Source organism: Paenibacillus sp. DMB5, from assembly GCF_001517085.1.
Taxonomy (GTDB): domain Bacteria; phylum Bacillota; class Bacilli; order Paenibacillales; family Paenibacillaceae; genus Paenibacillus_AQ.
The window spans coordinates 1-57,671 of sequence record NZ_LRAC01000171.1; the positions used below are offsets into that span (position 1 = coordinate 1).

At 52.6% G+C, this 57,671-nt stretch carries 46 protein-coding genes, 3 pseudogenes and 1 riboswitch (1 of these 50 running past the window's edge); of the genes and pseudogenes, 35 read left to right on the top strand and 14 right to left on the bottom strand.

Annotated features, from left to right (window positions below):
• The 3 genes and pseudogenes from AWJ19_RS35515 to AWJ19_RS32005 form a co-directional block, all read left to right on the top strand.
• Nucleotides 1-204 (top strand): annotated as a pseudogene (locus AWJ19_RS35515) (pyridine nucleotide-disulfide oxidoreductase); the annotation flags it as partial.
• Nucleotides 204-479 (top strand): hypothetical protein, encoded by a 276-nt coding sequence (locus tag AWJ19_RS32000; RefSeq protein WP_068729679.1) that lies wholly within the window; start codon nucleotides 204-206, stop codon nucleotides 477-479. The pseudogene AWJ19_RS35515 and the gene AWJ19_RS32000, both read left to right, overlap by 1 nt.
• Nucleotides 476-820: a 4Fe-4S binding protein gene (locus tag AWJ19_RS32005; protein WP_068729681.1), complete on the top strand. Its 345-nt coding sequence runs from the start codon at nucleotides 476-478 to the stop codon at nucleotides 818-820. Before AWJ19_RS32000 ends, AWJ19_RS32005 begins: the two co-directional genes overlap by 4 nt.
• A 144-nt stretch (nucleotides 821-964) precedes the next feature.
• On the opposite strand, the gene AWJ19_RS32010 is transcribed toward AWJ19_RS32005, so the two are convergent.
• On the bottom strand, nucleotides 965-1,507 hold the full coding sequence (locus AWJ19_RS32010; protein WP_068729683.1) for a glutathione peroxidase: 543 nt from the start codon (nucleotides 1,505-1,507) through the stop codon (nucleotides 965-967).
• A 204-nt stretch (nucleotides 1,508-1,711) separates the two neighbouring features.
• On the opposite strand from AWJ19_RS32010, the gene AWJ19_RS32015 reads away from it, so the two are divergent.
• From AWJ19_RS32015 to AWJ19_RS32045, 6 genes and pseudogenes are all read left to right on the top strand, one after another.
• The gene (locus AWJ19_RS32015) at nucleotides 1,712-2,386 is read left to right on the top strand and encodes a Na-translocating system protein MpsC family protein (protein WP_068729685.1); all 675 of its coding nucleotides are present in this window, start codon (nucleotides 1,712-1,714) and stop codon (nucleotides 2,384-2,386) included.
• Nucleotides 2,387-2,521: 135 nt separating this feature from the next.
• Entirely contained in the window at nucleotides 2,522-2,920 is a 399-nt protein-coding gene (locus tag AWJ19_RS32020; protein WP_068729688.1) for a response regulator, read from the top strand.
• A gap of 232 nt (nucleotides 2,921-3,152) precedes the next feature.
• The gene (locus AWJ19_RS32025; RefSeq protein WP_068729689.1) at nucleotides 3,153-5,444 is read left to right on the top strand and encodes a PAS domain-containing hybrid sensor histidine kinase/response regulator; all 2,292 of its coding nucleotides are present in this window, start codon (nucleotides 3,153-3,155) and stop codon (nucleotides 5,442-5,444) included.
• 495 nt (nucleotides 5,445-5,939) lie between these two features.
• Nucleotides 5,940-7,022: a bifunctional 3-deoxy-7-phosphoheptulonate synthase/chorismate mutase gene (locus tag AWJ19_RS32030; RefSeq protein ID WP_068729691.1), complete on the top strand. Its 1,083-nt coding sequence runs from the start codon at nucleotides 5,940-5,942 to the stop codon at nucleotides 7,020-7,022.
• Between the two features lie 254 nt (nucleotides 7,023-7,276).
• Nucleotides 7,277-8,667 (top strand): annotated as a pseudogene (locus tag AWJ19_RS32035) (SulP family inorganic anion transporter).
• A 457-nt stretch (nucleotides 8,668-9,124) separates the two neighbouring features.
• Nucleotides 9,125-10,000: a hypothetical protein gene (locus AWJ19_RS32045; protein ID WP_068729696.1), complete on the top strand. Its 876-nt coding sequence runs from the start codon at nucleotides 9,125-9,127 to the stop codon at nucleotides 9,998-10,000.
• Nucleotides 10,001-10,161: 161 nt separating this feature from the next.
• Here the strand turns inward: AWJ19_RS32045 and AWJ19_RS32050 are convergent, their stop codons facing one another.
• Together AWJ19_RS32050 and AWJ19_RS32055 are read right to left on the bottom strand one after the other, a co-directional pair.
• On the bottom strand, nucleotides 10,162-11,172 hold the full coding sequence (locus AWJ19_RS32050) for a ketoacyl-ACP synthase III (RefSeq protein ID WP_068729698.1): 1,011 nt from the start codon (nucleotides 11,170-11,172) through the stop codon (nucleotides 10,162-10,164).
• A gap of 9 nt (nucleotides 11,173-11,181) precedes the next feature.
• Nucleotides 11,182-11,523, bottom strand: coding sequence for a hypothetical protein (locus AWJ19_RS32055; RefSeq protein ID WP_068729701.1), 342 nt, complete (start codon nucleotides 11,521-11,523; stop codon nucleotides 11,182-11,184).
• A gap of 263 nt (nucleotides 11,524-11,786) precedes the next feature.
• Between AWJ19_RS32055 and deoC the strand changes: the two genes are divergently transcribed.
• From deoC to AWJ19_RS32095, 8 genes are all read left to right on the top strand, one after another.
• Nucleotides 11,787-12,464 carry a deoxyribose-phosphate aldolase gene (gene deoC / locus AWJ19_RS32060; protein WP_068729703.1) on the top strand — a complete coding sequence of 226 codons (678 nt, stop codon included), beginning with the start codon at nucleotides 11,787-11,789 and terminating at the stop codon, nucleotides 12,462-12,464.
• A gap of 109 nt (nucleotides 12,465-12,573) precedes the next feature.
• Nucleotides 12,574-13,092: a GNAT family N-acetyltransferase gene (locus AWJ19_RS32065; RefSeq protein WP_068729705.1), complete on the top strand. Its 519-nt coding sequence runs from the start codon at nucleotides 12,574-12,576 to the stop codon at nucleotides 13,090-13,092.
• 442 nt (nucleotides 13,093-13,534) lie between these two features.
• A complete protein-coding gene (locus AWJ19_RS32070) occupies nucleotides 13,535-14,827 on the top strand; it encodes a homocysteine synthase (protein WP_068729707.1) in 1,293 nt (430 codons plus the stop codon).
• Nucleotides 14,828-15,457: 630 nt separating this feature from the next.
• Complete coding sequence (locus AWJ19_RS32075; protein WP_128083749.1) at nucleotides 15,458-16,270, top strand: hypothetical protein; 813 nt, start codon at nucleotides 15,458-15,460, stop codon at nucleotides 16,268-16,270.
• An 882-nt stretch (nucleotides 16,271-17,152) separates the two neighbouring features.
• Nucleotides 17,153-19,117 carry a heavy metal translocating P-type ATPase gene (locus tag AWJ19_RS32080; protein WP_068729711.1) on the top strand — a complete coding sequence of 655 codons (1,965 nt, stop codon included), beginning with the start codon at nucleotides 17,153-17,155 and terminating at the stop codon, nucleotides 19,115-19,117.
• 268 nt (nucleotides 19,118-19,385) lie between these two features.
• Nucleotides 19,386-20,327 (top strand): thioredoxin-disulfide reductase, encoded by a 942-nt coding sequence (gene trxB / locus AWJ19_RS32085; protein ID WP_068729713.1) that lies wholly within the window; start codon nucleotides 19,386-19,388, stop codon nucleotides 20,325-20,327.
• Nucleotides 20,328-20,354: 27 nt separating this feature from the next.
• Complete coding sequence (locus AWJ19_RS32090; protein ID WP_068729715.1) at nucleotides 20,355-20,588, top strand: glutaredoxin family protein; 234 nt, start codon at nucleotides 20,355-20,357, stop codon at nucleotides 20,586-20,588.
• A gap of 101 nt (nucleotides 20,589-20,689) precedes the next feature.
• Nucleotides 20,690-21,130, top strand: a complete 441-nt coding sequence (locus AWJ19_RS32095) for a GNAT family N-acetyltransferase (RefSeq protein ID WP_068729717.1) — start codon at nucleotides 20,690-20,692, stop codon at nucleotides 21,128-21,130.
• A 36-nt stretch (nucleotides 21,131-21,166) separates the two neighbouring features.
• Here AWJ19_RS32095 and AWJ19_RS32100 read toward each other — a convergent pair whose 3' ends face one another.
• The 3 genes from AWJ19_RS32100 to AWJ19_RS32110 all read right to left on the bottom strand — a co-directional run bounded on the left by AWJ19_RS32100 (nucleotide 21,167) and on the right by AWJ19_RS32110 (nucleotide 23,450).
• Nucleotides 21,167-21,844, bottom strand: coding sequence for an HAD family hydrolase (locus AWJ19_RS32100; protein WP_068729719.1), 678 nt, complete (start codon nucleotides 21,842-21,844; stop codon nucleotides 21,167-21,169).
• 110 nt (nucleotides 21,845-21,954) lie between these two features.
• A complete protein-coding gene (locus AWJ19_RS32105; protein ID WP_042180881.1) occupies nucleotides 21,955-22,161 on the bottom strand; it encodes a hypothetical protein in 207 nt (68 codons plus the stop codon).
• A gap of 131 nt (nucleotides 22,162-22,292) precedes the next feature.
• Nucleotides 22,293-23,450 carry an ROK family transcriptional regulator gene (locus AWJ19_RS32110; RefSeq protein WP_198536684.1) on the bottom strand — a complete coding sequence of 386 codons (1,158 nt, stop codon included), beginning with the start codon at nucleotides 23,448-23,450 and terminating at the stop codon, nucleotides 22,293-22,295.
• A gap of 291 nt (nucleotides 23,451-23,741) precedes the next feature.
• Here AWJ19_RS32110 and xylA point away from each other — a divergent pair, with 291 nt between their 5' ends.
• The 8 genes from xylA (at nucleotide 23,742) to AWJ19_RS32150 (ending at nucleotide 36,887) form a co-directional block, all read left to right on the top strand.
• Nucleotides 23,742-25,061 (top strand): xylose isomerase, encoded by a 1,320-nt coding sequence (gene xylA / locus AWJ19_RS32115; RefSeq protein ID WP_068729723.1) that lies wholly within the window; start codon nucleotides 23,742-23,744, stop codon nucleotides 25,059-25,061.
• A 211-nt stretch (nucleotides 25,062-25,272) separates the two neighbouring features.
• Nucleotides 25,273-26,769: a xylulokinase gene (xylB, locus tag AWJ19_RS32120; RefSeq protein ID WP_068729725.1), complete on the top strand. Its 1,497-nt coding sequence runs from the start codon at nucleotides 25,273-25,275 to the stop codon at nucleotides 26,767-26,769.
• A 152-nt stretch (nucleotides 26,770-26,921) separates the two neighbouring features.
• Complete coding sequence (locus AWJ19_RS32125) at nucleotides 26,922-28,475, top strand: response regulator transcription factor (RefSeq protein ID WP_068729727.1); 1,554 nt, start codon at nucleotides 26,922-26,924, stop codon at nucleotides 28,473-28,475.
• Between the two features lie 108 nt (nucleotides 28,476-28,583).
• Nucleotides 28,584-30,395, top strand: a complete 1,812-nt coding sequence (locus AWJ19_RS32130; RefSeq protein WP_068729729.1) for a sensor histidine kinase — start codon at nucleotides 28,584-28,586, stop codon at nucleotides 30,393-30,395.
• A gap of 113 nt (nucleotides 30,396-30,508) precedes the next feature.
• Nucleotides 30,509-31,498, top strand: coding sequence for an ABC transporter permease subunit (locus AWJ19_RS32135; RefSeq protein WP_082708238.1), 990 nt, complete (start codon nucleotides 30,509-30,511; stop codon nucleotides 31,496-31,498).
• A 14-nt stretch (nucleotides 31,499-31,512) separates the two neighbouring features.
• Nucleotides 31,513-32,412, top strand: a complete 900-nt coding sequence (locus AWJ19_RS32140) for a carbohydrate ABC transporter permease (RefSeq protein WP_068729730.1) — start codon at nucleotides 31,513-31,515, stop codon at nucleotides 32,410-32,412.
• A 186-nt stretch (nucleotides 32,413-32,598) separates the two neighbouring features.
• Nucleotides 32,599-34,344: an ABC transporter substrate-binding protein gene (locus AWJ19_RS32145; RefSeq protein WP_068729732.1), complete on the top strand. Its 1,746-nt coding sequence runs from the start codon at nucleotides 32,599-32,601 to the stop codon at nucleotides 34,342-34,344.
• A gap of 104 nt (nucleotides 34,345-34,448) precedes the next feature.
• Nucleotides 34,449-36,887: a glycoside hydrolase family 95 protein gene (locus AWJ19_RS32150; RefSeq protein WP_068729734.1), complete on the top strand. Its 2,439-nt coding sequence runs from the start codon at nucleotides 34,449-34,451 to the stop codon at nucleotides 36,885-36,887.
• A gap of 115 nt (nucleotides 36,888-37,002) precedes the next feature.
• Here the strand turns inward: AWJ19_RS32150 and AWJ19_RS32155 are convergent, their stop codons facing one another.
• Nucleotides 37,003-37,482 carry an SRPBCC family protein gene (locus AWJ19_RS32155; protein WP_068729736.1) on the bottom strand — a complete coding sequence of 160 codons (480 nt, stop codon included), beginning with the start codon at nucleotides 37,480-37,482 and terminating at the stop codon, nucleotides 37,003-37,005.
• 320 nt (nucleotides 37,483-37,802) lie between these two features.
• Here AWJ19_RS32155 and AWJ19_RS32160 point away from each other — a divergent pair, with 320 nt between their 5' ends.
• The gene (locus AWJ19_RS32160; RefSeq protein WP_068729738.1) at nucleotides 37,803-38,942 is read left to right on the top strand and encodes a transglutaminase domain-containing protein; all 1,140 of its coding nucleotides are present in this window, start codon (nucleotides 37,803-37,805) and stop codon (nucleotides 38,940-38,942) included.
• A gap of 123 nt (nucleotides 38,943-39,065) precedes the next feature.
• Here the strand turns inward: AWJ19_RS32160 and AWJ19_RS32165 are convergent, their stop codons facing one another.
• The 4 genes and pseudogenes from AWJ19_RS32165 to AWJ19_RS32180 all read right to left on the bottom strand — a co-directional run bounded on the left by AWJ19_RS32165 (nucleotide 39,066) and on the right by AWJ19_RS32180 (nucleotide 44,403).
• Nucleotides 39,066-39,938 carry a biotin/lipoate A/B protein ligase family protein gene (locus AWJ19_RS32165; RefSeq protein ID WP_068729792.1) on the bottom strand — a complete coding sequence of 291 codons (873 nt, stop codon included), beginning with the start codon at nucleotides 39,936-39,938 and terminating at the stop codon, nucleotides 39,066-39,068.
• 171 nt (nucleotides 39,939-40,109) lie between these two features.
• On the bottom strand, nucleotides 40,110-41,015 hold the full coding sequence (gene lipA, locus AWJ19_RS32170; protein WP_068729740.1) for a lipoyl synthase: 906 nt from the start codon (nucleotides 41,013-41,015) through the stop codon (nucleotides 40,110-40,112).
• A gap of 322 nt (nucleotides 41,016-41,337) precedes the next feature.
• Entirely contained in the window at nucleotides 41,338-42,798 is a 1,461-nt protein-coding gene (locus AWJ19_RS32175) for an amino acid permease (RefSeq protein WP_068729742.1), read from the bottom strand.
• Nucleotides 42,799-42,956: 158 nt separating this feature from the next.
• A riboswitch (Lysine riboswitch) is annotated at nucleotides 42,957-43,170 on the bottom strand.
• A gap of 100 nt (nucleotides 43,171-43,270) precedes the next feature.
• Nucleotides 43,271-44,403: pseudogene (locus tag AWJ19_RS32180) on the bottom strand (virulence factor).
• A gap of 160 nt (nucleotides 44,404-44,563) precedes the next feature.
• Between AWJ19_RS32180 and AWJ19_RS32185 the strand changes: the two are divergent.
• A complete protein-coding gene (locus AWJ19_RS32185) occupies nucleotides 44,564-45,559 on the top strand; it encodes an MBL fold metallo-hydrolase (RefSeq protein ID WP_068729744.1) in 996 nt (331 codons plus the stop codon).
• Nucleotides 45,560-45,678: 119 nt separating this feature from the next.
• On the top strand, nucleotides 45,679-47,304 hold the full coding sequence (locus AWJ19_RS32190) for an ATP-binding cassette domain-containing protein (RefSeq protein ID WP_068729746.1): 1,626 nt from the start codon (nucleotides 45,679-45,681) through the stop codon (nucleotides 47,302-47,304).
• A gap of 113 nt (nucleotides 47,305-47,417) precedes the next feature.
• Here AWJ19_RS32190 and AWJ19_RS32195 read toward each other — a convergent pair whose 3' ends face one another.
• Nucleotides 47,418-47,603, bottom strand: coding sequence for a hypothetical protein (locus tag AWJ19_RS32195; protein WP_068729748.1), 186 nt, complete (start codon nucleotides 47,601-47,603; stop codon nucleotides 47,418-47,420).
• Between the two features lie 141 nt (nucleotides 47,604-47,744).
• Here AWJ19_RS32195 and AWJ19_RS32200 point away from each other — a divergent pair, with 141 nt between their 5' ends.
• Both AWJ19_RS32200 and AWJ19_RS32205 read left to right on the top strand, forming a co-directional pair.
• Nucleotides 47,745-48,632 (top strand): cation diffusion facilitator family transporter, encoded by an 888-nt coding sequence (locus AWJ19_RS32200; protein ID WP_068729750.1) that lies wholly within the window; start codon nucleotides 47,745-47,747, stop codon nucleotides 48,630-48,632.
• A gap of 188 nt (nucleotides 48,633-48,820) precedes the next feature.
• Nucleotides 48,821-49,885 (top strand): C40 family peptidase, encoded by a 1,065-nt coding sequence (locus AWJ19_RS32205; RefSeq protein WP_068729752.1) that lies wholly within the window; start codon nucleotides 48,821-48,823, stop codon nucleotides 49,883-49,885.
• 270 nt (nucleotides 49,886-50,155) lie between these two features.
• Here AWJ19_RS32205 and AWJ19_RS32210 read toward each other — a convergent pair whose 3' ends face one another.
• Together AWJ19_RS32210 and AWJ19_RS34485 are read right to left on the bottom strand one after the other, a co-directional pair.
• The gene (locus AWJ19_RS32210) at nucleotides 50,156-50,533 is read right to left on the bottom strand and encodes a hypothetical protein (RefSeq protein ID WP_068729754.1); all 378 of its coding nucleotides are present in this window, start codon (nucleotides 50,531-50,533) and stop codon (nucleotides 50,156-50,158) included.
• 287 nt (nucleotides 50,534-50,820) lie between these two features.
• On the bottom strand, nucleotides 50,821-50,988 hold the full coding sequence (locus tag AWJ19_RS34485) for a DUF1328 domain-containing protein (RefSeq protein ID WP_042180844.1): 168 nt from the start codon (nucleotides 50,986-50,988) through the stop codon (nucleotides 50,821-50,823).
• Between the two features lie 186 nt (nucleotides 50,989-51,174).
• Between AWJ19_RS34485 and AWJ19_RS32215 the strand changes: the two genes are divergently transcribed.
• The 5 genes from AWJ19_RS32215 to AWJ19_RS32235 form a co-directional block, all read left to right on the top strand.
• Nucleotides 51,175-51,681, top strand: a complete 507-nt coding sequence (locus tag AWJ19_RS32215) for a DUF948 domain-containing protein (protein ID WP_068729756.1) — start codon at nucleotides 51,175-51,177, stop codon at nucleotides 51,679-51,681.
• Between the two features lie 62 nt (nucleotides 51,682-51,743).
• Nucleotides 51,744-52,280, top strand: coding sequence for a hypothetical protein (locus AWJ19_RS32220; protein WP_068729758.1), 537 nt, complete (start codon nucleotides 51,744-51,746; stop codon nucleotides 52,278-52,280).
• Between the two features lie 96 nt (nucleotides 52,281-52,376).
• Entirely contained in the window at nucleotides 52,377-52,724 is a 348-nt protein-coding gene (locus AWJ19_RS32225) for a general stress protein (RefSeq protein WP_068729760.1), read from the top strand.
• A 223-nt stretch (nucleotides 52,725-52,947) separates the two neighbouring features.
• A complete protein-coding gene (locus tag AWJ19_RS32230; RefSeq protein WP_068729763.1) occupies nucleotides 52,948-54,117 on the top strand; it encodes a fused response regulator/phosphatase in 1,170 nt (389 codons plus the stop codon).
• Nucleotides 54,117-57,671: the 5' portion of a response regulator gene (locus AWJ19_RS32235; protein WP_068729765.1), read on the top strand. Its footprint extends 114 nt past the window's final position; 3,555 of the gene's 3,669 nt are visible here — the first part of the coding sequence; it begins with the start codon at nucleotides 54,117-54,119; its stop codon lies beyond the right edge, outside the window. The genes AWJ19_RS32230 and AWJ19_RS32235 overlap by 1 nt, the downstream gene beginning before the upstream one ends.

The following is a 57,671-nucleotide window of genomic DNA, read 5'->3' on the forward strand; positions in this document are numbered from 1 at the left end:
CACGCGCTGTCGCAGACGCGCCGGGCGGACAGCCGGCAGCTGCGCGCGCCGCTGTTGGGGCTTGCCGGCGGCGCCACGGCAAGCGGGACGCTGGACCCGAAGCCGCTGATCGCGGCGGTCCAGCAGGAGATCCTGCCGCTGCGGATCAATTATTTCCGCAGCGAGCCGGGGGTAGCCGGCCGCGCTCAGCGGCTGATAGCCTGATGCCCCATATCACCGGCCGCCCGCCGGCCACGGTACAGGGCATCGTGCAGTCCCGCGAAGCGGCGGCCATGCTGCAGGCCGGCCGCTGGATTTACACCGCTGCGCTGGCCCGGAAAGAGACCCGGGGGCTGCAGCGGCTGGAAGAATATCCGGCGCTGGACCCGCGCCAGACACACCGGCTGATCCTTTCGGGCATCGGTCAGATCAGAACCAGTACAGAGCAGGTCCCGCATGCCCGTGAGCTGCAGGCACCGAGAGAGGAGCAGGCGATATGATTGAACTGGTCAGCAAGGACCGCTGCATCGGCTGCAAGCTGTGTGTAAAGGTTTGCCCGACGAATGTTTTTGACATGCAGGGCAAGCTTGCCGTCATCGCCCGCCAGGAGGACTGTCAGACCTGCTTCATGTGCGAAGCCTATTGTCCAGTGAACGCGCTTTACGTAGCGCCACAGGGCGAGGTGTCCGTTCAGGTTGACGAACAAGAGCTGATTGCCTCCGGGCTGCTTGGCAGCTGGCGGGCGGAGATCGGCTGGAATCCGGGGGCAGAGGATACGATGGCAGAGCGGGATACGACGCCTTTCTTCGAGGTGTTTACTGAGGCCTACAGGGGCCAATAAAGGACTCCGGATATGTTTTTGCGGTAATGTCATGATTGTAAGCACCACATAACCGCACACTGCAAATAGGGTGTTCCGTAAGCCAGTGAATTCTGCGGCTTGGGAACACCCTATTAAAGTCGTCTGTCTATTCGGCAATTTATCCTACAGCAATTCCTCTACAGCCGGCTCGATATCCAGCGGATCAACCGGAGATTCAAACCGCTTAACGACATTACCTTCGCGGTCAATCAGGAATTTGGTGAAGTTCCACTTAATTTCATCATCCGCAAGTGAGGCAGGGTCCCGTTCCTCCAGCATTTTTTGCAGCAGCCTGCTGCCGGAGTGATCCGGATCGAAGCCGTCAAAGCCCGCCTCAGAGGTCAGATAGCTGAATAACGGATGCTTGTCCTGTCCTTTGACATCAATTTTTTCAAAAAGGGGAAAGCTAACCCCGTAGTTAATCTGGCAGAAAACATCCACTTCTTCATTAGAGCCGGGCTCTTCACCAAACTGGTTGCTTGGAAACCCAAGGATCTGAAAGCCGCGGTCCTGAAATTTCTCATAGAGCTTTTGCAGGTCCGAATATTGCGGGGTAAACCCGCATTTGCTGGCGGTATTCACAATCAGCAGGACCTTTCCCTTGTATTGCTCAAGGCTAATTTCTTTCCCGCGGATGTTGCGGGCAGTGTATGTATAAATACTCATGGCAGCTTCAGCCTCCCGGAATGAAAATAAACTATTTATATCGATTTAATTGTAAGCAATTTAATTACGCGTGTCAAACTAAATATTGATTTTTTTATGTACGAAGCAGGCTGTTAAGATTATACTAAGGTGAACGGACCGTTTCTTCAGCAGGCGGAGCGTCTCCCCGGTTATTTAAAAGAATATATTGCTGGAGGAAATTTGATGAGCACTACAGAACTTACTAGCCAACTTTCCAGTTTTACAGGAAGATTACTTAGAGAACGTTTCGGAAAAGGCCCCGAATCGATACACGCTTCCATCGGGCCGCAGTGCATCGCACTGCACATCCGGAATTTTATCGGGCCTGTAGAGCGGTTTCTGCTGAACAAAGAAGAAGAGCAGGCATTCCGTTATACACGGGAGCTTCTAATGAAATCCCTGCTTCCCGAGCTCTCGGCTTACCTGAAGGAAACGATGGCTATTGAGGTCAGTGAGATTTTTTATGATTGGGGTATACATAACGCTTCCGGGATGATTGTTGCCCTCCTCAAAAACGACGGAGTGGCCTGTGATCAATATGCCGGACGTGAAGAGGTACATGCCCAAATCAACGAAGTAAGCCGAAAGGTGCAGAAAGAACCCGAGTTTACCGACTCCTGGTGGCTGGGAACCCGTATTCTGATCATCAAGCGCGAAGGCATTCTGATTCCTCTGGAGAAGGAACTGATTGGTCTTGGCTATGAGAATACACTCAAAACGACCAAGCGAAAGATGGAAAAACGCTATCTGGAAGACACCACCACGATTGCGCCCATGCTGGGCAAAGAGCTGTCCGATATTTATGTAGATTGGGACTTTGATAAGGACACAAGTGTGATCGCATATACGTTTCACTAAACTATATATGGGCGGAAATGAGTCGGACATGCGAATGAGCCGAACATGAGCCGAAGAAGGGGGATAGGTCCCTTTCTTCGGCTTTTTCTCTTTTTCAATAATGGTGGACAGTAATTAATTGGGGGGATTCGGCAAATGGAGGAGTATCAGCAGAGCGTGCTGTACGTGGAAGATAATGAGCTGAACATGGCGTTGATGCATCATATCTTCAAAAAACATCTGCCCTCCGTATTGCTGCTGAAAGCCGAAACGGCCGAGCATGGACTGGAAATTGCAGCCCGTCAGCTGCCGGATCTGATTATTATGGATATCGGCTTACCCGGTATGAACGGATATGAGGCCATGGAAAGGTTAAGGTCTAACGAAAGTACAGGCCGGATACCTGTTATGGCCATCAGTGCTTTTGCACTGCATTCGGATATCGAGCAGGCCAGATCAATCGGCTTTGCTGCTTATCTTACAAAACCGTTCCAGGTTAAAGTCTTTACGCGTACCGTAAAAGAGCTGTTAACCGGAGGCCCTTATACTCCATAGGGCAGAAATTATAAGGTAGTATCCATGGTGGAGAGCTGGGGAGAGCTCCGTCTGATGGTCGGTTTGTCAGCAAAATGAAGTGATATGCTGTGCAGCCACTTTTTGTGTGGGAATGTGGTATTTTTTTCCTTCTAATAGCATTTGACTTTCGCCCGTGGATGCAAGATAGTAATATTACAGATTTTAATAACTCGAATTGCTTTTATTACACCACAAACGGGCGGTGGATCAGATGGTCAGACATCATCCAGAAGCGCTTTCCCACTTGGGGCAGGCGTATCGGGAGGGTACTGTCGGGGTAGCCTTTCTTTCTGTTGAGCAAAAATGGACAAGCGTCAGTCCGGAAGTAACCTCACTGTTGGGGTACACAGAGAAACAGCTGCTTGGGCATGATTTCAGGGAGTTTCTATACAATGATTCTGTGGAGTTATATAGCGGGAAAATGGGAGCTCTCCAGGCAAGTGGGGTTCCCTTTTTTGAAAGCGGAGTCGAGATGATCCACGCGCTTGGACGGGGAGTCCCGCTGCTTCTGCATATTATGCTCATCAGCGATCCGTCCAGCGGTGCTGCGCTATATTATATTGTTCATCTGACAGAGCGAAAAGAGGATACAGCTCTACCGGGAGGTTATGTCTCGGGGGATGAGCTGTACCGGCTGATTGCAGTCAATATGAGGGACATCGTCTACTATGCCACACCGGATCAGATCTGCCGGTATTGCTCGCCGTCGGTCCGGGAAGTGCTCGGTTATGAGCCGGAACAGCTGACCGGCCGCGATATAAGCAGTCTGATTCATCCGGATGATCTGGCACCTCTCAGCAGCCTAAGCGGTCCGCAGGCAGAGGAGATAGAGAGAATACAGCTGCGTGTCCTTCATGCTGACGGGCGCTACGTATGGATCGAATTCACGCTGCGCGCCCTGAAGGAACAGAACAGCCCGGGCATGCTCGCGGTAGGCCGGGACATCACGGAACGCAAAAACGTCGAACAGAAGCTTCAGGAATCGATCGAGCGCTATACCTCACTCAAAAAATATAATCATGATGCCATCATCTCACTGGATCTTTGCGGTAACATCATCAACGGCAACGAGCAGGCCTGCCAGCTGACAGGCTACACCATCCCTGAACTGGCCGGCATGAGCGCTGCCAGAATTATCGGGGAACAGCAGCTTGATGAAGTACTCAACTATAGCGGAGCCAATGGCGGCAGGGAGCAGGATATCGAGGTTGTCTGGCACAAGGACGGCCACAGCGTCGAAGTACTGACTTCCATTGCCCCTATTATTATTAATAAGGCCAAGGTAGGATTCTATATTATTGTTAAGGATATTACCGAACAGAAGAAGCTGCTGATTGCCAAGGAGACGGCGGAGAGCACGAACCGGGCCAAGAGTGAATTCCTGGCGATGATGAGCCATGAAATCCGTACGCCGATGAACGGTGTGATCGGGATGACAGATCTGCTGCTTGATATCAGTGAGCAGGGCTCTGTACAGCGGGAATATCTGGAGATCATCCGGCAGAGCGGCGACACTCTTCTGAGTATCATTAACGATATTCTGGATTTCTCCAAGAATGAGGCAGGCAAAACCGAGCTGCATGAGCAGCCCTTTGTGCTCAAAGACTGCATAGATTCTGTGCTGGAGCTGTTGCTCCGCAAAGCAGAGGTCAAAGGCCTGTCCATGACGGTCCACATTGATCCTGATGTGCCCGGAACCGTGATCGGGGATAGTGACCGGCTCAAGCAGGTGCTGCTTAATCTGGTCGGCAATGCGGTGAAGTTTACTTACACCGGAGGTGTAACAGTCAAGGTCTCTCTGCTTGAACAGCAGGCGGGTCAGACCAGGCTGCATTTCAGCGTAGCCGATACCGGGATCGGGATTCCCGAGGATTTCCGGGACCGGCTGTTTGAGCCGTTTGTCCAGCTGGATCACTTTATGGGACGGCGGCATGAAGGTACAGGACTGGGGCTGGCGATTGCCAAGCAGCTGGTCGAACTGATGGGCGGGTCCATCCGCTTGAATACCAGCGTGCGGCAGGGGGCAGAATTTGAGTTTACGGTCAGGCTTCGTCTGCAAAACGGCCTGTCTGAAGAACAAGAGGGTGCATTGCCTGCTGCCTCAGGTCAGGTCAGCCGGGTTCTGCGGATACTGGTCGCTGAGGATAATGAGATTAATCAGATTGTGCTTCGCAAAATTCTGGAGAAACGCGGCTACGCTGTAGATGTTGTGACTGATGGTCTCGGGGTTGTACAGCTGGCAGGAACCACAGACTACGATCTGATCTTTATGGATGTGCAGATGCCGGGAATGAACGGGCTGGAAGCAACCCGGGTCATCAGGCAGTCGCTCTCCGCGGAGCGCCAGCCGGTGATCATCGCAGTTACGGCCAATGCGCTTAAAGGTGACCGCGAGCTCTGTCTGGAGGCGGGGATGGACGAGTATATCAGCAAACCGCTGCGCAGTGAAGCTGTTACTAACCTGATCAGCAAATTTTTCAATGATTCAGGCGGTATAATTTAGTCACTCTACGGGGCTGACAGCTCAAAAAGGCTTCAGTCCATTTAGTGATGTTGATTTATTGCGCTAAAGCTGCAAAACGGTGCAATAAACCATTGCATCCTGTACACATTTTGATTAAGATAGCAGAAACCGGCGCGGTATGCGCTGGATATGAAGCTAACGACTATGACGAAGAGAGTAAGTGTTATATACGGATCTTAACAGGGAAGGTGTGCCGGAGACTGAGAGCACCCTCGGGAGACGTTTAATACTGAAGTTCACTTCCGAGTCGGCCCCTGAAGTATCTGCTGCAGCATTTATGCGTAGGTGGGTCCGTGCCCCGCGTTAACGGGTGTAAGACAGAGTTGGTCCAGGTCTGAAGAATGGCAATGCCGTTTCTTCCGCCATACATTGGGCCAGTCTCTAAATAAGGGTGGTACCACGGCTCCTCGTCCCTTGCGACGGGGGGCTTTTTGCGTTCATAAATTCAAATATTCAAGAGGGAGTGGAAGGTAAATGACTAACGTGGAACTGGATGAATTGAGAGCGCGCCTGGATGAGATTAACGGACAGCTGCTGGAGCTGATCTCTGAGCGTGCGCAGGTTGTACAGGAAATTGGAGTTGTAAAGGAAAAGCAGGGTGTGCCGAAATTCGATCCGGAACGTGAAAAGGCGATGCTGGAGAAGCTTGTAGCGAGCAATAAAGGACCTTTCACCGCGGGAACGATCCGCAGCCTCTTCAAACAGATTTTCGCTGCTTCTCTGGATCTGCAGTCTGCTGAGCACAAGAAAAGCCTGCTGGTCAGCCGGAAAAGCCACAAGGAAGACACGGTTATTGTCCTTCCGGGGGATATTGCCATCGGCGGACTGTCCTCAGTTATGGTTGCCGGACCTTGCTCCGTAGAGAGTGAGCAGCAGACCCGCACCGTTGCTGCGGCACTGCAAAAGGCCGGAATCAAGGTAATGCGCGGCGGCGCCTTCAAGCCCCGGACTTCACCCTATGACTTCCAGGGGCTTGGCATGGACGGACTGCGCATCCTCCGCGAAGCTGCTGATGAATATGGCCTGCTGACGATCAGTGAGATCGTTGACCCGGCCCATCTGGAGCCTGCACTGGACTATGTGGATATTATCCAGATCGGTGCACGCAACATGCAGAACTTCGAGCTGCTGAAGGCGGCCGGAGAGCTGAACAAGCCGGTGCTGCTGAAGCGGGGGCTTGCGGCGACAATGGAAGAATTCCTGCATGCAGCTGAATATATTATGTCACGCGGCAATACCCAGGTTATGCTGATTGAACGCGGAATCCGCACTTATGAGAAATGGACGCGCAATACACTTGATATATCGGCAGTACCGATTCTCAAGCAGGAGAGCCATTTGCCGGTTCTGGTCGATGTTACACACTCCACCGGACGCAAGGATATCCTTATTCCTTGTGCCAAGGCTGCGCTTGCCGCCGGTGCCGACGGTATTATGGTAGAGGTTCATCCCGATCCGGCCACAGCGCTCTCCGATGCGGCGCAGCAGCTGAACATCGAGGAGTTCAACACCTTCTTCAGCGAGGTTAAGGCTTCCGGGCTGTTCCGCCAAAATTAAAAATAACCGGATTTACAAGGAAACAGCAGGATTTGTGAGGAATGGCCTGAAACAACCGCTTACAAGTGCATATGTAACTTTTGTGGGGATTAAGGGATGTCGGGTACAATGGGGAACATTGGCGTTGCACCGGACCGGGACATCTGAGGGATGTACCCATCACCTTAACAGACACAGGAGGAAACAGCATTTTGAAGCAAAATCAATTGAATAACGGCTGGTTTTCCAACACCAGAAGTGATGTATTGTCGGGCATGACCGTTGCCATAGCGCTGATTCCGGAAGCAATCGCGTTCTCGATCCTGGCCGGAGTCAGCCCGATGGTCGGCTTGTACGCCTCCTTCTGCATTGCGGTAGTCACTGCACTCGCCGGCGCCGGCCCGGCATGATTTCGGCAGCAACCGGAGCTATGGCCCTGCTCGTCGGCAGCCTTGTGCTGAATCACGGCATCGAGTACCTGTTCGCGGCGACGATTCTCTGCGGAATCTTTCAGATTCTGATGGGCGTGCTGAAGCTGGGCAGGTTCATTACCTTCCTGCCGCAGCCGGTTATGACCGGTTTTGTCAACGCGCTGGCGATTCTGATCTTTATGGCCCAGCTTGTACATTTTGAGGGACAGGGCTGGGTGATGTATGCCCTGGTGGCCCTGACACTGGTTATTATCTACACGGTTCCGCGTTTTACAAAGGCGGTGCCGTCAGCGCTTGTGGCTATTATTATTGTATCGGTGCTCAGTATTATGCTGGACCTTGATGTGAAAAGGGTAGGGGATATGGGGGAGATTACCTCGGCCCTTCCGCTCTTCCATCTTCCGCAGCTGCCGCTTACGCTGGACATGCTGCTGACCATTCTGCCGTATTCCTTGTCACTCGCCGCAGTGGGTCTGCTTGAATCGCTGATGACGGCAACGCTGATCGATGATATTACGAATACTCCGAGCGATAAGAACCGCGAGGCCAAAGGCCAGGGGCTGGCGAATATCGTCACCGGCTTCTTCGGCGGTATGGCAGGCTGTGCTATGATCGGCCAGTCTATGGTCAATATGAAATCGGGCGGACGGACCCGCCTGTCCACCTTTGTATCCGGGGTTTTCCTGCTGATTCTGATTCTTGTGCTCGGGGATGTGGTCAAGCAGATCCCGATGGGTGCACTGGTCGGAGTCATGATCATGGTCTGCATCAGCACCTTTGAGTGGAGCTCCCTGACCTCACTGATCCGTGTTCCGCGTGCGGACGCCCTGGTGATGATCGTTACGGTAGTGACAGTAGTGGCTACAGACAATTTGTCGATCGGTGTACTGTTCGGTGTTCTGCTCAGCGCACTTTCCTTTGCCTGGAAAATGGCTTCAATCAGCCTGAATGTCCATACGGCCGGAAATACCGTTACTTATACAGTCACGGGACAGCTGTTCTTTGGAACGACCAGTCATTTTGTCCAAGAGTTCAATTACGAGGCCGATCCGGAGCAGATTGTCATCGACTTTAGCCATTCCCATGTATGGGATCAGTCAGCCGCCGGAGCGATTGCCAAAACCATCAGCAGATATGAGGCTCTGGGCAAAAAAGTAACCATTACCGGCTTAAACGAACAAAGCACACAGCTCATTGACCGCATCGGGCTTGGCTTGTCCGGCGGACATGTTTAACCGGGGTTGATTATACCAGGACAGACAGCTTTCTCTACGGAGAGAGCTGTTTTTTTGTTTAGAACAGCTTTGGATTCAAGTTCCGTTTCTACCCGCGCCGGTGTGGGTGGAGCCAAATGGGCCAAATGAAGGGCAAAAATGCCTCTGATTTCGCCTCACGGAGCCGAATGGGCCAAATGAAGGGCAAAAATGCCTTTGATTTCGGCCTGCGGAACCGAATGGGCCAAATGAAGGGCAAAAATGCCTCTGATTTCGGCCTGCGGAACCGAATGGGCCAAATGTGTGAAATGAACTGGTGTTTAAAAGTATTCCTTGGTGTCAGATGCGTTTGTATTAAGAGTTGCAGTCAGAAATGCAACAACATTGTAGTCGCAAGGCATCTATATCGTTACCTTTGCCAGCGGGGGGATGCGTATACTTTTAGGTAATAATTCCACTAAGCCAGAGGTGTCACCCGATGAACATCATTCCAAAAGCGGCCGCACTTCTGGCCGTACTGTTCCTTCTTACCACAGGATGCGGATTTTCCGGCAGCAATGATGCAGAACAGTCTCCTGTTATAGGGCCCGTTAACACGGCCTCGTTACCCGACTATGACGCCCCGGCGTCCATTCCCGCTGCTGAGCCATTCACACCTGCAGCTCCGGACCAGGTAACAGTAACCACACCAATTCTGCCCCCTGACCATACGCAGCTGGAAGCTATCATCACACTGGACTGGCAGGAAGCGAAGCTGCCGCCGCAGCCCGAAGCGTCATTAACAGGAATTCCTTCGGACGCTGAGACGGTGTCAGTGCAGCGGCTGAAGGATTTTGGCGGAACCGAAATCACCTTTTATACCCTTCCGGGAGATGAGGACTATGTGTATGCTGACCTCAGGACATCTGGAGCCCATTACAGCCTCGGTCCGGCCGGTACCTATAATTACCGTAAAGCGGAGGATCTGAATGCAGCAGCGGTCAGTGCCTTTAACGGTATAGCTATAAAAATCACCGGAGGGCTGGGGGCCAACTCAACGCTCAGCAGTTACTACACGATAGATAAGGCCGGAATACCGGCGGGAATCCTACAGGTGGATACCGGACATACCCATGAAGCTGATGTTGACCGGGATGGAAGTGCTGAAGTAGTGTCTGCCCACGGTACACCCATGGCTGCCTATGTGTACCGCTGGCATGACGGACATGCCGAGGAGGCATATCTAAATGATGCCCTGCAGGCGGATTCCGTGTTACTAAGGGACGATCTGATCTATGAAGCCGCTGACTTGGGTGAATCCGCAGCAGAGGAATACCAGCTTACTTCCGAAGGCTTGACCCTGCAGACCCCATAGACGGACGGTGGTCTTTTGCCCGAGGGTTTATTTTGTGACGGATCGGGACACAGGAGAAGGCACCGGCATCGATGTTTATATAAAAGAGAGCCTTACCCGCAAGTTGTTCCGGGCAAGGCTCTCTAAACAGCCGCATCGGCAGGCTTATCCGAGCTGCTGAATCAGTATTGATATAACATTGTAGGAATCTGCCAGCCGGCCCCTACAGACCAGAAGATAATATGATCCCCGCGCTGAATCCGTCCTTCCTCCACCCCGCGCTGAAAAGCGATGAACGGGCTGCTGGTCGCTGTATAGCCGAACTCGCCGCCAACATAGATAAACCTTTCAGCCTCAGCTTCCAGTCCAAGGCCTTTTCGGATCAGCTCGATATTCTTCAGCGAAAACTGCGAAAGGCAAAATGCGGAAATATCTCCGGCAGCAAGACCGTTCCTGTCCAGCAGCTCCTTAATGTCATTAACCGCTGCTTCAACACATACGGAACCGTCGAAGGGATTCCAGCGGAGCTTGATATCATCCGGCGTTATGCCCTCCCGGTAAATGCCGGACAGTCCGCAGGCCGGAAAGGTAATACTCTCCCAGATTGCGGAATCGGTATAGTATATGGAGTCCTTGAAGCCCAAAGCCTCCGGGGTCCGCTCCAGAATGACAGCCGCAGCGGCATCCCCGAAATTGGGATATGTAATCTCATCGTCTGTCCTGCAATTAATGGAGCTGTAGTCGCTGCCGACAATCAGCGCGTAGCGGATGCTGCGGTTAGCCTGCATATAACGGCTGGCCTGCTCAACAGCGGTTACCATCCCTGCACAGTTGGCATTGGAATCGAGTGTAATAGCACGGTGCTTGCCGCCAAGCCGGTGATGCAGCAGCAGGGCATTGGTCGGGTACGTATATTCCGGTGTCTGTGAGGCGAATACGATCATATCAAGATCCTCACCCGCCAGCCCGGCATCGGCCAGGACTTTTTGTGCTGCCTCATAACCCATAGTTAAAGCATTCTCATGTTCGTCCTTAATAATATACCTTCGCTCACGGCCCATCATTTCCAGAAACCTCTTGATATCCTTGCCTAGAGCGGCGAAGTGCTCCAAGTAATAATCATTGTCTACCACATGCTGCGGATGATAATAAGCGGCATTGCAAATTCTGATATTGTCTCCGGTATGCTCCATGAGCTTCACCTACACTTCAATAATTTCGTAATTTTCAAGTTTGGTGCTGCGGGCGACCCGGCTGAGCTGCATTTTGAGGATCGGGCTCTTAGCGATGGTAAAGATCACCTTTTTGAAGCCGGACTGCTGATACAAAAGATAGCACTGCTCCAGCATAGGCAGTACATCAGCAGTGGAGACATTCAGTTTGGTGCAATCCAGCACAATGTCGTACCGGGAAGGATCGAACTGGCTCACAGTCTGATTGTATTCCTGGATAAAACGTCCGGCATCCTCCTCCGACATTGTTCCTTCCACTTGTACATTTAGAATAGCTTCTGCGGAATTTGTTGCAAAATTAAAGCTTCCCATCTGTCCAAACATCTCCTTATCACTAGATAAATGTTAAAAAAAGGTATTCATAATCACTCATTTATTATAACGATTGCAGCTGTTTTGATAAGGGATATTTTTCATATTTAACCTTTTTATTTTTTAAATTAATAAATAGGATTTAGATTTTATGCCATTAAGCTCCCGGGAAGGATGCCGGTGGCCCTTTTGCTTTCCAAAGCAGGCCACTATTGGTATGATTACAAGGTGTGAGAACATCTACAACCATGGAGGAATTAACAATGAGTGAGAACACAATATCCCGGATCATAGATCATACGCTGCTCAAAGCGGATGCCCGCAAAGAAGATATCATCAAGCTGGCGGAAGAAGCCAAAACCTACAAATTTGCGTCTGTCTGCGTCAACCCGGCGTGGGTTGCGGTAGCCCATGAAGTGCTGAAGGATACTCCTGAAGTAAAAGTATGCACCGTAATCGGCTTCCCGCTGGGAGCTTCAACTCCGGAGACCAAGGCTTTTGAAACAACCAATGCCATTGCAAACGGTGCCGGCGAAGTAGATATGGTCATTAACATCGGCGCTCTGAAGGACGGGGACGACGAGCTGGTGCGGCGTGATATCGCGGCTGTTGTTGAGGCGGCACGCGGCAAAGCGCTGACCAAAGTCATTATCGAGACTTGCCTCCTGAGTGAAGAAGAAAAGGTTCGCGCCTGCAAGCTAGCTGTAGAAGCAGGTGCAGATTTCGTGAAAACCTCGACGGGCTTCTCTACAGGCGGAGCAACGAGGGAAGACATCGCGCTGATGCGTGCAACCGTAGGTCCTGACATCGGTGTAAAAGCTTCCGGCGGAGTTCGCAGCAGCGAAGACGCGCTGATCATGATCGGAGCGGGCGCAACCCGGATCGGAACGAGCGGCGGGGTAGCCATTGCCAAGGGCGAGCAGAGCCAGAGCAGCTACTAATAAGCAGGTTTTTTAGCGGCAGGACAAGCAGGGGAACATTATTTTATATTGTTCTCCTGCTTATTTTTCATATCAGGAACGTGAATTTGGCAGGTCGGGAGGAAGACGGATGGAGGGAAAGTTTGTTTTTCCGGAGCTGGAAACGGAGCGTTTATACATAAGGGTGTTAAAAGAAAGCGATAGTGCAGCGGTGTTCCGGCATTTTGCGGATGAAGAGGTTACGCGGTACATGGACATTCCCCCGTGCAAAGATATGGCGGAGGCATCAGAGATTATCCGGTTTCACACCGAGGATTCCGGCTGCCGCTGGGGACTCTTTGATAAGGCAAGCGGGCAGCTGGCAGGGACCTGCGGTTTTCACTGCTGGGTAACCGGTACGCAGGCCAGGGCAGAAATCGGCTACGATCTGTCTACAGCCTGGTGGGGCCGGGGGCTCATGACAGAAGCTATTACACAGGTGATCAGGGTGGGCTTTGAACAAATGGAACTGGAGCTCATTGAAGCAACTGCCGATCCGGCAAATGAGCGCTCAGCCCGGCTGCTGGAGCGGCTGGGGTTTCATCGCAAGGAGGAGCTAGTAGACAGCCTGGTGTATTATTTTTTGCCGAAGCCGCCGGCAGGAGCATAATGGGGAGATTTGTTTCGCAGCTGGAGTGCTTGGAGGAGTAGGTCAGAGTAGCGCGAGTGAGCTGTGGGCAGCGGCTGATGAGGCTGAAAGCAAGTGGGGAGCTGAGCCGGGGGATACAGCCATACGTTTATGTCCACTGCACGCCAAATGCAGTTAAACCGTAAGCAAGAAGAAACATAGCTTAATTTGTTGTACAAACTGCAGTTATGGTGATTGTCAGTAGGTGAAATGGTTCAATAATAAAATGTAAGCGTGTACTTTCGTGCTGATTTAGGCTAATCTGGAAGGAAGAGTACGGTTAGAGTGGATATTTTATAAATATAATAAAACACACCGGATTAATGGGAATTTTTGCTTCCCAAATAACATCATTTGTGAGAGAATAGTTACAATTCTTAATTGTTAATGTTTGCCACCAATGATAACAGGGGAGGAAATACAAATGTCAGAAGACCGTAAGCTGTCGTTCGAAACTTTGGCTGTTCATGCCGGCCAGGAGATTGATCCCACTACACTATCGCGTGCAGTACCGCTTTATCAGACCACTTCCTATGGTTTCCGGGATGCCGAGCATGCTGCCAACCTGTTTGCTCTGAAAGAATTCGGCAATATTTATACGCGTCTGATGAATCCGACTACTGATGTGTTCGAGCAGCGGATTGCTGCGCTTGAAGGCGGGGCAGGCGCGCTCGCGACGGCTTCCGGACAGGCGGCTATTTCCTTCTCGATTTTGAATATTGCCGGTGCGGGCGATGAGGTTGTATCCTCAGCGAGCCTGTATGGCGGAACGTATAATCTCTTCTCAACCACTCTGCCTAAGCTGGGAATTAAGGTCAAGTTCGTGGATTCCGATAACCCGGAAAACTTCCGCGCTGCCATTACGGATAAGACCAAGGCGCTTTATGCCGAGACTATTGGTAATCCGCAGGGGAATGTGCTGGACATTGAAGCTGTTGCAGCAATTGCCCATGAGCATGGCATTCCGCTGATTGTTGACAATACATTCCCGAGCCCGTACCTGCTGCGTCCGATTGAGCACGGGGCAGATATCGTGGTTCATTCGGCTACCAAATTTATCGGCGGACACGGTACTTCAATCGGCGGCATTATCGTTGACGGCGGTAAATTTGACTGGAAGGCAAGCGGCAAATTCCCGGGCCTGACCGAACCGGACCCGAGCTATCACGGGGTCGTGTACACGGAAGCGGTAGGACCGATTGCTTATATTATCAAAGCACGCGTCCAGCTGCTGCGTGATCTGGGAGCCGCGATTTCACCGTTTAACTCCTGGCTGCTGCTGCAGGGGCTTGAAACGCTGCATCTGAGACTGGAACGCCACAGCCAGAATGCACTCCAAGTGGCGCAGTTCCTGGAAAACCATAAAGATGTAGAGTGGGTCAGCTATGCCGGTCTGCCAAGCCATCCTTCCTACGCGCTTGCGCAGAAATATCTGCCTAAGGGCCAGGGGGCCATCCTCACCTTTGGTATTAAAGGCGGCACTGCTGCGGGTGTCAAGCTGATAGAGAATGTGAAGCTGTTCTCCCACCTGGCTAATGTCGGCGATTCGAAGTCGCTGATCATTCATCCTGCAAGCACTACCCACCAGCAGTTGTCCGCTGAAGAGCAGACAGCTGCAGGCGTTAAGCCAGAGCTTCTGCGCCTGTCGATCGGTACGGAAGCAATCGATGATATCCTGCATGATCTGGAGCAGGCAATCGCTGCAAGCCAGCAGTAAGACAAAATCAATTTGCGCTACTACAAAGGGTCTCTACCGTGCCCGTCTTTGTTCAGCCTAAAGATTTGAGCTGAATGAAGGGAGCGCGGCAGAGACTTTTTTTCGTATTATTAGGTCAACCAGAAACTACTGGTTGGCCTATTTTGTTGTGTCTGGCTGTACGGAGCCTGGTGTTGGCAGTGCATTCAGAGCACCCTTATACTCGCTGATTATCATTTTGCTCCGGGGTGACTTGCTGTTGTATGCCTGTTAATTGAGACCGCTTGCATATTTCCGGGGCTGCTTCAGTATTTATAAGATGTAGAAATGTTAAATGCCGGAAACAGCACGGATCTGCAGGACACATCCGGCAGCAATCCAAAGCCAAAAAAGGTGGGTGCGGAGATGAAGGGTGAACGACAGCAGGATCACAATCGCGATAATGGAGAGCGCCCGTTCAAGTATAGTGCTGCTGACCGGGCGCTAGGAGTGGAGATGAGCCAGGCTGCATCTGTAGCTTCCGCTGCCGCGGAGTTTATCACCGCAGAAAAGGGGGCTAAGGGGGCAGAACCGTCCGGCCGTGCCTATCTGAGGCGGACCGGAGAGCGCCCTGCCTTCCTGGTATTGCGTGAGGGGCAAGGAGACCGGCCTTTGCTGCGGGATGAATCCGGTGCCTTCCCGGCTGGTCCATGCCTGATCCGGAGTGAAGAATGGCTTCAAACGCCGGAGCTGGCCGGATTATATGAATGCTGGCTGTATAGCGAGGATGCGCTTCAGGCCGAGCGTACCCTGCAGCGCATTTATTACCGGCTGCGGGCTGCTTCCGCTGCCCTGCTGGAATCGGCGGACAGCATCTGGGCCGCTGTCACATTGCTGCACACGCCGGAGCTGGCAGTCCGGCCCGGCAAGCTGAAGGAGCTGCAGGACGTGCAGCTCGAAGCCTTATTCGCCGCCGTGGCGGCGAACCAGCGGCTGGGCAGCGACAGCCGCATCGATCTGCTGGCGCCGTACCCCGCCAGCAGTGCTGAATTCGCGGTGCAGCGCGAATTCATCGAGGACGTGGCCGAGCAGACCCTCGGCCACGCTTACGCGGCGGCGTGCAGCATCGGGGCGCGTATCGCCCCCGGTATGCCGCCCGCCGCCGCGGGGGAAATCGCGCGCATCGCCGATTTCCTGGTGCTGGACGGCGCGGCGGAGCCTGCCGCGCCGGAGGAGCCCGCCGCCGCGGACTTCGTCCTGGCGGCGGAAGCCGCGCTTGCCGCCGTGCGGCGCGTGAAGCCGGCGGCTGTGGTGCTCGCCGCCGGGGCGCCGGCGGCGGGAGCGCTTGCCGATCTGTACCGGATCGGCATGAGCGGGATCTTTTGCAGCGCCGGCCAGCGGACGGAGGCGCTGCTGCGGGCGGCCTGCCTGACCTGGATGGCCCGGCAGGACAACACCGACACAGCCGCCGAAGGATGGCTGTAGGCTTGCAGCTCCTGAGGTCTGCCGGTAGGTAATATATGCACTTCAACAATTCATACACTTATCTTGGCGGTATCCTGCTTAAAAGCGGGATGCCGCTTTTTTTTATTGTTAGGAATACAGCAAATGAGCTGAAGCCGCCGGGAAGCCGGAATAGGAGTGAAAGGAATGCGACTATGTCGTATTTCTTGTTCGGCAACCAATCTGCAGGGGCTCGCTAATCTAACTAATTGGAAAAACTCCATCTATTTCAGGGCAATATACAAAAAGAGATGCGATTAGGTGGAAAAACGTCAATTAATTCTACGGTTTTTACTACAAATGGAGCTTACAGTCAAAAATAAGTGTTATTTTTCCACCTAATGACCTGAAATGTCGAGTAACAATAGAATTAGTTGGCAAAAATCCACTTAGCTGCAGGGGCAGCACTAGTCTAGTCAATTTTTCAATTAAAGGGTTCTTATATTCTCTCTGGTTTGCCTGCTCTTTACTTACATTCAGCTAATCACCGATCAACCGGGGAATAACCGGTTATGAGAGGGCTTATACAAGGTTAAATAGAGCCCCTGATTATGGAAATCCGTAAATCTGACACATTCATTCAGGAATTCAGGCTAACCACAGGTTTACTTTCACGCATAAAGTGGTATAGTATAGGTATAAGTTGCACTGAGGAAATATATTTGCAATAGCACAACAATGATTATCATTCTCATTTACCATGCTGTCCCGGCTGAGCCGGGGCAGCATGTGTCATTTTAGGGGCTGTAATAATGGCTCTCATTCTCAGTAAGGCTGAACAGGCACTTAACCAGTTAGCAGCCGGCAAGCTGCCGGCCACACCCCGGGGTTCATCCCCAAATACATTCAGGAAGGTGATTAACTATGCAAGCAACATCCAAACAACTCCCTAAATCAACAGCCCGCGAGGGTACCGGTCAGCAGCCCCGGGCGCCTAAGCCGCGGCGGTTTGACCCGGTAGCTATGCTCAGTAATCCGGAAATGCAGGCTGCGCTAGGCAGCGGGCTGCTGATGCTTATAGCCTGGGCAGCCAGCGGCTGGTCAGAAGTACTATCCGTAATACTCTATGTAATTTCATATACAGTAGGCGGCTGGATCAAGGCCAAGGAAGGTGTAGAGACGCTGGTCAAAGAGCGTGACCTCGACGTCAATCTGCTGATGATTGCCGCTGCACTGGGGGCGGCAGCGATTGGCTACTGGAATGAAGGTGCGATGCTGATCTTTATTTTTGCCATGAGCGGAGCGCTGGAGAGCTACACAATGGAACGCAGCAAAAAGGATATTTCCGCGCTGATGGCACTGAAGCCGGCAACGGCGATCCGCATTGAGCAGGGAGCGATGAGTGAGGTGCCGATTGACCAGCTGGCGGTAGGCGATCTGCTGCTGGTCCGTCCGGGTGAGCTGATTCCGGCGGACGGCAAGGTGTGCCGCGGGGAGTCTTCCGTTAATCAGGCCTCCATCACCGGCGAATCGCTGCCGGTCGAGAAGGCGGCCGGCAATGAAGTATTTGCGGGGACAGTCAATGGAGAAGGTCCGCTGTACATCGAGGTTACGACTGCTGCTGAGGATACGCTTTTTGCCAAGATCATCCGGATGGTCGAGGAAGCAGAGACGGAAGTGCCCGATTCGCAGCGCTTCATTAAACGCCTGGAGTCTGTTTATGCCCGGGTTGTTGTTATCGCTACTGCAGCGCTGATTATCCTGCCGCCGTTTGTGCTGGACTGGAGCTGGAGCAACACCTTCTATAAAGCGATGGTGTTCCTGGTGGTCGCATCTCCGTGCGCCCTCGTTTCATCGATCATGCCCGCCATGCTGTCGGCCATCTCCAAAAGCGCACGCAAAGGCATTTTGTTCAAAGGCGGCGTCCATCTGGAGAATATGGCAAAGGTGAAGGTGGTCGCTTTTGACAAGACGGGGACGCTGACTAAGGGGGTGCCGCAGGTCACTGATCTGATTGCCGGAGAAGGCTACAGCCGTAAGGAGCTGCTGGCCGTCAGTGCTTCCATTGAAAAGCTGTCCAGTCATCCGCTGGCAGAAGCCGTTGTCCGGCTGGCCGAAGAGGAGCAGGTGGAGCTGTACAGCACGGAAGAGAACAAGTCCGTGACCGGCTGGGGAATTGAAGGGCGCATTGACGGCAGGCTGTGGAGAATCGGCAGATCGGATATCCTCGATGAGCAGGCACCGGCGGAGGCTGCCGGTTATGCACAGTGGACAGCTGTCCGGGAGCAGCTGGAGAGTGTAGGCAAAACCGTTTCGCTGATCCTGGAGGAAGAGCGGATCGCCGGGATGATCGCTTTGCAGGATACGGTACGTCCGCAGGCGGCAGCCGCTGTGCAGAAACTGCAGAGGCTGGGAGTCAAAGTGGCTATGCTGACAGGAGACCGGAAGGCCGCGGCAGGTGTGATGGCCGGCAAGACTGGAGTGGATCTGGTATTTGCCGATCTTTTGCCGGAGGATAAGGTTACCCGGATCAAGGAGCTGCGCGGGCAATACGGGCAGGTCGTGATGGTCGGCGACGGCGTGAATGATGCTCCTGCACTCGCAACAGCTACAGTAGGCATCGGCATGGGAATGAAAGGCAGCGGCGCTGCACTGGAAATTGCCGATGTTGTATTGATGAATGACAATATCGAAGAGATTGCCTCGACCATTGAGCTGGCCCGCAGAACGCAGCGGATTGTGAAGCAGAATATGATTTTTGCGGTGACAGTGATTGTTACACTGATGCTGAGCAACTTTTTGCAGGGGATTGCCCTTCCGTTCGGCGTAGTCGGCCATGAAGGCAGTACCATCCTGGTCATACTGAACGGGCTGAGGCTGTTAAGATAATGAGCTGCGAACAGCGGATATAGTCCGGAGAATGGGCCGATCCGAACATAAAAATCATTAGTTCAATCTATATAATAAGGGTAACAATCCTGCTTCAGGAAAATTAATTGTTTAAAATTGAATTGTTCACAAAAAAGGTCCATTCGCACGAGTCTGGCATATTGACATATTCCCTTGAGATGATCATAATAAATACTACATTATAATTATTTTAATTAAGGAATTGCAGATCCGGCGCTCAGCCGTCCATCTCAAGGAGGATATCATTATGTACAAATCCATTATTGTTGGTACCGGACCGGCCGGACTGACTGCTGCTATTTATCTGGCCCGTGCCAACCTTAACCCGCTGGTTATTGAAGGCCCGCAGCCGGGTGGACAGCTTACCACCACAACTGAAATTGAGAATTTTCCGGGATTCCCTGAAGGGATTATGGGACCGGAACTTATGGACAATATGCGTCAGCAGGCTGAGCGCTTCGGTGCGAAGTTTATTACCGGCTGGGTGAACAGCGTGGAGCTGGGTGACCGCCCGTTCAAGCTGCATGTAGAAGGAATGGGTGAGCTGGTAACGGATACCCTGATCATCTCCACCGGTGCAACAGCCAAGTACCTCGGCATTCCGGGTGAGCAGGACAATATCGGCCGCGGGGTCAGCACATGCGCTACCTGTGACGGATTCTTTTTCCGCGGTAAAGAGATTGTCGTTGTCGGCGGCGGAGATTCCGCACTTGAGGAAGCGGGCTTCCTGACCCGTTTTGCATCCAAGGTCACCCTGGTACACCGCCGTGAAGAACTGCGCGGCTCCAAGATTATGCAGGAGCGTGTACGCGACAACAATAAAGTAACCTGGGGCCTCAACCGCACTCCGCTGGAAGTAGTAGCCGGTGATAAAGGCGTAACCGGACTTAAGGTGCTGAACAATATAACCGGTCAAGAAGAACTGATTGAAGCAAGCGGTGTATTCGTAGCCATCGGGCATCATCCGAACACTTCTTTCCTGGGCGGACAGATCACAACCGATGCTAACGGATATATCGTAACCAATCCGGGTACTTCCGAGACGAACATTCCGGGGGTCTTCGCTTGCGGCGACGTGCAGGATACCCGTTACAGACAGGCGATTACTGCAGCAGGCAGCGGATGTATGGCAGCAATGGATGCCGAGAAATATATTGAAAGCCTGGAGCACAGCGCTGTTATTCTGTAATACCAAACCTTTAGGAGGGAACATCCGATGGAAAATGTAATTGTGTATACATCCACCAATTGTCCGCACTGCCGTCAGGTCAAAAGCTTCCTGAGTGAAAAAGGCGTACCCTACGAGGAGCGCAACATCGAGCAGAACGATGACTTTGCCCAGCAGGTATGGGATATGGGAATGAGAGCAGTACCTGTAACGGTAATCGGCGATTTCAAAATCGTAGGCATGAATAAAACCCAATTCGCAAAAGCACTGGCAACTGTATAAGCAACCGTTGTTCATTATAGAATATGTACCGGCCGCTTCCTTAACGGGGGCGGTCTTTGCTTTCGCTTCGTGATTCAACTTCAAAGGGGGGGCTGTGTGTCTTGTTAATATGCTTAAGGGATTATTGGAACCAGGACGCGGTGATGGAGCTGCTTGCCCTGTGTATGGCTGATGGGAAAGAGGCTGCGGAGCAGGAGATGAACCGGTATTTTACCGGTGATTCGAGGGAGCTGTTCGGCTGTTTTATAAATGGGGAGCTGAGCGGAATTACAGGGCTGCAGCGGCATAATGAGCATACGGTAGAAATTAGGCATATTGCCGTGAAGCCGGAATGGCAGGGCAAAGGAATCGGGCGGGGAATGATTGCCGAGGTCAGCCGGGCAGCCGGGATCGAGACGGTTACGGCGGAGACGGATCATGAGGCTGCCGGATTCTACAGAAGCACGGGCTTTGCCGTTACCAGCCTGGGTGAAAAATACCCCGGAGTCGAACGCTTTGCCTGCGTATTGTCCGTAAATGCACTGGCGCAGAGCAGAATGTGAGCTCTTTTAACTGCAAAGTCTGGCTTTATCAGATTATCAAGGTGATTGGGTTGTGTAGTGCTGAATTATATTTATCAATTCTTCTAAATCATCCACTATAGCATCAGCATCAGTAATAGCATCAACCGGTCCATTTCGTTTCCAGACCGCCTTCATTCCAGCGTCACGGCTTGCCCGTATATCGTTTTCCGGGTGATCTCCAACAAAGAGAGCCTTATCGGCGGTTACTCCAAGTTTAGCCAATGCACGATTGAAAATAGCTTTATCAGGCTTCCGCAGTCCTTCCCACTCAGATATTAGTACCTCGTCAAATAGATGTTCGATATGTAAGGCCTTGAAGTTATCATATTGGAATTGGCCAAAACCGTTTGATACCAAGGCTAACTTTATGTCTTGTTCCTTTAACGCGGTAAGCATCTTTAGCAGGTTCGGAAAACCTGTACAATGCTTATGAAAGTTCTTTATGTAGTCATTTAAAAGTAATGCCCAGTCCATATTTTGAATGGAAAACTCATGTAGAAGCTGTTGATATACTTTATCCTTCCATACGTAACCATGATTATCAAGTTCAATAAAACGTTGAACAAAGATTTCTTCGGCAACGGTTTGAAGCTCCGGGTAACGATTATATTGATCTCTTACAAATATAGATAGTGATGAATCCCGGTCCAGCAATGTTCCGTCCAAATCAAAAAGAACCGCAGCGATAATCATTGTTTCTGTGTCTCCTCTAGATTCAATATTTTAAAAGGCCATGCCGTCCCTTCCGGGGCGGTATGGCCTTTTCTCTTGGACCCGCATGAACATCCATCCGGTAATATACGTTAAGTAAACATGTGGGTGATAGACATGACAACCTGAAAAACACCATAGACAGCGGCACCGCTGATAATCAGCATGATGCCTGACTTTTTCTTTGATTGAAACAGGCGCAGTACACCGAGGCTGACCAAAGGAGCGATAATGAGTAAAAGCAGCAGCACAGTGATGAACATCTGCGCCGAAATGTCAGATGTATCAACATAGGTCATAAACTCACTCTCCGTTCAGGGAAAAACCAGTGTGACATATATCACACTTATATGAGTTTAATTATAAAACATTCCTGCTGTTTTTGCTGCACCCAAGCTGCCCTAATTGCGGCAATTTTACGTCAATTTATTTATAGGGTTACCCGGATATTGCCGAGAAAATGCATGACGGCCGAGAATCCGGCGCCGATTACGGTTCCGCGGCTGCCCAGGCGGGAGAAGGTAATCTCCAGCTGCTGCTTGTGGTAGGGGAGCGTGCGCTCGGCTACGACCCGGCGCAGCGGCCCGCCCAGCCAGGGCTCAGCCTCCGATAACGCTCCGCCGATAACAATCAGCTCCGGATTGAAGCTGTTGATCAGATTGGTTACGCCGATCCCCAGATATTCCCCGATCGAGGCGAAGTGCTGCAGAACATCCGGCTGCCCGGATATGGCGTGACGGACAAGCTCGCCCGTTGTGCGTGCAGGCAGGGAGAGGCCCGGATTGTCATACGTTTTCTCCGAGGCATACAGCTCCCAGCATCCGCGGCTGCCGCAGCTGCAGGGCTTGCCCTGGGCTTCAATCGTCATGTGGCCGGTCTCTCCGGCATAGCCGCGCGCGCCCTTGTACAGCTCTCCGCCGATAATAATCCCCGAGCCGATCCCTGATCCGGCACTGATGTACAGAAGGTGCCGCACATCGCGCGCCGCACCGAAATTCAGCTCGCCCTGCGCACCGGCATTTGCTTCATTGTCAATGGTAACAGGCACCGCGAAGCTGCTCTCCAGCATGCCCCGCAGATCGACCATTTCCCAGCCAAGGTTGGGGGCGAACAGCACAATTCCGTCATCGACCATGCCCGGAACCCCTACGCCGATCCCTACAATGCCATAGTGGGAAGGTGGAGCCTGGGCGATTAGTCCGCTGATGATGCTCTTCATCTGCTCCAGCACATAAGGGAAATCATGTGCAGCCAGCGGGCAGTCCACCTCCTGCAGAACTCCTCCATCCAGATCGCACAGCACGGCGGTAAGCTGCTTCACCCGCAGCTCAATGCCGATGACGCTGCCTGCCGTGGCATTAAAATGCAGGATCAGCGGCTTGCGCCCGCCGCTCGACTCCCCGGGCCCGGCTTCGGTAACCAGCTCCTGGGTACACAGCTCGGCAACCAGATTGGAGACGGTGGCTTTATTAAGGCCGGTCATCTCGGACACCCGGGCCCGCGAGACGGGGGCGTGCATGCGGATTGTATGTAGAATAAGCGATTTATTGATCTTTTTGACCAGTGCCTGGTCGGCAGTAACCTTCACGCAGTACACTTCCTTTTTTGACAACGTTCTCATTAACATATGACCTTTAGTCTAGTGCGATGTCTGTTAAAAAGCAACAGGCTTTGCAGCGGCATCCCGGAAAAAAAGCTGCAGATAAGTACAGCAGGCTTACGCATACGTGCAGCCGCAGGCGGGTACTTTATGGTCAGGCTCCGCAGTGAAAAAAAAGTTTTTAAAACTTTGTTTAACCAATATACAAAGTCAAAAAGATGTGTTAAGATGATGCTGTAAACGCTTGCGGGCGAAGCAAAATAGAGGAGGATTTTACTAATGGCTTATTTCGAAACAGTAGGCAAGATCTCTTATGAGGGCAGCCGTTCCACTAACCCTTACGCATTCAAATTCTACAATCCGAAAGAAATCGTAGCCGGCAAAACGATGGAAGAGCATCTGAAATTTGCAATGGCATACTGGCATACATTAACAGCAGGCGGTTCCGATCCGTTCGGCGCTGAAACAGCAGTCCGTTCCTGGGATAAGCTGAGCACACTGGACAAGGCTAAGGCACGTGCAGAAGCCGCTTTCGAATTCATGGAAAAGATGGACCTGCAATACTACTGCTTCCACGACGTAGACATCGCTCCGGAAGGCGCATCCCTGCGTGAGTTCTACAGCAACATCGACACCATCGTGGACATCCTTGAACAGGGCATGAAGGCTTCCGGCAAAAAACTGCTGTGGAACACAGCCAACATGTTCACCAACCCGCGCTTCATGCACGGTGCAGGCTCCACCTGCAATGCTGATGTGTTCGCACACGCAGCTGCACAAGTGAAGAAGGGTCTGGAAGTTGGTAAACGTCTGGGCGCTGACAACTATGTATTCTGGGGCGGCCGTGAAGGCTACGAAACCCTGCTGAACACAGATATGTCTCTTGAGCAGGACAACATTGCCCGCCTGTTCAGCATGGCAGTAGATTACGCTAAGGAAATCGGCTTCGACGGCCAGTTCCTGATCGAGCCTAAACCGAAAGAGCCTACCAAACACCAATATGACTTTGACGCTGCAACCTGCATTGCGTTCCTGCAGAAATACAATCTTGAAAAGCACTTCAAGCTGAACCTTGAAGCCAACCATGCCACACTGGCAGGACACACCTTCGAGCACGAGCTGCGTGTAGCACGCATCAACGGCATGCTGGGATCGCTGGATGCGAACCAGGGCGATCCGCTGCTGGGCTGGGATACAGATGAATTCCCTGCAAGCATCTATGACGCTACCCTGACACTTTATGAAGTACTGAAGAACGACGGACTCGGCAAAGGCGGTATCAACTTCGACTCCAAGGTACGCCGTCCTTCCTTCGAGCCTGAGGATCTGTTCCTGGCGCACATCTCCGGTATGGACGTTTATGCCAAAGGTCTGAAAGTGGCTGCCAAGCTGATCGAAGACCGCGTATTCGATGACTTCATCGCTAAACGTTACAGCAGCTTCACTGAAGGCGTAGGCGCTGATATCGTATCCGGCAAAGCTACTCTGGCTTCCCTTGCTGACTATGCGCTGAACAACGAAAATCCGCGTCCGAACCAATCCGGACGTCAAGAGCTGCTGAGAGCTACTCTGAACCAGTACATTCTTACTGTAGAGTAAGCAGAACTGCCGGATTAGCGGCTCTGCCGCTGGTTCCTCTATAACTAACGCAACGGGGGTTGCTGAAGAAAGCATTCTTCGGCAGCCCCTTTTCTTGTTCAAATGAATTAGATATGCTATTTATATCCAAAGAGAATGCTTACGAAGCAAGTTATATTGCGAAGATTAAACAGTGAAGATTATGCTTCATATATCTTTTAGGAGGCCAACTATGAAATATGTAATCGGTGTCGATCTCGGAACGAGCGCGGTAAAGACGGTACTCGTTGATCCGCAGGGAAAGGTAGCCTTTGAGCATTCGGAGGCTTATCCGCTTAGCCGGCCGCAGCCAAACTGGAGCGAGCAGAATCCGGAGGATTGGGTGCAGGGAACGCTGGTCAGCCTGCGCAGGCTGATCGAAACATCGGGTGTTGATCCGTCACAGGTAGACGGGCTCAGCTTCTCCGGCCAGATGCACGGGCTGGTGCTGGTGGACAGCGAGGGCAAGGTGCTGCGTCCGGCCATTCTCTGGAATGATACGCGGACTACGGCGCAGTGCCGCAAGATTGAGAAGACGCTCGGAACGAAGCTGATCGACATCGCCAGAAACAAGGCGCTGGAAGGCTTCACGCTGCCGAAGATTCTCTGGGTTCAGGAGAACGAGCCTGAGGCACTGGAGCAGGCTCATCAGTTCCTGCTGCCTAAGGATTATGTGCGCTTCCGGCTGACCGGTGATTATGCGATGGATTACTCCGATGCAGCCGGTACACTGCTGCTTGACGTGGGTGCGAAGCAGTGGAGCCCGGAGATTGCCGAAGCCTTCTCCCTGCCGCTGTCCCTGTGCCCGAGACTGGTGGAATCGTTCGAGCAGACCGGAACGCTGCTGCCTGAGATTGCTGAGGCTTCCGGGCTGCTGACTTCGACGAAGGTATTCGCCGGCGGTGCCGACAATGCCTGCGGCGCGCTGGGTGCGGGGATCCTCGGCGAAGGCCGGACCATGTGCAGTATCGGCACTTCCGGTGTTGTGCTTTCCTATGAAACCAACAAGGATCTTAACCTCGAAGGCAAGGTTCATTTCTTCAACCACAGTGAGAAGGATGCCTTCTATATCATGGGCGTAACACTGGCGGCAGGTCACAGTCTCACCTGGTTCAAAGAAACCTTTGCCGCAGAGAAGAGCTTTGATGAGCTTTTGTCCGGCGTTCCTTCCGTTCCGGCAGGAAGCGGCGGTCTGCTGTTCACCCCGTACATCAGCGGTGAACGCACGCCGCATCCGGATGCCAACATCCGCGGCAGCTTCATCGGCATGGATTCCGGCCATACCCTGGCTCACTTTACACGTTCGGTGCTGGAAGGCATCACGTTCTCGCTGCGCGAGTCAATTGAGATCGTGCGTGAATCGGGTAAAGAGATTACGGAAATCATCGCCATCGGCGGCGGTGCGAAGAATGAAGCCTGGCTGCAGATGCAGGCCGATATTTTCAATGCTTCCATTATCAAGCTGGAAAGCGAGCAGGGTCCTGCGATGGGCGCGGCCATGCTGGCAGCGTACGGCAGCGGCTGGTTCGCATCGCTGGGTGAATGCGCCGAAGCGTTCATCCGGCCGGCAGAAGTATTCAAACCGAATGAGAAAGAGGTAGCAGTCTATGACGGACTGTTTGCTCTTTACCAGGAAGTATACGGACAGACCCGCGGTCTTAACGACAAGCTGGCGGCATACCGCCAATAATAGCTGGAGCTTAGCCGCAATAAGAATTTATATGTTCTACGCTATCAATAATCCTTAATATTTCTCGCAGAAACGGTTACCGCCTTCTCTGAAGGGCCGGCATAGCCGTTTCTCTTGTTTCCGGATTTGTGTTATAGGGGGGCTGAGAGCTGATGATAAAAGTGCTGATTGTGGACGATGAGCCGAAGCTGAGGGAAGGACTGCGCAGCCTGATTCCATGGGAGGATGAGGGCTATACCGTTGTAGCCACGGCGGCGAACGGATTCGAGGCGCTTGAGAAGTATAATACTTTTGCACCCAAGCTGGTTGTCGCCGATATCCGGATGCCGGGAATGGACGGCCTGGAGCTGATTACAGAGCTGCGCAGGCAGAACGCGAAATGCCATGTGCTGATTCTAAGCGGCTATGCCGACTTTGAATATGCCAAGCGGGCGATTTCAAACCGCATTGACGGGTACCTGCTCAAGCCGGTGGATGAAGACGAGCTGATCTCTTATCTGCGGGAGATGCGTGTGACAATCGGCCAGGAGGAGATGCTCAGCGTCCTGCAGAATGTGGTGGAGGAGAACAGCCGTGAGGTCTGGCTGCGCGGACTGCTCCAGCCCGGCCCCGGGGACATCAGTCCCACGGAAGCGGCTGACAAGCTTAAGCTGCAGGGCAGTAGTGAGGTTGTGCTGCTCAGGCTTCTGAATTCCGGCAAAGGGGCGGCGGAAGGAAAGGAAGAGCGTGTCCGCAGTGAATTGGAGCGGCACTGGCAGCCGGAGGAGGCCGAGTTCTTCAGCCTGCCGCCCTATGCCGGTCTGCTGCTAAAGGCGCCGCTGAAGGATACAGCTGCCCGCACTGCGCTGTGGCAGGAATTAAATCGGGTTATCTCCAGGGAGGGGCTGGACTTCTACGCCGCATCCGGAGGTGCTGCTGCAGGTCCAGAGGGAATAGCAGATTCGTTCGCAGCGGCCAAAGGGCTGCTGGAGCAGGCTTTTTTCGGGCGCAGAGAGATTTTGTCCGGCGGATTCATGGAGCACTGGGCGGAAGCGGCGAAGGAGCCTGCCGATGAGCAGGGGGAGCCCGGCGATTCCGAGCGTGATGAGGAGATGGAACTGCTTCTGGCGGTCGAAACAGGAAGCACGGCAATCCTGTCGCCGCTGGTGAAGCAGATTATCAGCAAGCTGGTAGAAGCCCGGCATGACGAATCCTATATCAAAGACAATCTGATCCGGATGATCAGCAGCACCATTGCACGGCTGGAGGCGGCTAATCCCGAGGTGCGCACTCTGATCAGCGGGAATGTCTCGCCGGCGAGCGAGGTGTACAACAGCTTTTATCTGATTGATATTCACCAGATGGTTTCAGATTATCTGGAGCACCTGGCGGGGCAGCTGAACAGCGGCGGGCGGGGCGATGAGATCAAGCGGATTACGGATCTGATACAGCGCCGCTATAACGAGAACCTGAAGCTTGGGATGCTGGCGCAGATTTTTAATTATAACAGCGCGTATCTGGGCAAAATGTTCAAGAATCAGATCGGTGAGCATTTCAATACGTATCTCGACAAGGTGAGAATCGAGAAGGCGAAGCAGTTCCTTGCCCAGGGCATGAAGGTGTATGAAGTGGCTGAACGGGTCGGTTATATGAATGCAGATTATTTTAACGCGAAATTCCGCAAATATGTCGGTGTTTCACCAAGCGCCTTCCGCAAGGAGCAGTAAGCTGCGCCTGCGGGCTTGCCGAACGTGAAGCACGGGTTTATGATAGACGGGCTGTTCCCCATCCGCAGCGGATGAGCGGGGCAGCCTGTTTGACATATCCGGGGGAGGATGAAGATGAAGCAGCTTGTGAGCCTGATTAATAATATGAAGCTGAAGTATAAGCTGATGATGTTTTACGTGGTTGTGGTTATGATTCCGGTGCTGATTATCGGAATTATCCTGATCAGCTATTTCCGCAACGCCGCGCTTGAGAGAGCCATTGACCAGGCAAGCAATAACGTGGAGAAAATCAAAAGCCAGATGTCCAGCAAGCTACGCGTGCCCACGGATATCTCCAATCTGCTGTTTTTTGATGATACGCTTGAAGTGCTGGTAAATACGAAGTACCCGAACATTCTGGAGCTGACGAAAGCCTACATGGACTATACCGATTTTAAGGAATATATGCTGCAGTACCGGGAGATCGCCAATATCCGCTTTTTTATCGATAATCCGACGCTTGTGAACAATCTCGCGATTACTCCGCTGACCTCCGAGACGGAAGAAAGACCCTGGTTCAAGAAGGTGATGGAGACCAAGGGCATCTACTGGCTCTATATTGATGATAAAGAGGAGTTTCTCAGCACGACCAAAGGAAGCATTAACAAGCTGAGCCTGATCCGGCAGGTGTCTTACCCTGAATACAACAGCACCGGTGTCATCATGGTTCAGGTTAATCAGAATGAGCTGAATAACATGCTGTCCCAGGAGCCGTTCGAGACGATCATTACAGACGAGCAGGGATATATTGTAGCGGCCAAAAACCCTCAGCTGGTCGGCACGACGCTTGCCTCATTTGATATCGGCGTCAATCTGGAGAGCCAGACGGAAAAGGTAATCCAGACTCAGGTCAAGGGCGAAGACTCCTATGTGATCCTGGATGAGATGAGTCCCGAGCTCAGCATCAGCAAGCTGAAAATTATATCCGTCTTTGAAACCCAGAGCATTCTCAGCGGTGCGAATAAGGTCAGTGTGCTCGGTCTGCTGATTATCAGCGGGGTTCTGCTCGTTGCCCTCGTGATGGTGTATATTATCTCCCTGCTTACGACGAACCGCCTGCTGCGGCTCAGCCGTCAATTGAACCAGGTGGCCCTCGGCAATCTGAACATTGTATCCCACATCGACGGTACGGATGAAATCGGCCAGCTCTCGCGCCAGTTCAATTACATGGTATCCAGCATCAACCAGCTGATCAGCCAGGTGATTGAATCCAACGAGAAGAACAGCAGACTGGAGATTGCCCAGCGCGAGATCAAGCTGAAGATGATGGCCAGCCAGATCCATCCGCATTTTCTGTTTAATGCCCTGGAGTCGATCCGCATGAACGCCCATCTCAAGGGAGAGAAGGAAATTGCCAATATAGTCCGGCTGCTCGGCAAGCTGATGCGTAAAAATCTGGAGGTCGGGCGGGAACGGGCTCCGCTCAAGGAAGAAATTGAGATGATCCGCTCTTACCTGGAGATCCAGAAATTCCGTTATGAGGACCGGCTGATGTATGAGATTAACTTTGATGCCAAAGCAGCAGAGGTGCTGATTCCGCCGCTGATTATCCAGCCTCTGGTCGAGAATTCCGTCGTTCACGGGCTGGAGAATAAAGAAGGCACTGTGCATGTGTATGTCAGTGTGACGATGCAGGAGAATGAAATTCAGGTCAATGTCAGCGATGACGGTGTCGGAATGTCCAATCAGCGCCTGACTGAGATTCTGGAAGTGATCACCAAGGCTGAAGAAGAGCAGCGGAGTCGGATCGGCATGCGCAATGTGCATCAGAGACTGGTGCTGTATTACGGGGAGCAGCATGGGCTTAGGATTGCCAGCGAGGAAGGAAGGGGTACAGAAATATCTTTTTCTATCCCCAATGACAGCGATTACAAACAGTAGCTCCCCGGCTGCTGTTCAATGTCTAATTTGTATATGATTTTAGATAAAATATGTCGGGTATTCGCTTACATTTTGGTACGGTATGATATGAATATAAAAACGAAGGGGGAATAATGATCGTGAAAGCGCTCACTGAAAACGGTGTTACAGCAAATGAAAGCGTAACCCCCCACCCACCTGCGAAGCGGAAAAGAAGCGGATTTTGGAGTAGCGTACTGCAGCAAAAGTACTTGTATCTCATGTCTCTTCCATTCGTCATCTGGGTTTTTATCTTCAGCTACCTGCCCTTATGGGGATGGACGATGGCATTTCAGAATTATAAGCCTGCCAAATCATTTGGCGAACAGAAGTGGGTCGGACTGGCTAACTTCAAGGAGCTTTTCCAGGATGAGCGGTTCTATCTCGTACTGAGAAACACACTGGCAATGAGTATACTCGGGCTGATCGTCGGCTTCGTGGTTCCTATCCTCTTTGCCGTCCTGCTCAATGAGCTGCGGGGGAGCGTCTTCAAGAGAACGGTACAGACGGTATCCTACCTGCCTCACTTTGTATCCTGGGTTGTTGTCGGCGGGATTGTCTACAAAACACTCTCCATCGATGGAGGGATCGTGAACGATTTGCTGATCTGGATGAATGTCATTGATGAGCCGATCCAGTTCATGGCCCAAGGGAAGTATTTCTGGGGAGTAGTAACCGCAGCTGATATATGGAAAGAAACCGGTTGGAATGCGATCATCTATCTGGCAGCGATTACAGGTATTGATAAAGAGCTGTATGAAGCGGCAAAAGTGGATGGTGCAGGCAGAATCAAACAGATGTTCAATATTACGTTGCCTGGTATTCGTTCAACCATTATGGTGCTGCTGATTATGAACATCGGCCACCTGATCGGAATCGGCTTTGAGAAACAATTCCAGCTACAGAACAACCTGGTTACCGATTATTCGGAAGTGCTGGATTTGTATGCGCTTAAATATGGTATCCAGATATCTAGATTCTCCTATGGTACAGCAATCAGCATGTTCACCTCTGTGGTCAGTGTAATCCTGCTGTTCACTGCTAACGGCGTTATGAAGAAATTTACTAAAGAAAGCATCATGTAAGGAGGGGATCCCAGATGGCTAGCAAAGCTTTTCAAATGACAAAGTCTGAACGTGCATTCGATATATTCCTGTATGTTTTTCTTACCATTGTAATGATCGTAACGTTATATCCCTTCCTCAACGTGCTGGCGATTTCTTTCAATGAATCTACAGACACCGTCCGCGGCGGGATCTACATCTGGCCGAGAGCCTTCACGCTTGAGAACTACGAACGGATCTTCAGCTATACCGGCCTGATTCAAGGCTTCAAGATTTCACTTCTGCGCACTATCTCAGGTACACTTCTCGGTCTGATCAGTGCTTCCATGCTGGCCTTTACGCTCAGCCGTCCGGAATTCAGAGCCAGAAAGTTTGTCTCGGTTTTCCTGGCCCTGACGATGTATTTCTCCGGCGGTATGGTTCCTATGTACATTCTGATGAGAGATATGAATCTGATCGGAACATTCTGGATTTACATTCTGCCTGGTGCGGTATCCGCCTTTAACGTGTTCATCATCCGATCCTTTATGGACGGGCTGCCGTTTGCCCTGCAGGAATCAGCGAAGCTTGACGGGGCGAATGACTTTAAGATTTTCTACAAAATCATCCTGCCGCTCTGTAAACCGGTACTGGCAACCATCGCGCTGTTTCTGGCCGTAGGACAATGGAATGAATGGTTCACAACGTATCTGTATAACGGTAATAAAGCCCACCTGACCACACTTCAGTATGAGCTGATGAAGGTGCTGGCGACTACCAACCAGGGCAGCGGCATGGTGAATGCCAACGATATGGCCCAGCAGATGGCTCAGATTTCACCTGAATCGATCAAGATGGCGATCACCATTGTTGTAACTGTACCAATTCTCGTTGTGTATCCGTTCCTGCAAAAGTATTTTGTCGGCGGTATGACACTGGGAGCTGTAAAAGCCTAGATTCCGGTTAAGATAGCCGGGGAGCATAAGGGCCGAGCGAGTACCTTCGCCGGATTATGCTCCCCAAGCTTCACCCGGCTTGCAAGATTTATTATTATATTGATTTTGCAAGCGCTAACAACGGTATACTCAGGTTATGCCTGATATGCATATAGGAACATACAAAATTTTTAAGGGGGATTACAAATGAAAAGCAAAGGCATAAAAACGGCTTTTACACTCATGCTTTTGAGCTCTATGCTAATCGCAGGCTGTGGCGGCAATAACAATGCTGCCAACAATACTGCCGATAATACGCCGGCCAATACCGGTAACAACACAGAAACGAACCAGCCGGCAGACGAGGCAATGGATACAAGCCCGTTTACGATCTCATTCTTTGGTGCGGATGCCAGTCCTAACTGGAATAATATGCAGGATGATGTAGGGAAAGTTATTACTGAGAAGACCGGTGTAACGCTTGAGGCCGAATTTGATGTCGGCAGCGGCGGCGGCGACCAGAAGATCGCTATGATGGCTGCCAGCGGCGACGTACCGGATCTTATCTTTGCAAAAGGAAGCCTGAGCACCCTGGTGGATGCCGGCCTGATTATCGATCTTACCGACCTGATTGATAAACATGCTCCAAACCTCAAAAAAGTCTACGGTGAGAACATGAACCGTCTGAAATACAGCCTGGATGACCAGAGCATCTATCAGATCCCTACTAACATGGGTGTCGGCCAGTCCTCCTTTGACGCAACTGGCGGCTTCGAAATCCAGCACCGTGTACTTAAAGAGCTGGGCTATCCTGAAGTGAAAACACTGGCGGATTATGAAAAGGTACTGAAGGATTACGTAGCGCTGCATCCGGAAACTGACGGCCAGCCTACCATTCCGCTCACACTCAATGCAGATGACTGGAAGATCATGATCACAGTAACTAACCCTGCCTTCATCACTACAGGGGCACCGGATGACGGTGAGTACTATGTTGATCCTGAAACTTACGAAGCACAGCTTCACTACAAACGCCCTGTTGAAAAAGAATATTTCCGCTGGCTGAACGGCATGTACAATCAAGGCCTGCTGGATAAAGATACTTTCGTGCAGAAAGATGACCAGTATAAAGCTAAAGTAGCAAGCGGCCGCGTACTTGGTCTGATCTCCCAGGAATGGGAATATGCTGACGGCGAAAACGCCCTGAAGGCAGCCGGTAAAGATGAGTATACTTATGCTCACTTCCCTGTAACCCTGAGCGAAGAGTATAAAGATCACTCCTTCATGCAGACAGGTATTGACGGTTATGGTCTGGCAATTACAACTGCAGCTAAAGACCCTGTCCGCATCATCAAATGGCTCGACTGGATGTCCTCCGATGAAGGACAGATCCTGAGAAGCTGGGGTGTTGAAGGCAAGCACTACACTGTAAATGCAGAAGGCAAACGTGAGGTTCCGGCTGAAATTTCGGACAGAAAAGCCAACGATGTTGCTAACTTCCAAAAAGAAACAGGTATCGGCCAGTATCTGATCTTCGGTGCGCGTTATGGCGACGGAGTGAAGGATCCTACTGGTAACTATTACACTGCAACCTTCCCGGATGAAATTGTAGCTGCTTACTCCGACGCCGAGAAGGAATCACTTGCCGGCTATGGTGCTACTACCTGGAAAGACCTGTTCCCTAAAGAAGATGAATTCCCTGTAAAAGAAACCGGAGCCCTGTACAACCTGCCTGTTCCAACTGACGGCCAATATCAGGTAATCTTCAAGAAGACTCAAGATATTATCCGCAAGCGCATTCCGGAAGCGATCCTGTCCAAGCCGGGTGATTTCGACAAGGTATACGACGCATTCCTTTCTGAGCTGGACAAAGCAGGCGCTCAGGATATGGAAAAAGAATTCACTGAGCTCGTGAAAAAGAGAGTATCCCTGTGGACCGGTAAAGAATTTTAATCCAAGGAATCCTTTCTGAATTACAAACTTAATGCAACAGCAGGGACCCGGTGTTTGTCCGGGTCTTTTGCTGTATACTGCCCCTATAAGCAGAGCGGGAGAGGATGAGGGACGTGAACCAGGGACAAACATGGAAGTTAAAATACAAGCAGCCGGCAGCCGTCTGGGAAGAAGCATTGCCGCTTGGGAACGGTCATATGGGTGCGATGGTATTCGGCGGTACGGCAAAAGAGCGTTTCCAGCTGAATGAGGATACGTTATGGTCGGGATTCCCGCGCGATACGAACAATTACGAGGCACTCCGTTACCTGAAGAAGGCGCGCGGGCTGATTGCGGAAGGAAGCTATGCGGAAGCAGAGAAACTCATTAATAGCCGGATGCTCGGCGTGAACTGCCAGGCTTATATGCCGCTTGGCGATCTGATCCTGAAACAGCCGGGGACGGAGAACTGCACGGAATACAGCCGGGAGCTGGATCTGGATAGCGGAATTGCTGCAGTATCCTTCCGTACGGCTGCGGGCTTGTTCAACCGTGAGGCATGGATCAGTGCACCTGACGGTGTGATGGTTATTCGGGCTTCGAGTGAGGCACGCGGCGGATTGAATCTGGAGCTGAGTCTATCGAGTCCGCTGCGTCATACAGTGAAGCAGACGGGAGCAGCAACGCTTATCCTGGAAGGCCGCTGTCCGACGCATATTGCCGACAATTATCACCAGGATCATCCGTATGCAATCCAATATGAGGACGGGCTGGGCATCGCCTTCGAGCTGCATCTGAAGGTTATTGCCACAGGCGGCCGGGTTGAAGCGGCAGACGGGCGCGTGGTTGTCTCCGGTGCGGATCAGGTGCAGCTGGTGCTTGCTGCCGCTACGGATTATGAGCAGGTGAAGAGCAGGGCGGCACATTTGAGCGGCGGCCGTGCGGCTGCCGGCTGGCTGCAGGCTCAGAGCACAGGTGCGCAGGTGGAGAGCAGCGGCGGTACAGGGCTGCTTAGCCCGGGGGAGAGCTGCGAACGGCGGCTGGCGGCTGCCTGCGGGACGGCGTACGAGGTGCTCAAGCAGCGGCATACCGATGATCATCAGTCGCTGTTCCGCCGGATGGAGCTTGACCTCGGCTGGAGCGAAGTTGCTGAGCTGCCGACGGATGAGCGGCTGGATGCGTACAAGAACGGCGGGGAAGACCCGGCACTGGAGGCGCTGCTCTTCCAGTACGGGCGTTATCTGCTGATCGGCAGCTCGCGTCCCGGTTCACAGGCCGCCAATCTGCAGGGGGTCTGGAATGAGCATGTTACCCCGCCGTGGAACAGCAACTATACCACGAATATCAATACGCAGATGAATTACTGGCTGGCTGAGGCGGGCAATCTGAGCGAGCTGCACGGGCCGCTGATTGACCTGATCGGCGAGCTGAGCGAAACCGGGGCCAGAACGGCTGCCGTCCATTATGGGGCGCGCGGCTGGACAGCCCACCACAATGTGGACCTGTGGCGGAGCTCTGTTCCGTCCGGCGGCGATGCCAGCTGGGCGTTCTGGCCGATGGGCGGCGTGTGGCTGAGCCGCCATCTCTGGGAGCATTACGCGTATAACCCTGATCCTGCCTTCCTGCAGGAGACGGCCTATCCGCTGATGAAGGGGGCGGCGCTCTTCGCGCTGGACTGGCTGGTCGAAGGGCCGGAGGGCCTGCTCGTAACCAGTCCGTCTACCTCGCCGGAGAACCGCTTTGTTACCGCTGACGGGGAGCCCTGCAGCGTATCCATGGGGTCGGCGATGGATATGAGCCTGATCCGGGAGCTGTTCGGGCACTGCCTCGAGGCGGCGCGGATTCTGGACACGGATGCGGCATTCCGGCAGCAGCTGGAGCAGACGCTGCCGCGGCTGGCTCCGCTTGTAATAGGCGCGGAGGGACGCGTGCAGGAGTGGTTTGAAGATTTCGCTGAAGCAGAGCCGGGGCACCGCCATGTCTCCCATCTGTACGGGTTATACCCGGGAGAGCAGATTAATGAGCGGGATACCCCGGAGCTGGTTGAAGCAAGCCGGCGGACCCTCGAGAAGCGGATTGCCTCGGGCGGCGGACACACCGGCTGGAGCTGTGCGTGGCTGATTAACCTGTACGCCCGGCTGCGGGACGGGGAGACGGCTCACCGCTTTGTGCGGACACTGCTGTCGCGCTCGGCTTACCCTAATCTGTTCGACGCCCATCCCCCGTTCCAGATTGACGGTAACTTCGGTGCGGCCGCCGGGATTGCCGAGATGCTGCTGCAGAGCCATCTGGGAGAGCTCCGTCTGCTGCCAGCCCTGCCTGAGGCCTGGAAGAGCGGCCGGGTCAGCGGAATCAGGGCACGCGGCGGCTATGAGCTGGAGCTGGAATGGAAGGACCATCTGCTGGTATCCGCACGCATCTGCGCTTCCCGTGACGGGGAATGCCGGATCGTATATTCGCGCGGGCTGAAGATTCAGCTGCCTGACGGCAGCATTGCCGGCGCGGATGAGCCGCTTCAGGTTAAAGCCGGTGAAAATTACCTTGTGACTGCCGGCGAAGTTTAACGGGAATTATTTCTGAAAATAGCTGTTACGAAAAAAACTGCTTCCTATGCAGCATTGATGCTGCGCGGGAGCAGTTTTTTTGCAGGAAAGGACAAAACTGAATCTGCACCGGTGGTTACTCAACATACTCAGCAAGATTCTCCAGACTGGACCGCAAACCCTCATCGTGGTCTTCCTTGCGAATTCCTTCCGGTACGTTCTCGCAAACGATGGTGACTAAAGTGCCTTCAGGCGCGGCGGCTAAATTCCAGGTCATAATCATTTCTCCGGCAAAAGCCGGATCGTCAGATTGGAACTCGGCCAGCTGTACCAGACGCTCGTCCGGAATACATTCAAGGAACCTGCCCTGGACAACATCGGTATCCTCCGAGCTTTTGCCGTGTGTCGCAGAGTCCGGTTCGAGATAGGTTAAGGACATCCGGTAAGCTCCGCCGGCCCGGGCATCGAACTCAAAGATATGGGCCTTCATCCCCTTGGGCGGCAGCCACACAACCTGTGCTTCCGGGTCTATGAGTGCCTTGTAAATATGCTGCGGTAAGGCATTTATGACTCGCGAGGCTGAGTCGGTTCTTTTTTTGCCGGGTGAATGTGTCACAGCATTATACCTCCTTGTGTCCATTTCCTTTCATGTTTATTATAGCAGTGTCCAAATTCATCCTGCAGCAGGGCACGATTCCATCGCAAAGCCTTATTTCCCTGACATTTCAGGCCGATAATAATAGTATATATTTTTAATTTGAGATAATATGGAAATGATACTGCAGAGTATAGCTTAGTGGGTCAAAGGAATTGAGTTCACTAAGATTCCGGTTGTACGAAAGATATTTCCGGCATCTACTATAGAGTAGAAGTACAAACTATACCTTACAGTTAAACCACAGCTATTTGAAGGTTGCGGGAGGCAAGGGGGAAAACATGCGAAAGAAACATATGTCGCTCATGAAGGCGTTACTCGGGGGGATGCTGCTGTCTGCTGCTTTACCGCCGGCGGCTTACTATGGATGGGGACAGGTCCATGCGGCTGCTGCATCCGCTTCGCTGCAATCGGTAAGCGAGATGACGCAGAAGCTGACCGGGGCAATGGGCAACCGCCGGGAGACGATCACCTTTAAGTATACGGAGAAGACAAACAAGCTGAAGGCACGGGTGCAGAGTGCAATTGACCAGGCGATGGCCAGTGATATTTATTTGTATTACATCGTTGACAGCTATGCTTTTTCATATAAACAAAACGGCCAGTCTGCTAATGTGACAGTGCAGGTGAAATACCGGGAGACGCTGCAGCAGACCGCCTATGTAAACAAACAGGTAAAAGCAGTTCTCCAGAAGATTATCACGCCGGGCATGAACAACCACCAGAAGATCAAGGCCATTCATGACTGGGTGGTGCTGAACCTGAAATATGATAACACCTATACTAAATACACCGCTTATGAAGGGCTGACGACCGGCAGCGCCGTATGCCAGGGCTATTCCCTGCTAACCTATAAGCTGCTGCTGGGCGCAGGAATTCCGAATAAAATTGTTGAAGGCACTGCCAAGCCGGCGGGAGGGGCAAGACAATCGCATGCCTGGAATCTGGTTCAGCTGAACGGGCTCTGGTATCACCTGGATACGACCTGGGATGATCCTGTGCCGAATGTTGCCGGTGAAGTCAGTACGGCCTATTACATGAGAACGGATTCCCAGATGCGGCGTGATCACAGCTGGACCAAATCTTACCCTGCGGCATCCGTCAGCTATGCCCAGACATTGTCCGATCTGGTCAGCCGCGGCGGAACGGGTGTATCCGTGTATGAAAAGCTGCAGGAGCAGCTGGATTACAGGCTGTATGAGGAAAAAGAGGTTGTGAGTTCTGCTGCAGAGCTGAAGGAGCTGGCGAAATCCGCCATCGCTTCCGGCAAGCAGTCGTTGCTGTTCCGTTACCGGGGAAGCGAGAAGCTGCTCAAAAGTGATCTGCAGACATTGTATACGCTTGGGCTGGACCAGCTTGCGTACACCAGCTCTGCTTTTGAGAATACCGGTGATCTCAAGGTCTATGTTACCTGGAAATAACAGCGGATGGGCACCTACCGTGCGGTTGCTGTCCTGATACGAAAACAAATTCCCGTACCGGATTTAAACGGTACGGGAATACAAGTGCAGTTGATTTCGCAACTGCACGCAGATGATTGCCCTTTACTTCTTCAGATTCCAGCTGTCGGCACCATACTTCTCCTCAGCAAGCCGGTTGGCCAGTTCAATCTCGAAGTCAGTCAATGTCCCGTGGATCAGCTCCGTACCCAAATTTTCTGCGAAACCTTGATGAAAGGCTTCCTCCAAATCACGAATTGTCACCGGAGAGTCCCCTTTCCGCCGCAGGCACGAATTAATATCAACCGCTTTGCGCTCGAAAATCTTCTTCAACCGCTGTTTGTCCTCAGGATCGGTGAAGTTCAAGACATTGAACAGAAGATCCGAGTCCAGTTCGAGAAGAATGGAGCCGTGCTGCAGAATGACTCCCTTGGAACGCATTTGAGCGCTTCCCGCGATTTTTCTGCCTTCGACTACAAGTTCGTACTTGGATGGCGCATCGAAGCAAGCCGCCGACATTGGCTTGTTTCCACGTCGGGAATCCTCTGCTTGCCAATCTGCCAAGGTTTGTGTCCCGGAAGATTTCAAGCCCGTCATATGTGCATCCAGACCCAGCTTCCGGAAACCGAGCAGCAATCCCATGCTTAGCACGCGGTATGCCTCCACTACACTTGCCGGAATACCGGGATAATTCTCCGATACGATGATGCTGTAGGTGAGCTCTTGATCATGAAGCACGGCCCGGCCGCCGGTCGACCGCCGCACAAACCCTAGGCCGTACTCTCGAAGCGCAGTGAAGTCCACTTCCTTGGCCGCATGCTGGAAGCAGCCGATGGACAATGTCGCTGGATTCCATCCATAGAAGCGCACCGTTGGCGGCACAAGACCCCGCTCGTGTGCGGTGAGCATCGCTTCGTCGATCGCCATGTTTTCCGCAGGCGTCCGGTTTCCTGTATGTACAAACCTCCACATCGTCATCATATCCCCGCTTCCAGCTTGCCGGCACCGATTTTCGCATCATAATAAAGTGAAGTACCGTCGAGTTTAACTTTGTCTATATCCGCCTTATGCTTGTCTAACCGCATCGCCGGGTACTCCCTTCGTCAGAACTTAAATAACGCCAGCTATCTCTATGACCGGAACCCCTGCTCAGTTCTCACTCACAGCGGCTTCCGTACCCGCAGCAGCCGATTTCGCGCTCTCCGTTTGCTCCCGGGCATGATAGGAGCTGCGGACAAGCGGACCCGCCTCGACATGTGCAAAGCCGAGGGCCAGTCCCTCGCGCTTCAGCTCAGCGAATTCTGACGGTTCATAATAGCGGTCGACCCCAATATGCTTGAATGTAGGCTGCAAGTACTGACCGATCGTCAGAATGTCACAGCCTGCAGCTCTCAAATCCTTCATCGCTTCGATGATCTCTTCCTTCGTCTCACCCAGCCCGACCATCATGCCGGATTTCGTCGTCTGCTCCGGACGCAGCTCTTTCGCAAGGCGCAGCACAGAAAGAGATCGCTGGTATTTCGCCTTCGCCCGCACTTTGTCCGACAGCCGGCTTACAGTTTCTAAATTATGGTTCAAAACATCCGGCTTCGCCGCCAGTACGAGAGCAAGCCGATTCACTTCCCCGCCTAAATCCGGGATCAGTACCTCGATGTCCGTCAGTGGATTGCTCTCACGTACCGCTGTAATCGTCGCAGCGAACATCGAAGCTCCGTGATCGTTCAGATCATCCCGGGCAACGGAAGTAATGACGACATGCTTAAGCCCCATCTCCTTGACCGACTGTGCCACATGCCGCGGCTCCTCGAGATCAAGTTCCGTCGGTAAACCCGAGGTAACGGCGCAGAACCGGCAGGCGCGTGTACAAATATTCCCCAGAATCATGAAAGTCGCTGTCCGCTGACTCCAGCATTCATAAATGTTCGGACATTTTGCCTCTTCACAGACCGTGTGAAGCTTGCGGCCGCGCATCATCGAGTTAATCTCTTTATAACCGTCCCCCGTATTCAGCGATATTTTAAGCCAATCGGGTTTACGTTCTCTTGCCTTCTGCATTGTCAGCCTCCCATATTCAAATGTAATGAATAATTTCTGCTTGCCATGCTGTGAAATCGGACATAGGGCTGATGGAAGCCTATGCTTATTTTTACAATAGTCTACCGCCTGGCACATGAACAACGCAAGAAATATTCGTAACAATTTTAAGAAAATCATTTCACGTCTGCAGACCGGCCAGTCATTCTGACAGAGGGAGTACAACCGGGAGCATAGAAAGGAATGTAAGCTGAACGATAAACAAAAAAGGATGCTCCGCGCCATACCGGCAGCGGGAGCATCCTTTTTAATAGGGTAAATAGTTCAACAGCTGAACAATGGCTTAATCCGCATGAGTGCTGAGATCGCAGTCCTGGAGCGGAATAAGTCGGCTAGGTCTGAACCAGCGGTAACCGGCCCAGATCAGCAGGAACAGCGGCAGGCTGACGTAGGAGACCAGCACGCCGTACCAGTCGATGCTTCCGCCGGTGAAGGCGCCCATGTTCTGGCCGAGTACGGCAATCATGCACAGTGCGAAGGCAAAGAGCGGGCCGAACGGGAACCATCTGGCCCGGTACGGCAGCTCATCCAGCGAATGGCCCTGCTTGACGAAGGCACGGCGGAACCGGTAATGGCAGACGGCAATCCCCAGCCAGTTGATAAAGCCGCACATCCCGGAGGCATTAAGCAGCCAGTTGTAAACAGCGCCGTCGCCAAAGAAGGAGGCGAGGAAGGCCAGCATGCCCACCGCTGTAGTCACCAGGAGGGCGCCGACAGGCACGCCGCGGCGGTTCAGCCTGCCGAGCGCACGCGGTGCCATGCCGTCTTTGGCCATTGCGTAGAGCACGCGGGTGGAGGCATACATCCCGGAGTTACCGGCCGACAGGACGGAGCTCAGGATGACGGCATTCATTACGGAAGCGGCGATAGCCAGTCCGGCTTTGTTGAAGACAATCGTGAACGGGCTGACGCCGATGTCATCGATGCCGCCGCGCAGCAGGTCGGGATTCGTATAAGGAATCACCAGGCCGATAACTAGAATGGCGAAGATGTAGAAGATCATAATCCGCCAGAATACCTGGCGGATGGCAATCGGCACATTACGGCGCGGATTCTCGCTCTCGCCGGCGGCAACGCCGACCAGCTCGGTTCCCTGGAAGGAGAAGCCGGCAGCCATAAAGACACCGACGAAGGCGAAGAAGCCGCCGTGGAACGAGCTGCCGCCCAGCTGGAAGTTGCTGAAGCCGATCCGCTCGCCGCCCATAATGCCGAAGATCATCAGCACGCCGACAATCAGGAAGACGATAACGGTAATGATCTTGATAATAGCGAACCAGTATTCCGACTCCCCGTATCCGCGGGAGGAGAGGAAGTTAAGGCCGAACATCACCAGCAGGAACACCAGGCTCCAGAGGGCCGAGGAGCTCTCAGGGAACCAATACTTGATAATGACCGTTGCGGCGGCCAGCTCGGCTGCTATGGTTACCGCCCAGTTGTACCAGAAATTCCAGCCGATAGCGAAGCCGAAGGCCGGGCTGACAAACCGGGTGCCGTAAGTGCTGAAGGAACCGGAGTCCGGCAGGTAGGTGGCCAGCTCACCGAGGCTGGTCATCAGGAAGTACACCATGAGCCCAACTGCAGCATAGGCGAGAAGGGCTCCGCCCGGACCGGAGTTGGCAATGGCGCCGCCGCTGGCCAGGAACAGCCCGGTTCCGATCGAGCCCCCGAGGGCAATCATCGTCAGATGTCTGGCTTTAAAGGTTTTGCGCAGTGCCGGCTGCTGGTTGTCTTGTGTTGCTTGCATAAAATGGACACTCCTTCTGAAAGTTCGTGTTTCTGTTCATGAAGGGGAGTGGTATACGAAGCCGCCCTCATGTATGAGGGCGGCAAATCCTGTAGGCGCAAAAAAACCGCAGACGGATCTGCGGTTTCCTGAAAATACGGCTCCGCATCATACTCCCTGTTTAAGATAGCGCAACACAGTGCAGAATCCTGCAGGCAATAGCGGCCTGCAGTACACAGTGACAGTTCCGTGCCTGTTCGGCAACGGCCCCAGTCTGCGCGGCATTAGGAGCGGCGGCGCAGACTTCGGCGGATATTCCTTTCGGCGGCTTCATTGACGGCTCTTAACGTCTCAACGCGCGTACTTATAATATTCGCGACCTCTACCTCATCTTAGGTATGATGAGGCTATCTTTATACAATATGAACACAACAGGAATTAGTATAATGCAATTCATGAGGGTCATGCAATAACAAAATACGGCAGGTGCGTGTCAGGTACGGCGGCGCTCCGACATTTGCTGCCAGACGGTGCCGGCTGCTTCCTCGCCGGAGGCGATCCGCTCCAGCGCCATGCGTGCCTGCAGGCCGACCTCGAATTCCGGGTCGTCGGCCGCAGCTGCCAGGGCATCCTGCGCTTCGGCAGTGCCCACCTCATAAAGGAAGCGCGCCGCCCGCCAGCGGACGAGCTTGCTGGCATCCTTAAGCGCCGCCGTCATCACCGGCGTCGCAGCCGGATCGCCGATGTCGGACAGCGTGTCCCCGGCCGTGCGCCGCACGGCGGGGCACTGTCTGCCATCGCCTCATAGAGCAGCTCCATCGCCTCAGGCGTGCGGATGTCGCCCAGATACACGACCGCAAGCCTGCGCAGCTGCAGCTTGGGGTCGTGCAGCGCCTTGCGCAGCTCCGGCAGGAGCTCTGCACTCGGCGCCAGGTCCTCCAGCGCGGCGTAGCGCACGCGCCAGTCATCGTCCTGCAGGTCTCGCAGCAGCTCGGCCTGCCCCTTCTTCTGCCGCTGCTCGACGAACTCGCCGGCGGCCCCGTGCGCGATGGCCTGCTGCACGAGGGAGTCGAGGCGTTCCTGCGGATACGCCGCCTCCAGCTCCTGCTCGACCTCGCGGGCAATTTCCGGCGGCTCGCCGTAGCGGACGCCGTAATCGGTTAGCTTGCGCTCCTTGATCAGCACAGCGCTGGCCACATCCGTCACCGCCTGCGTGAAGCGGCTGGAGAGGGCGATGCGCTCCTCATTCGCGCCTGTCTTCACTCGGATCTGGATCGGGATGCCGCGGAACATCTGAACGAACACCTGCGATTCCCCGAAATGGGCGCCGGCGTTCTCATCCTCCAGATTGATCTCTGCGCTGAGGCCGTCTGCGCCGAACCGGCGCTGCACCTCGCGGAGAATCGCCGCCCAGTCGGCGCTGCCCTTGCGTTCCAGGGCAGCGAAGTCGGCGGCGTGGTAAATGCTGGTCACGCCGGGAATGGTCAGCATATCCCGCGCCCAGGAAGGGGCGCTGCGCTCGCTCTCTGGTGTATAAGTCCGGCGGATGCCGGGCTCCAGGCTCTCGTCCAGATGAAGCTTCATCGTATTGGGACTTGGAGTCGGTTCAATAAAAGTGATCTTCATACGTTTAGCTCCCCTTTGACCGGTACATACACCGTAGTCTTTACCCGCATTTTACATCATAATACGTGCGGAATACAAAATGCGGGCTGGCGGAGACAGCTTAATCTTGCCCTGAAATGGGTAAAATTTGTACTGAATCCTGTTAAGGAGAGATGCCGTTATGGCTAAAATAAGATATCGCAATATCGATAATGTCGGCGTCGACAAGACGCTTAAAGAGCTGCGCCAATGGCGGGAGGAGCGCCGGACGAAGCAGAAGGATTATTCCTATAAGGTGCCGAATCATCCGCCGGAGCTGACTTACCTCACCGGGAACCGGCTGGATACGACGATCACCTGGATCGGGCATTCCACCTTTTTCATGCAATATGAGGGGCTTAACATCATTACCGACCCGATCTGGGCCCGCCGGCTCGGCTTCGAGAAACGGATCGGCCAGCCGGGGATTCCGCTGAATGAGGTGCCGCCCGTGGATCTGATCCTGATTTCGCATTCCCATTATGATCACCTGCATTTTCCCTCGGTCCGCAAGCTGTACAAGGCGGCCACAAAGATTGTCGTTCCGGCCGGCCTTAAGCGCAAAATGCTCCGCAAGGGCTTTCCGAACTGCTATGAGATGCAGTGGTGGGAGGAGCTTACGCTGGGGCCGCTCAAGCTGACCTTTGTGCCGACCCAGCACTGGACCCGGCGCACGCCCTTTGATACCAACAGCTCCCACTGGGGAGGGTATGTGCTTCAGCCCGCCGAGCCCGGCAAGCATCCGGAAGGGGAGCAGAACGGGCAGAAGCGCAAGCTCCCGCCTAACTTGTATTTTGCCGGAGACAGCGGCTTCTTTCCGGGCTTCAAGGAAATTGGCAGCCGCTTCAAGCTGCATATCGCCCTGATGCCGATCGGGGCATATGAGCCGGAGTGGTTTATGAGCTCGCAGCATGTGAATCCGGAGGAGGCGGTGCAGGCTTTTCTGGATGTGGGTGCAGAGCTGATGATTCCGATGCATTTCGGCACCTTTCGGCTGGCGGATGATACGGCGCGGGAGGCGCTGGACCGGATGGAGCTGGCCCGCAAGGCCCAGGGAATCAGCCCGGAGCGGATACGGACCCTGGGTTACGGGGAGACGCTTATCGTGCACCCGGAGGAACGCTATTCGGGGCAATAAAGGGTACACATAGGGATTTAGTGCCAAAAGCGCGGAAACAACGTGATCTTACGGGCTATTTGCCCTGATTTTATGCTATAATGAGCCGAAACCCTAAGTGAAAAGGATGGTAATGCTTAATGATTAGCACAAGCGGCGTAACACTCCGCTACGGAAAACGCGCACTTTTTGAAGATGTAAACATAAAATTCACACCAGGAAACTGCTACGGCCTGATCGGGGCGAACGGTGCCGGTAAATCTACTTTTCTGAAGATCCTGTCCGGCGAGATTGAAGCCAACACCGGTGAGGTGCATATGACTCCGGGCGAACGTATGGCTGTATTGAAGCAGAACCATTTTGAGTACGATGAATACCCGGTTCTGGAGACAGTTATCATGGGGCATACCCGCCTGTATGAGATTATGAAGGAAAAGGATGCGCTCTATGCCAAGAGCGACTTCACCGAAGCCGACGGCCTGCGCGCCGGTGAGCTTGAGGGTGAATTTGCCGAGCTGAACGGCTGGGATGCGGAGCCGGATGCGGCTGCCATGCTGATTGGTCTGGGTATTACGCGCGAGCTGCATGACAAGAAAATGGCCGAACTCAGCGGCAATGAGAAGGTCCGGGTACTCTTGGCCCAGGCTCTGTTCGGACGTCCGAACAACCTGCTGCTCGATGAGCCTACCAACCACTTGGATCTGGAATCCATCGGCTGGCTGGAGAACTTCCTTATGGATTATGAAGGTACTGTTATCGTGGTATCCCATGACCGTCACTTCCTGAACAAGGTCTGCACGCATATTGCGGATATCGATTTCGGCAAAATCCAGATGTATGTCGGCAACTACGATTTCTGGTACGAGTCCAGCCAGCTGGCCCAGACCCTGCAGCGTGATGCCAATAAGAAGAAGGAAGACAAGATCAAGGAACTGCAGGCGTTCATCCAGCGTTTCTCGGCGAATGCTTCCAAATCCAAGCAGGCGACTTCCCGTAAAAAACAGCTCGAGAAGATTACACTGGACGATATCCGTCCATCAAATCGTAAATATCCGTTCCTCAACTTCAAGCCGGAGCGTGAAGCCGGTAAGCAGCTGCTTACGGTCAGCGGCCTGACAAAGACAGTGGAAGGCGAGAAAGTGCTGGACGAATTCAGCATTGTGGTGAACAAAGGCGATAAGATTGCTTTTGTGGGCCCGAATTCCCAGCCAAAATCCATGCTGTTTGATATCCTGATGGGCGAGAAGGAAGCGGATGCCGGCGAGTACTCTTGGGGCGTAACGACTACCCAGGCGTATTTCCCGAAAGACAACTCCAGCTATTTTGACGGGGTTCAAATGAATCTGGTGGAATGGCTGCGCCAATATTCCAAGGATCAGGACGAAACCTTCCTGCGCGGCTTCCTGGGCCGGATGCTGTTCTCCGGTGAAGAGGCGCTGAAGAAGGCAAGCGTGCTGTCCGGGGGAGAGAAGGTCCGCTGCATGCTGGCCAAAATGATGCTGAACGGCGCGAACGTACTCGTATTTGATGAGCCTACCAACCACTTGGATCTGGAATCCATCACGGCGCTCAACAACGGGCTGATTGATTTTGACGGCACGATTCTCTTTACTTCCCATGACCATCAGTTCATTCAGACCATCGCCAACCGGATTATCGAAATTACTCCAGCTGGTGTGATTGACCGGTCCATGAGCTATGATGAGTACCTGGAGAATCCCGAAATTAAGGAACTGCGCCAGCGCATGTATCCAGTCGAAGTATAATGGAATGAATACAATGAACAGTTACTGTTCATAACACAACGGCTGCGTTATCCTGAAGAGGATGACGCAGCCGTTTATGTTACCTTATAAAGTTAACCCCAGGACCTAAAGTCCTAGGAGCCGCCGGTGCGGCGGCGCTGATTGTTAGGCTTTTTGTTGTTCTGGCTCTTCAGCGGCTTGGCTGAGCCGGCCTGGAACGACGAACCCGGTTTGTTGCTGTTCTGCTGTTTCTTCTGCTCCAGCTTCTGGCGGATGGCATCGGCCAGATTGATCTTCGGCTTTTCGGTATTTTCGCTCATTATGTTACCCCCTTATGAAGCAAGTCCTATTCCTCATTTTAATTGTTTTTAAATGCCGCCACAAGGGCAAGAATAATTCAAGAAATCAATTGCCGGAGCGGGTCCGGGACAAAAAAATGAAACAATAGGGAGTGTCAGCCGGTGGCCGATATTTATGAGGATATACGTAAAGGTGAACGCGGGGCGATGATCAGTATTGCCGCCTATCTCGTTCTGTCCGCTTTTAAGCTGGTCAGCGGCTATTTATTCGGCTCCAGCGCCCTGCTGGCCGACGGTTTCAACAACCTGACGGATATAGTAGCTTCTGCTGCAGTGCTGATCGGGCTGCGGATTTCCCGTAAGCCGCCTGACTCCGATCATCCGTACGGGCATTTCCGGGCCGAGACTGTCGCCGCCCTGCTGGCATCTTTTATTATGGCGATGGTTGGCATACAGGTTATCGTTGAAGCTGTGCGTTCGCTGTTTGAAGGAGCCAGGGAGGTTCCCGATCTATGGTCGGCAGGTGTGGCTGTGGTGTGTTCAGCGGCGATGATGGGGGTATATATTTATAACAAGAGATTAGCCATGCGGATTAACAACAGTGCCCTGATGGCCGCAGCCAAAGATAATTTCTCGGATGCCATGGTCAGTATCGGGGCAGCGGCAGGGATTATCGGCGCGCAGTTCGGCCTGCCGTGGATTGATTCTGCTGCTGCAGCCCTGGTAGGGCTGCTCATTTCCAAGACAGCCTGGGATATATTCCGTGATGCTACCTACAGGCTGACTGACGGTTTTGAGGAGGCCAGGCTGCTTGATCTGCGCAGCACGATTGCCAGGACTCCAGGGGTGGAAGGGATTAAAGATATTAAAGCCCGCGTCCACGGAAATCATGTTCTGGTCGATGTAGTCGTAGAGGTTGATGCCGCCATCAGCGTGACAGAAGGCCACCTGATCAGCGATTCGATCGAGGAGCGCATGAGCAGCAGGCATAACATTATGAATGTGCAGGTTCATGTCGAGCCTAAAAAGGACTCCCGGACTCCTAATTAGCTGTAATTTCCACCAAATCCAAGGAGAAATCAAGACTATAGACCCGGTGCTTACCATAACTTGGCAAGTGTTTTTGTGAAAATAGAAGCATGTTCCAATTCCCGCCTGCCCCTATAATGAGGGCAGAAAGCAACAATCGTAGCGCGCGCCGTTGTTGAATTCTCATCATGCATAAGCGGGGGAACGCTATGATCAGATCACATAAACAGCTAACAGCGTCGTTATTGGTCTCGGCATCAATTGCATTATCCTGGGGAGTGTTCAGCCCTCAGCAGGCATTCGCCGCACAGGCGGGTTCAACTGTTACGGCTTCTGCTTCGCTGACAGGCGTTATTCAATCTTCGGTTCGTCTGCGCACCAGCCCTTCTACAAGCGGCAGTGTGATTAAATATTTGAGCAAAGGCGATCAGGTAGTTATTCTTGAAGAAACCAACAGCTACTGGTACAAAGTCAGAACCGCTTCCGGCGAGGTCGGATATACCAGCTCGGGCGACCAGTACATCAGCGTTGCTTCCGCTCCTGCGGTAACACCTGCCGTACAGACAGCTGTTATTCAAGCGAGTGTCCGGCTCCGTGAAACCCCTTCGACCAGCGGGAAAGTGCTGGGTTACCTGAACGAAGGCGATCCGGTTGTTATCCTGGAGAAGACCAACAGCTACTGGTACAGGGTACAGACTGTAAGCGGCACTGTCGGCTATACCAGCTCGGCCGATCAATATATTAAACTGGACGGGGCTGCGCCAGCACCAACACCGGCTCCGGTACCAACGCCAGCACCAACACCAGCACCAACACCAGCACCTCCGGCACAGTCAGCTGTCATTGATAGTGTCATTGAGGCAGGCATGAAGTATTTGGGGACCCCTTATGAATTCGGCTCCAGCAGAAGCAATACCAGCACCTTTGACTGCTCGGATTTTATCCGGCAAATGTTCAAGGATGCCCTTAATTTAACTTTGCCTGCCGATTCCCGGCAGCAGGGCACCTGGGTGCGGGAGAACAGCACAGCGGTTACCGATATTTCCAGCCTCAAACGGGGCGATCTGATGTTCTTTATGGATTATAAGGGCAGCTCGGCTTCGGCTTATGCCGGAAAGGACAGATTTGGGGAACGGATAAGTCATGTGGCTATGTATCTGGGAGACGGAAAGATCCTGCATACGTATTCCGTATCTTCCGGCGGTGTAAGAGTGGACAATCTAAGTGCTTCCTGGACGAACCGCTTCCTTTACGGAGGTTCGGTGATCCGCTAATTATAAGCCGCTAATGATAAATAGAGGAAACGATGAGGAAGCGGCAGCAGTACAATGTTTGTGACGGGTGAAATAGGGCAGTTACGGTGGGCTATCTCTGTAGCAGAAATTCTTCTGCAGAGGTAGCCCTTTTTTTGGCCGCCTTCTCTGAAGGACGGCATAGCCGTTTCTACTTGTGTTATCCTAAAAAAGCAAACAGCAGCCGTAAGACTGGAAGTCTCAGGCTGCTGTATATGCCCCGGTAGGGGCATAAGCCGGGTCCCGGCTGTATTATGGAGTAATTACATAAGCGGAAGCAGGAACCTTGATCCATGCTTTGCCGAGCCAGGTGTAAACCTCTCTCCATTCATTGCCCCAGGCATCGGTCGTCACAGCTCCGGTTGTATCAATGGTCTGTGCGCTGAGCCAGCCGGCCGGAGTCACGCTGGAAGTGGAGAAATGGAAAGGAGTTGCTTTTGTCAAAATAATCATTGGAGTCGCCGGTTTAATATCTGCCGGAGTAATTACAGTTTCGAATTGTTCACTGTAAGTGCTTGCAGTAACTGTAGTGGACGGATCTGCAGTGCCTGTAACTTCTGCCGCTGAAGCCGATGCTGCCATGGTTGCCATGAGACCTGCTGCTACTGCGAAACTGGCTAATTTTTTCATCTGTGATTCCTCCTAGTGTGGTTTTGGGTTAGCGGTTTTTTCCAAGTTTGTACTGTGCTAATATGCATGTAAACAAAAAGGGGCGGCAGTGAACCAGCCGCCAAAAAAAACTTTAAATTTGCATAACGGAGGGGGAGGCCTATACTTTCTGCTGTCTGAATAGGATATAGGAACAGTCGATAATCCGTACATAAAAAACAACCCGGAGCTCCTCGTTTGGAGACTCCGGGTCTGCAGCAGCATTATTATATTTGCAAGTTCATAGCTGAACATTCCTTTGAATAGGACTACATTGACCTTCCGCGCTGCCCGGTAAAGAGCGAGACAATGAACAGAATCAGGAAGATAAAGAATAAGACTTTGGCAATGCCGACTGCAGCTCCTACAATATTAAAGAATCCGAATACACCGGCGATGAGTGCAATTACCAGCAGAATTACCGACCATTTCAGCATGTGAAGTCATCCTTTCTGTCAGGTGGTGTAGTCAATGTTTAAACGGGTTTAACCGCTCTGAAACATCACGGTCGCTTCTGGTCTTTAAGACTCTTGACAGGTTGTTTCGGGCTAATAACGTCAGGGTAACTATGCAGTAACAAGGCAGTGCAAGCAGACATTTATGACTTGGAAGGGGTTTTGAAAATGATCATTGAACTTAGCGTAGCATTAGTTGCTGTCGCCTTCGCCGTACTCGTCTTCTTTTTAATTAAAACGCTGAAGTCAGCAAAGGAATCCCTCGACAAAGTCAGCCAGACTCTGCAGGAAGTGCAGAAGACTGTGGATGAGCTTACCTATGAGATTAAGACAACCGTGCGGCATGCCAATGACATTACCGCAGATGTACAGGGCAAGATTCAGAAGATCGATCCTATTGTAGATTCTGTTAAAAATCTCGGTGATGTTATGAACGAACTGACCCTGACCGTTAAGCAGGTATCCGTTACCGTGATCGAGAAATACCGCAAATCCCGTGAGCTGAAGCAGAAGGCGGGAGCGGTCTCCATAGACGAAAAATCGTTGACTCCGGCAGAAGAGCGTACGGTGAAGTCCTATGACGCCGCATACGCCAAAAAAGCACCGGGTAAAATAGCAATGGCGCTGAAAGGTGTAGATACTGCAGCTGCGATCTGGCAAAAATTCCGGCACTAAACCCAAGGAAACAAAGTCCCATTACACAGCACCGGCGCACATTATGAAAGGCGGGACGTCTTATGAACGTCATCATTCTTTTGGTTAGTCTGCTTTCCTCTTATGTGACTACTCCCTCTGAGCAGAGGGAGCAGGCTCCTGTCAGCTTTTTCGCAGTGCAGCCCCAGGCCGTTCTGGCATTTGAACACAGTCTGGGAATGAACCCTTATATCAGCAGCTTCGATTCATTGGCTGGTGCAGCCTTGTACGCGCCGGAGGAAGAACTGCTGCTGGGCAAGGGCGCACCGCTGAATATTACAGCTGACCCGTGGCAGGAATGTCTGGAGTACCGGTACGCCGATATGTCAGCCGGAATATGCGGCGGCATCGTCACCTATATTCATGTCTCCCCGGCCCAGGCCGGATTATACGGACTGAAGCTGAATGAGGTAACGCTGAACCCGGCGGATAACAATGTGCGGGTGCTGCTGGGAAAACCGGATTTTATCGCTGATGACGGCGACGTGTATATAAGGGGAAACGAGGCGCTCAAGATTTACCGCAATCCGGTGACCGGTGAATGGGACGGAATTGATTTATTTGATGCAAATGCTTCATGAGGTGTTTCATAGGCTTCAGATGAGGTTAATAAAAGTACAGTTGTCTTCTCGGGGACAAACCTAACCTTACAATCTAAGCTTAAGGAGCGTGATCTCATGGGTTCAATCGGTGCGCAGTCGTATGCCAAGCTTTTAGAGAACGGTGTTCAGGCGATAGAAGAAGTGAACCGTCTGCGGGGCAGCGGTTACTCCAAGGATAACATTTATGTTATCAGTCATGATCAGGACCGTGAGAACCGCATTGCTGATGCGGCGAACACAAATGAGGTCGGCTTAGGCGAAGAAGGATTGTTTGGCGCTATTGCCAATCTCTTCCGTTCGCGCGGGGATGCTTTGCGTTCCAAAATTACGTCCCTTGGCTTCAGTCCTGCTGAAGCTGGCTTCTATGAGAAAGAACTGGATGCGGGTAAAGTTCTGGTCATTGCTAAGAAATATCCGCAATAAACAGCTTTTTCCGGCGTACCGGAATTATAGCACAATAGCGTAACCTCCATTTCCACTATCAGTAGTGGAAATGGAGGTTACTTTGTTGAATACGGAAACAATCCCATCCTTATTTGCCAAATTATTGAATTGTGGAAAGAGACAGTTTAATTATCGTATGATAAAAGGATGGAATACAAGGGATGATTACGGAGCTAACATTAATCGTGCGAGGTGAAGATGCTTGAAAATATTAATTGTTGACGACAATCCGACCAACGTAATTATAATCCGTGAAATCCTGAAAAAGGAAGACTACCGGAATTTTATAACCGCATCATCTGCTAAGGAAATGCTGAAGATTCTGGGAATCGGACCAGGTAGTGATACCCAGCGGCCGCGCCCGTCCGATGTGGATCTGATTCTGCTGGATATGATGATGCCGGAGATGGACGGGATTGAGGCCTGCCGTGTAGTTCAGCAGTATGAACATCTGCGTGATATTCCGATTATCATGGTCACTGCCGTGGGCGATTCCAAGAAACTGGCCGAAGCCCTAGATGCAGGGGCAGGTGATTATGTTACGAAACCGATAAATAAGGTTGAACTGATGGCCCGCATCCGCCTGGCGCTGCGCCTGAAGCGGGAGAAGGACTGGCATAAGGAGCGGGACCAGCGCATACAGGACGAGCTGAAGCTTGCCGCCTTGGTTCAGAATGCCGTACTTAGCCTGCCAATCAAGGAAGAGGACTTTGAAGTGCATGCCATTTATCAGCCCTCCTTTGAGCTGGCCGGCGACCTGTATGCCTGGTTTCCGCTGGGGGACGGCAGATATGCCGTGATTTTGCTTGATATGATGGGCCACGGGATCTCCTCGTCGCTGTTCTGTATGTTCCTGGCATCCGTGCTGAAGGATACGGTGACTACCTATGTGGAACCGGAAAAGGTGATCCAGGAGCTGAACCGCCGTTTCAATCAGCTGTACATTGAGAAGCAGCTGGTCCAGTATTATTTTACGGCCATCTATCTGGTTATTGATACCCGGATGAAGCGGATCGACTACGTGAACGCCGGGCATCCGCCAGGACTCTTCTTTGAAGGAGGGGCCAAGGAGCCGGTTCTTCTCGAAAGCAACTGCCACCCGGTAGGCTTGTTCGACCGGATTGACATTCAGCCGCAGAGCCTCAGCTTTGAAGAAGAGGGGCACCTGGTGCTGTATACGGACGGGCTGCTCGAAATGGCCGAGGGTGATCAGGAGGAACAGCTGAAGTTTATGACCGGACATTTGAACGGCGGACATGAATGGCGCGAGGAAGCGATGCGCGAAGCATTTTTCATAGACGAATCCGACCTGGAGCGCGATGACGATAAATGCCTGGTATGGATTACGCTGGGGAAAGGAACTGAACAGTAATGAAAATAAAAGCCAAGCTGCTGATCGGCTTCAGTGCGATGCTGGCCATAATGCTGGCGTTAACAATGATTGGCTACGATCGGCTTAATTATATGAGCAGTCAGCTGGACAGCTTTCAGGAAAGATATGACAAGGGGCGCGCTTCCTCCGGGCTGCGCGGCGAAGTTAATGATATGGCACGTATCCTGACCACGGCGATGCTTAATGCAGATGTAGAAACCGTAGAGGTTCAGAAGACAGAGCTTGAAAATAAGACGGTTAAGGCAGAAGGATATTTGAAAGCCATCGAAGCCTCACTTATCAGTGCTGATGAGGTCCAGATGCTGAACCGGATTGAGAATGCGTATACTGCTTATATTAATTATCAGAACAAGGCCGTCGAGATGCTCGAAGCCGGGTATTTCCAGAATGCCAACGCTTACCGGAACTCCGATGGACAGGATATCCAGAATGAAGTGCTGAACAGCCTGAATTCACTGTCAGACTATAATGCCACCCGGATGACGCAAGAGAATGCTTCAGCCCAGGCTGCTTATGAGCGATCTATTCAGATGGTATCCTTAATCATGGCCGTCGGGCTCCTGCTGGGGGTGGGTGTTATTCTGTGGGTAATTCCGAGCATCTCGCGCGGCCTTAACGTTGTCTCTATGATGATTACCAGCTTTGGCAGCGGAAAGATGCGGGCAATCCGCAGGATAAAGGTTAAGTCAAAGGATGAGATTGGTGACGTAGCCCGGGTCTTCCAGCAGATGGCTGAGGACATTGAGCAGAAGCAGCAGCTTGAAAAGGCATATACCCAGGCGCAAAGCGATCAGGCCTGGCTGAGCGGTAATATCGCACGTGTGACGGAGCTGCTGCGCGGTGTCAGTTCACTGGATCAGGTATCGCAGACCTTCATCAGCGAGTTCACTCCCGTGCTTGGTGCTCAATACGGGGCGCTTTATCTGAAAGACCTTCATAACCCTAACCGGCTTCTGGCAAGCGCCTTTTATGCAGGGGATGCCGAAGATGGCCTCAAGGAGTATTTTGACCTCGGCCAGGGCCTTGTCGGCCAGTGTGCATTAGATAAGACGCCGATCAGACTTGAAAGAGCGCCTGATGATTATATTAACGTGTCCTCCGGATTCGGGGATGCACATCCGGACCATATCTTTATTTATCCTGTACTGTTTGAGGATGAGGTGCTCGGTGTACTGGAGTTTGCTTCCTTTACGCCAAGTACTGTATTGCAGAATGAACTGCTTCACCAGCTGGCTAATAATCTCGGCATTATTCTTAATAATATTAACCGCAGAATGACAGTTGAAGAGCTGCTGCGGGAGTCTCAGGCACTGACGGAGGAATTGCAATGCCAGTCGGAGGAGCTGCAGACCCAGCAGGAGGAGCTTCGCCGTTCCAATGAGAACCTGGAGGAGCAGACGGATGCGCTTAAACGCTCCGAGGAACTGCTGCAGCGGCAGCAGGGCGAGCTTGAGCATTTCAATACAGAACTGGTTGCCAAAACCCGCGCCCTTCAGGAGCAGGTCCAGGAGGTCGAGGAGAAAAAGGACGAAATCGAACAGGCCCGCCTCCAGCTTGAGAAGCAGGCTATGCAGCTTGCCGTTACCGGGAAATACAAATCGGAGTTCCTGGCCAATATGTCGCATGAGCTCCGGACTCCGCTGAACAGCCTGCTTATCCTCTCCCAGCTGCTTACAGAGAATAAAGAAGGCAACCTCACGGAGAAACAGGTAGAGTTCGCCCATACGATCTATATGTCCGGTGCCGATCTGCTGAAGATGATTGATGAAATTCTCGATCTGTCCAAGGTGGATGCCGGAAAGATGGAGCTGAGCTATGAGGATATTCCGCTTACTGAGCTCAAGACATTCGTAAAACAGAACTTTGCCCCGCAGGCGGCCAAGAAGGGTCTGGCGCTGCGCTTGTCCTTTGAAGAGCCGCTGCCGGACAGCCTGTATACAGACAGCCACCGGCTCAAGCAGATTCTGCGCAATCTGCTGTCAAATGCCTTCAAGTTCACAAGCGAAGGCTTTGTAGAATTCTCGGTAAGCCGTGCCGTACCGGGCGCTCTGCCCGCGTTCCTGCCGGAGGAGTTCGAATATGTAGCCATTGCAGTAAAGGACAGCGGCATCGGCATTCCGGCAGACAAGACGGAAATTGTATTCGAGGCGTTCCAGCAGGTGGACGGCACGACCAGCCGGAAATACGGCGGGACAGGCCTGGGCCTGTCGATCAGCCGTGAGCTGGCCCGTCTGATGGGCGGAGCCATCGGGCTGGAATCGCGGGAAGGACAAGGCAGCGTATTTACCCTCTATCTGCCTGTAAAAGGCCATTACAGCCTGCTTCCGGGTGCCGTGGAAGCGGCGGCGGCCCACGAAGCAGCTACCCTGGCTGAATATGTGGAGGAGCTGCTTCCGGCCGGACCAAGTGAGGCGGTCCCTGCACCGCTCAACCCGGTTGTTGTGGAAGATGACCGTGAGGGACTCACGGCGGAAGATAAAGTCATTCTGATTGTTGAGGATGATGAGAGCTTCGCCAAGATTCTGCTCGGCATGGCCCGCGGCCGCGGCTTCAAAGGCCTGGTTGCCCTGCAGGGTGACACCGGCCTGCAGATGGCTAAGTCTTATCTGCCGGACGCTGTTATTCTCGATATCCAGCTGCCTGTTATTGACGGGTGGTCCATCCTGAGAGAGCTTAAGAGTGCCTCGCAGACTCGCCACATTCCAGTGCATGTCATCTCTGTCAATGATGAGGTGAAGCAGGGGCTGATGATGGGGGCGATGGCCTATCTAAGAAAGCCTTCCTCCAGACAGGCGCTGGAGAGAGCCTTCTCGCAGATTGAGAATTATACATCGAGCACCCTGAAGCGTCTTCTGATCGTTGAGGATGATGAAATCCAGCGGCGCTCCATCATGGAGCTGATCGGCCATGACGATGTAGCCATTACAGCAGTGTCGACCGGACAGGAAGCGCTCAGCGAGCTGCGCAGGCAACGGTACGACTGTATGGTGCTTGACCTTATGCTGGGTGATATGACCGGCTTTGAGCTGCTGGATCAGATCCGTGATGATGAGGAGCTTAATGATCTGCCGATCATTATTTATACAGGCAAGGATCTGGACAGCAAGGAAGAGACCCGCCTGCGTAAATATGCTGAATCCATTATCATCAAGGATGTCCGCTCGCCGGAGCGGCTGCTTGACGAAACAACACTGTTCCTGCACCGCGTGGAGGCCAATCTGCCGGAGGATAAGCGTAAAATTCTGCAGAAGCTGCACAATAAGGAGGAGCTCTTTGACGGCAAGAAGATACTGCTCGTTGATGACGACATCCGTAACGTCTTTGCCCTTTCCAGTGTCCTGGAAGGATATCATATGGAAGTGAAATTTGCCGAAAATGGCCGGGAGGCACTGGATATGCTTGTCGAGCATAATGATTTCGACCTGGTGCTGATGGATATGATGATGCCGGAAATGGACGGGTATGAGGCAATGCGCCGGATCCGCGAGATGCCGCAATATCAGAAGCTGCCGATTATTGCGCTCACCGCCAAA

Bases quoted from the DNA above. Each gene is read 5' to 3' on its own strand.
- AWJ19_RS32000 (WP_068729679.1), top strand. From the start codon at position 204: ATGCCCCATATCACCGGCCGCCCGCCGGCCACGGTACAGGGCATCGTG.
- AWJ19_RS32005 (WP_068729681.1), top strand. From the start codon at position 476: ATGATTGAACTGGTCAGCAAGGACCGCTGCATCGGCTGCAAGCTGTGT.
- AWJ19_RS32010 (WP_068729683.1), bottom strand. From the start codon at position 1,507: ATGAGTATTTATACATACACTGCCCGCAACATCCGCGGGAAAGAAATT.
- AWJ19_RS32015 (WP_068729685.1), top strand. From the start codon at position 1,712: ATGAGCACTACAGAACTTACTAGCCAACTTTCCAGTTTTACAGGAAGA.
- AWJ19_RS32020 (WP_068729688.1), top strand. From the start codon at position 2,522: ATGGAGGAGTATCAGCAGAGCGTGCTGTACGTGGAAGATAATGAGCTG.
- AWJ19_RS32025 (WP_068729689.1), top strand. From the start codon at position 3,153: ATGGTCAGACATCATCCAGAAGCGCTTTCCCACTTGGGGCAGGCGTAT.
- AWJ19_RS32030 (WP_068729691.1), top strand. From the start codon at position 5,940: ATGACTAACGTGGAACTGGATGAATTGAGAGCGCGCCTGGATGAGATT.
- AWJ19_RS32045 (WP_068729696.1), top strand. From the start codon at position 9,125: ATGAACATCATTCCAAAAGCGGCCGCACTTCTGGCCGTACTGTTCCTT.
- AWJ19_RS32050 (WP_068729698.1), bottom strand. From the start codon at position 11,172: ATGGAGCATACCGGAGACAATATCAGAATTTGCAATGCCGCTTATTAT.
- AWJ19_RS32055 (WP_068729701.1), bottom strand. From the start codon at position 11,523: ATGGGAAGCTTTAATTTTGCAACAAATTCCGCAGAAGCTATTCTAAAT.
- deoC (WP_068729703.1), top strand. From the start codon at position 11,787: ATGAGTGAGAACACAATATCCCGGATCATAGATCATACGCTGCTCAAA.
- AWJ19_RS32065 (WP_068729705.1), top strand. From the start codon at position 12,574: ATGGAGGGAAAGTTTGTTTTTCCGGAGCTGGAAACGGAGCGTTTATAC.
- AWJ19_RS32070 (WP_068729707.1), top strand. From the start codon at position 13,535: ATGTCAGAAGACCGTAAGCTGTCGTTCGAAACTTTGGCTGTTCATGCC.
- AWJ19_RS32080 (WP_068729711.1), top strand. From the start codon at position 17,153: ATGCAAGCAACATCCAAACAACTCCCTAAATCAACAGCCCGCGAGGGT.
- trxB (WP_068729713.1), top strand. From the start codon at position 19,386: ATGTACAAATCCATTATTGTTGGTACCGGACCGGCCGGACTGACTGCT.
- AWJ19_RS32090 (WP_068729715.1), top strand. From the start codon at position 20,355: ATGGAAAATGTAATTGTGTATACATCCACCAATTGTCCGCACTGCCGT.
- AWJ19_RS32100 (WP_068729719.1), bottom strand. From the start codon at position 21,844: ATGATTATCGCTGCGGTTCTTTTTGATTTGGACGGAACATTGCTGGAC.
- AWJ19_RS32105 (WP_042180881.1), bottom strand. From the start codon at position 22,161: ATGACCTATGTTGATACATCTGACATTTCGGCGCAGATGTTCATCACT.
- xylA (WP_068729723.1), top strand. From the start codon at position 23,742: ATGGCTTATTTCGAAACAGTAGGCAAGATCTCTTATGAGGGCAGCCGT.
- xylB (WP_068729725.1), top strand. From the start codon at position 25,273: ATGAAATATGTAATCGGTGTCGATCTCGGAACGAGCGCGGTAAAGACG.
- AWJ19_RS32125 (WP_068729727.1), top strand. From the start codon at position 26,922: ATGATAAAAGTGCTGATTGTGGACGATGAGCCGAAGCTGAGGGAAGGA.
- AWJ19_RS32130 (WP_068729729.1), top strand. From the start codon at position 28,584: ATGAAGATGAAGCAGCTTGTGAGCCTGATTAATAATATGAAGCTGAAG.
- AWJ19_RS32135 (WP_082708238.1), top strand. From the start codon at position 30,509: ATGATCGTGAAAGCGCTCACTGAAAACGGTGTTACAGCAAATGAAAGC.
- AWJ19_RS32140 (WP_068729730.1), top strand. From the start codon at position 31,513: ATGGCTAGCAAAGCTTTTCAAATGACAAAGTCTGAACGTGCATTCGAT.
- AWJ19_RS32145 (WP_068729732.1), top strand. From the start codon at position 32,599: ATGAAAAGCAAAGGCATAAAAACGGCTTTTACACTCATGCTTTTGAGC.
- AWJ19_RS32150 (WP_068729734.1), top strand. From the start codon at position 34,449: ATGAGGGACGTGAACCAGGGACAAACATGGAAGTTAAAATACAAGCAG.
- AWJ19_RS32160 (WP_068729738.1), top strand. From the start codon at position 37,803: ATGCGAAAGAAACATATGTCGCTCATGAAGGCGTTACTCGGGGGGATG.
- AWJ19_RS32165 (WP_068729792.1), bottom strand. From the start codon at position 39,938: ATGACGATGTGGAGGTTTGTACATACAGGAAACCGGACGCCTGCGGAA.
- lipA (WP_068729740.1), bottom strand. From the start codon at position 41,015: ATGCAGAAGGCAAGAGAACGTAAACCCGATTGGCTTAAAATATCGCTG.
- AWJ19_RS32175 (WP_068729742.1), bottom strand. From the start codon at position 42,798: ATGCAAGCAACACAAGACAACCAGCAGCCGGCACTGCGCAAAACCTTT.
- AWJ19_RS32185 (WP_068729744.1), top strand. From the start codon at position 44,564: ATGGCTAAAATAAGATATCGCAATATCGATAATGTCGGCGTCGACAAG.
- AWJ19_RS32190 (WP_068729746.1), top strand. From the start codon at position 45,679: ATGATTAGCACAAGCGGCGTAACACTCCGCTACGGAAAACGCGCACTT.
- AWJ19_RS32195 (WP_068729748.1), bottom strand. From the start codon at position 47,603: ATGAGCGAAAATACCGAAAAGCCGAAGATCAATCTGGCCGATGCCATC.
- AWJ19_RS32205 (WP_068729752.1), top strand. From the start codon at position 48,821: ATGATCAGATCACATAAACAGCTAACAGCGTCGTTATTGGTCTCGGCA.
- AWJ19_RS32210 (WP_068729754.1), bottom strand. From the start codon at position 50,533: ATGAAAAAATTAGCCAGTTTCGCAGTAGCAGCAGGTCTCATGGCAACC.
- AWJ19_RS34485 (WP_042180844.1), bottom strand. From the start codon at position 50,988: ATGCTGAAATGGTCGGTAATTCTGCTGGTAATTGCACTCATCGCCGGT.
- AWJ19_RS32215 (WP_068729756.1), top strand. From the start codon at position 51,175: ATGATCATTGAACTTAGCGTAGCATTAGTTGCTGTCGCCTTCGCCGTA.
- AWJ19_RS32220 (WP_068729758.1), top strand. From the start codon at position 51,744: ATGAACGTCATCATTCTTTTGGTTAGTCTGCTTTCCTCTTATGTGACT.
- AWJ19_RS32225 (WP_068729760.1), top strand. From the start codon at position 52,377: ATGGGTTCAATCGGTGCGCAGTCGTATGCCAAGCTTTTAGAGAACGGT.